51 protein-coding genes (1 of these 51 running past the window's edge) are annotated in these 57671 nt (G+C 41.8%); 23 read left to right on the top strand and 28 right to left on the bottom strand.

Features of this window, described 5'->3' with window-relative positions; all coding sequences use genetic code 11:
- The 11 genes from QRN39_RS16885 to QRN39_RS16835 form a co-directional block, all read left to right on the top strand.
- Positions 1-635, top strand: the 3' portion of a protein-coding gene (locus tag QRN39_RS16885) for a 2,3-dihydro-2,3-dihydroxybenzoate dehydrogenase (protein WP_284907714.1). 151 nt of this gene lie to the left of the window's left edge; only the last 635 of its 786 coding nucleotides appear in the window; its start codon lies beyond the left edge, outside the window; the stop codon is at positions 633-635.
- Between the two features lie 26 nt (positions 636-661).
- Positions 662-1843, top strand: a complete 1182-nt coding sequence (dhbC, locus tag QRN39_RS16880) for an isochorismate synthase DhbC (protein WP_284907713.1) — start codon at positions 662-664, stop codon at positions 1841-1843.
- Between the two features lie 24 nt (positions 1844-1867).
- The gene (locus QRN39_RS16875; protein WP_212046515.1) at positions 1868-3487 is read left to right on the top strand and encodes a (2,3-dihydroxybenzoyl)adenylate synthase; all 1620 of its coding nucleotides are present in this window, start codon (positions 1868-1870) and stop codon (positions 3485-3487) included.
- Between the two features lie 19 nt (positions 3488-3506).
- Positions 3507-4415: an isochorismatase family protein gene (locus tag QRN39_RS16870; protein WP_253621954.1), complete on the top strand. Its 909-nt coding sequence runs from the start codon at positions 3507-3509 to the stop codon at positions 4413-4415.
- Between the two features lie 15 nt (positions 4416-4430).
- Positions 4431-11579, top strand: a complete 7149-nt coding sequence (locus QRN39_RS16865; RefSeq protein WP_284907712.1) for an amino acid adenylation domain-containing protein — start codon at positions 4431-4433, stop codon at positions 11577-11579.
- 20 nt (positions 11580-11599) lie between these two features.
- Positions 11600-11827 carry an MbtH family protein gene (locus tag QRN39_RS16860; protein WP_003215360.1) on the top strand — a complete coding sequence of 76 codons (228 nt, stop codon included), beginning with the start codon at positions 11600-11602 and terminating at the stop codon, positions 11825-11827.
- Positions 11828-11951: 124 nt separating this feature from the next.
- Positions 11952-13574 (top strand): AraC family transcriptional regulator, encoded by a 1623-nt coding sequence (locus QRN39_RS16855; RefSeq protein ID WP_284907711.1) that lies wholly within the window; start codon positions 11952-11954, stop codon positions 13572-13574.
- 98 nt (positions 13575-13672) lie between these two features.
- Complete coding sequence (locus QRN39_RS16850) at positions 13673-14638, top strand: ABC transporter substrate-binding protein (protein ID WP_003215121.1); 966 nt, start codon at positions 13673-13675, stop codon at positions 14636-14638.
- Between the two features lie 78 nt (positions 14639-14716).
- Complete coding sequence (locus QRN39_RS16845; RefSeq protein ID WP_284907710.1) at positions 14717-15451, top strand: alpha/beta hydrolase; 735 nt, start codon at positions 14717-14719, stop codon at positions 15449-15451.
- A gap of 72 nt (positions 15452-15523) precedes the next feature.
- Positions 15524-15670: a YycC family protein gene (locus QRN39_RS16840; protein WP_003214589.1), complete on the top strand. Its 147-nt coding sequence runs from the start codon at positions 15524-15526 to the stop codon at positions 15668-15670.
- A gap of 22 nt (positions 15671-15692) precedes the next feature.
- Positions 15693-16907 carry a CynX/NimT family MFS transporter gene (locus QRN39_RS16835; RefSeq protein ID WP_003214688.1) on the top strand — a complete coding sequence of 405 codons (1215 nt, stop codon included), beginning with the start codon at positions 15693-15695 and terminating at the stop codon, positions 16905-16907.
- 40 nt (positions 16908-16947) lie between these two features.
- Here QRN39_RS16835 and rplI read toward each other — a convergent pair whose 3' ends face one another.
- The 3 genes from rplI to QRN39_RS16820 are packed head-to-tail and all read right to left on the bottom strand — an operon-like array spanning position 16948 to position 20342.
- Positions 16948-17397, bottom strand: coding sequence for a 50S ribosomal protein L9 (rplI, locus tag QRN39_RS16830; protein WP_044139055.1), 450 nt, complete (start codon positions 17395-17397; stop codon positions 16948-16950).
- A complete protein-coding gene (locus tag QRN39_RS16825; RefSeq protein WP_003214961.1) occupies positions 17394-19373 on the bottom strand; it encodes a DHH family phosphoesterase in 1980 nt (659 codons plus the stop codon). The genes rplI and QRN39_RS16825 overlap by 4 nt, the downstream gene beginning before the upstream one ends.
- Before the next feature lie 30 nt (positions 19374-19403).
- Positions 19404-20342, bottom strand: coding sequence for a YybS family protein (locus QRN39_RS16820; RefSeq protein WP_284907709.1), 939 nt, complete (start codon positions 20340-20342; stop codon positions 19404-19406).
- Between the two features lie 302 nt (positions 20343-20644).
- On the opposite strand from QRN39_RS16820, the gene QRN39_RS16815 reads away from it, so the two are divergent.
- Positions 20645-21574, top strand: coding sequence for a manganese-dependent inorganic pyrophosphatase (locus QRN39_RS16815; RefSeq protein ID WP_284907708.1), 930 nt, complete (start codon positions 20645-20647; stop codon positions 21572-21574).
- Between the two features lie 44 nt (positions 21575-21618).
- Here the strand turns inward: QRN39_RS16815 and rsiV are convergent, their stop codons facing one another.
- The 3 genes from rsiV to QRN39_RS16800 all read right to left on the bottom strand — a co-directional run bounded on the left by rsiV (position 21619) and on the right by QRN39_RS16800 (position 23777).
- The gene (rsiV, locus tag QRN39_RS16810; protein WP_284907707.1) at positions 21619-22476 is read right to left on the bottom strand and encodes an anti-sigma-V factor RsiV; all 858 of its coding nucleotides are present in this window, start codon (positions 22474-22476) and stop codon (positions 21619-21621) included.
- Positions 22477-22971, bottom strand: coding sequence for an RNA polymerase sigma factor (locus QRN39_RS16805; protein WP_050944666.1), 495 nt, complete (start codon positions 22969-22971; stop codon positions 22477-22479).
- Between the two features lie 149 nt (positions 22972-23120).
- On the bottom strand, positions 23121-23777 hold the full coding sequence (locus QRN39_RS16800; RefSeq protein ID WP_284907706.1) for a hypothetical protein: 657 nt from the start codon (positions 23775-23777) through the stop codon (positions 23121-23123).
- 194 nt (positions 23778-23971) lie between these two features.
- Between QRN39_RS16800 and katX the strand changes: the two genes are divergently transcribed.
- A complete protein-coding gene (gene katX / locus QRN39_RS16795) occupies positions 23972-25471 on the top strand; it encodes a catalase KatX (RefSeq protein ID WP_417894891.1) in 1500 nt (499 codons plus the stop codon).
- Between the two features lie 48 nt (positions 25472-25519).
- On the opposite strand, the gene wrbA is transcribed toward katX, so the two are convergent.
- From wrbA to QRN39_RS16745, 10 genes are all read right to left on the bottom strand, one after another.
- Positions 25520-26188 carry an NAD(P)H:quinone oxidoreductase gene (gene wrbA, locus QRN39_RS16790; RefSeq protein WP_284907704.1) on the bottom strand — a complete coding sequence of 223 codons (669 nt, stop codon included), beginning with the start codon at positions 26186-26188 and terminating at the stop codon, positions 25520-25522.
- A gap of 18 nt (positions 26189-26206) precedes the next feature.
- Positions 26207-26815, bottom strand: coding sequence for an alpha/beta hydrolase (locus tag QRN39_RS16785; protein WP_034620304.1), 609 nt, complete (start codon positions 26813-26815; stop codon positions 26207-26209).
- The gene (locus QRN39_RS16780; RefSeq protein WP_284907703.1) at positions 26812-27783 is read right to left on the bottom strand and encodes a ring-cleaving dioxygenase; all 972 of its coding nucleotides are present in this window, start codon (positions 27781-27783) and stop codon (positions 26812-26814) included. The genes QRN39_RS16785 and QRN39_RS16780 overlap by 4 nt, the downstream gene beginning before the upstream one ends.
- 191 nt (positions 27784-27974) lie before the next feature.
- Positions 27975-29492: an osmoprotectant update ABC transporter permease/substrate-binding subunit OpuFB gene (gene opuFB, locus QRN39_RS16775; RefSeq protein WP_212046505.1), complete on the bottom strand. Its 1518-nt coding sequence runs from the start codon at positions 29490-29492 to the stop codon at positions 27975-27977.
- Entirely contained in the window at positions 29485-30450 is a 966-nt protein-coding gene (locus QRN39_RS16770; RefSeq protein ID WP_284907702.1) for an ABC transporter ATP-binding protein, read from the bottom strand. The genes opuFB and QRN39_RS16770 overlap by 8 nt, the downstream gene beginning before the upstream one ends.
- A gap of 211 nt (positions 30451-30661) precedes the next feature.
- The gene (gene rpsR / locus QRN39_RS16765; RefSeq protein WP_008347556.1) at positions 30662-30901 is read right to left on the bottom strand and encodes a 30S ribosomal protein S18; all 240 of its coding nucleotides are present in this window, start codon (positions 30899-30901) and stop codon (positions 30662-30664) included.
- 40 nt (positions 30902-30941) lie between these two features.
- Positions 30942-31487, bottom strand: a complete 546-nt coding sequence (gene ssbA, locus QRN39_RS16760; protein ID WP_003215157.1) for a single-stranded DNA-binding protein SsbA — start codon at positions 31485-31487, stop codon at positions 30942-30944.
- Positions 31488-31523: 36 nt separating this feature from the next.
- Positions 31524-31811 carry a 30S ribosomal protein S6 gene (rpsF, locus tag QRN39_RS16755; RefSeq protein ID WP_003215073.1) on the bottom strand — a complete coding sequence of 96 codons (288 nt, stop codon included), beginning with the start codon at positions 31809-31811 and terminating at the stop codon, positions 31524-31526.
- Positions 31812-31919: 108 nt separating this feature from the next.
- Complete coding sequence (gene ychF / locus QRN39_RS16750) at positions 31920-33020, bottom strand: redox-regulated ATPase YchF (RefSeq protein WP_268459986.1); 1101 nt, start codon at positions 33018-33020, stop codon at positions 31920-31922.
- A 216-nt stretch (positions 33021-33236) separates the two neighbouring features.
- The gene (locus tag QRN39_RS16745; RefSeq protein ID WP_012011910.1) at positions 33237-33443 is read right to left on the bottom strand and encodes a DUF951 domain-containing protein; all 207 of its coding nucleotides are present in this window, start codon (positions 33441-33443) and stop codon (positions 33237-33239) included.
- Between the two features lie 294 nt (positions 33444-33737).
- Here QRN39_RS16745 and QRN39_RS16740 point away from each other — a divergent pair, with 294 nt between their 5' ends.
- Together QRN39_RS16740 and QRN39_RS16735 are read left to right on the top strand one after the other, a co-directional pair.
- Positions 33738-35057 (top strand): hydrolase, encoded by a 1320-nt coding sequence (locus QRN39_RS16740; protein WP_284907700.1) that lies wholly within the window; start codon positions 33738-33740, stop codon positions 35055-35057.
- 15 nt (positions 35058-35072) lie between these two features.
- Positions 35073-35483 (top strand): hypothetical protein, encoded by a 411-nt coding sequence (locus QRN39_RS16735; RefSeq protein WP_003215287.1) that lies wholly within the window; start codon positions 35073-35075, stop codon positions 35481-35483.
- A 25-nt stretch (positions 35484-35508) separates the two neighbouring features.
- Here the strand turns inward: QRN39_RS16735 and QRN39_RS16730 are convergent, their stop codons facing one another.
- Entirely contained in the window at positions 35509-36564 is a 1056-nt protein-coding gene (locus tag QRN39_RS16730) for a YkvI family membrane protein (RefSeq protein ID WP_003214632.1), read from the bottom strand.
- A 72-nt stretch (positions 36565-36636) separates the two neighbouring features.
- Between QRN39_RS16730 and yyaC the strand changes: the two genes are divergently transcribed.
- Complete coding sequence (yyaC, locus tag QRN39_RS16725) at positions 36637-37263, top strand: spore protease YyaC (RefSeq protein ID WP_003215235.1); 627 nt, start codon at positions 36637-36639, stop codon at positions 37261-37263.
- Positions 37264-37288: 25 nt separating this feature from the next.
- On the opposite strand, the gene QRN39_RS16720 is transcribed toward yyaC, so the two are convergent.
- The 11 genes from QRN39_RS16720 to rpmH form a co-directional block, all read right to left on the bottom strand.
- Positions 37289-38143: a ParB/RepB/Spo0J family partition protein gene (locus QRN39_RS16720; protein ID WP_041816105.1), complete on the bottom strand. Its 855-nt coding sequence runs from the start codon at positions 38141-38143 to the stop codon at positions 37289-37291.
- Entirely contained in the window at positions 38136-38897 is a 762-nt protein-coding gene (soj, locus tag QRN39_RS16715; protein ID WP_034620351.1) for a sporulation initiation inhibitor protein Soj, read from the bottom strand. Before soj ends, QRN39_RS16720 begins: the two co-directional genes overlap by 8 nt.
- Before the next feature lie 236 nt (positions 38898-39133).
- The gene (locus QRN39_RS16710) at positions 39134-39958 is read right to left on the bottom strand and encodes a C40 family peptidase (protein ID WP_251190535.1); all 825 of its coding nucleotides are present in this window, start codon (positions 39956-39958) and stop codon (positions 39134-39136) included.
- Between the two features lie 118 nt (positions 39959-40076).
- The gene (gene noc, locus QRN39_RS16705) at positions 40077-40952 is read right to left on the bottom strand and encodes a nucleoid occlusion protein (protein WP_003214896.1); all 876 of its coding nucleotides are present in this window, start codon (positions 40950-40952) and stop codon (positions 40077-40079) included.
- 105 nt (positions 40953-41057) lie between these two features.
- Complete coding sequence (rsmG, locus tag QRN39_RS16700; protein ID WP_003215161.1) at positions 41058-41777, bottom strand: 16S rRNA (guanine(527)-N(7))-methyltransferase RsmG; 720 nt, start codon at positions 41775-41777, stop codon at positions 41058-41060.
- Between the two features lie 13 nt (positions 41778-41790).
- Positions 41791-43677, bottom strand: a complete 1887-nt coding sequence (gene mnmG, locus QRN39_RS16695) for a tRNA uridine-5-carboxymethylaminomethyl(34) synthesis enzyme MnmG (protein ID WP_065097567.1) — start codon at positions 43675-43677, stop codon at positions 41791-41793.
- Positions 43678-43694: 17 nt separating this feature from the next.
- Positions 43695-45074 (bottom strand): tRNA uridine-5-carboxymethylaminomethyl(34) synthesis GTPase MnmE, encoded by a 1380-nt coding sequence (mnmE, locus tag QRN39_RS16690; RefSeq protein ID WP_003214852.1) that lies wholly within the window; start codon positions 45072-45074, stop codon positions 43695-43697.
- A gap of 403 nt (positions 45075-45477) precedes the next feature.
- Positions 45478-46101: an RNA-binding cell elongation regulator Jag/EloR gene (gene jag / locus QRN39_RS16685; protein WP_212046500.1), complete on the bottom strand. Its 624-nt coding sequence runs from the start codon at positions 46099-46101 to the stop codon at positions 45478-45480.
- A complete protein-coding gene (gene spoIIIJ / locus QRN39_RS16680) occupies positions 46098-46880 on the bottom strand; it encodes a YidC family membrane integrase SpoIIIJ (RefSeq protein ID WP_095117972.1) in 783 nt (260 codons plus the stop codon). Before spoIIIJ ends, jag begins: the two co-directional genes overlap by 4 nt.
- A gap of 158 nt (positions 46881-47038) precedes the next feature.
- Positions 47039-47398, bottom strand: a complete 360-nt coding sequence (gene rnpA / locus QRN39_RS16675; RefSeq protein ID WP_003214983.1) for a ribonuclease P protein component — start codon at positions 47396-47398, stop codon at positions 47039-47041.
- Between the two features lie 78 nt (positions 47399-47476).
- On the bottom strand, positions 47477-47611 hold the full coding sequence (rpmH, locus tag QRN39_RS16670; protein WP_008360908.1) for a 50S ribosomal protein L34: 135 nt from the start codon (positions 47609-47611) through the stop codon (positions 47477-47479).
- A 620-nt stretch (positions 47612-48231) separates the two neighbouring features.
- Between rpmH and dnaA the strand changes: the two genes are divergently transcribed.
- The 7 genes from dnaA to gyrA all read left to right on the top strand — a co-directional run bounded on the left by dnaA (position 48232) and on the right by gyrA (position 57371).
- On the top strand, positions 48232-49572 hold the full coding sequence (gene dnaA, locus QRN39_RS16665) for a chromosomal replication initiator protein DnaA (RefSeq protein WP_003214781.1): 1341 nt from the start codon (positions 48232-48234) through the stop codon (positions 49570-49572).
- Between the two features lie 196 nt (positions 49573-49768).
- Positions 49769-50905, top strand: a complete 1137-nt coding sequence (gene dnaN, locus QRN39_RS16660) for a DNA polymerase III subunit beta (protein ID WP_050944677.1) — start codon at positions 49769-49771, stop codon at positions 50903-50905.
- A gap of 150 nt (positions 50906-51055) precedes the next feature.
- Entirely contained in the window at positions 51056-51271 is a 216-nt protein-coding gene (gene yaaA / locus QRN39_RS16655) for a S4 domain-containing protein YaaA (protein WP_003215257.1), read from the top strand.
- Between the two features lie 16 nt (positions 51272-51287).
- The gene (gene recF / locus QRN39_RS16650; protein ID WP_003215341.1) at positions 51288-52400 is read left to right on the top strand and encodes a DNA replication/repair protein RecF; all 1113 of its coding nucleotides are present in this window, start codon (positions 51288-51290) and stop codon (positions 52398-52400) included.
- Between the two features lie 17 nt (positions 52401-52417).
- Positions 52418-52663, top strand: a complete 246-nt coding sequence (gene remB, locus QRN39_RS16645; RefSeq protein WP_212046499.1) for an extracellular matrix regulator RemB — start codon at positions 52418-52420, stop codon at positions 52661-52663.
- 57 nt (positions 52664-52720) lie between these two features.
- On the top strand, positions 52721-54637 hold the full coding sequence (gene gyrB, locus QRN39_RS16640) for a DNA topoisomerase (ATP-hydrolyzing) subunit B (protein WP_284907719.1): 1917 nt from the start codon (positions 52721-52723) through the stop codon (positions 54635-54637).
- Positions 54638-54869: 232 nt separating this feature from the next.
- Entirely contained in the window at positions 54870-57371 is a 2502-nt protein-coding gene (gyrA, locus tag QRN39_RS16635) for a DNA gyrase subunit A (RefSeq protein WP_003214767.1), read from the top strand.
- Positions 57372-57671: the final 300 nt, after the last annotated feature.

Genomic DNA, 57671 nt, shown 5'->3' with positions numbered 1-57671 from the left:
AAATGAATGATGAAGGCTTACGTGCCTTTGCCTATCCAGGTGACATTACCGATCAAGCATCTGTTCAGCACATGATCAATCAAATTGAAAAACAGCTTGGACCCATTTATTTACTAGTCAATGTAGCAGGCATTCTTCGAATCAGTTCTATTGACCAGCTTAGTGCAGATGACTGGCAACAAACCTTCGCAGTCAACACACATGGTGTCTTTTATGTATCACAAGCTGTCTCCAAATACATGATGAAAAGATCAGCAGGGGTCATTGTGACCGTCAGCTCTAACGCAGGTGCCATTCCTAGAATGAATATGGCTGCCTATGCCGCTTCAAAGGCAGCAGCTACTTCCTTTACAAAAACGCTTGGATTAGAGCTGGCAGACTATGGAATCAGATGCAATGTTGTCTCTCCTGGCTCTACCGCAACACCTATGCAATGGGCTTTATGGTCTGATGAACAAGGCGCAGACCATGTGATCAAAGGGTCATTAGAGACGTATAAAACCGGTATTCCTTTACAAAAAATCGCTGATCCTCAAAACATCGCTGATGCAGTCATCTTCTTTGCATCTGAACAATCCAGTCATATTACGATGCAGAATCTCACGATTGATGGTGGCGCAACACTCGGAATCTAGCATTTCATCAAAAAGGAGGCCTTTTCATGAAACATTCATTATTCCCGTCAGAAGAAAAAGTACAGTTGATTCAAGACTATCAGCCAGGCGCTTTTTTCCTTGCTTCCCCTAAACGTACAATACTTGCAGAAGGGATTTTCCAGCATATTGAAACCAATCAGCTCAATGAACTCTCCACAAGGGTAGCGCACGTATTTGACACTGCCAAACAAGCTGGTATTCAATCACCAATTATTGCTGGTGCTGTTCCGTTTGATCCGGCGCAACCCGTTCGTTTAAATGTGCCAATCCATGTACAGTTTAGTGATCCACTCGAATTTCATCAAGGTGATGAGGAATCGGAAGTGACATCGCCATCCTATGAGGTGACACCTGTCCCTTCTCCTGAAGTCTACATGAATGGTGTGAACGAAGGGTTAGCTAAAATTGAAAAAGGAGAGCTTAGCAAAATCGTCATTTCTCGATCTCTCCATCTCAAATCAAATCAAGACATTCATACGAAAGCAATACTCGAACGGCTGGCTCGTCACAATACGACTGGCTATACGTTTGCTGCAAATGTAGCTGATCCGAAATCTCCCCAAAAGCGCACACTTCTTGGGGCAAGTCCTGAGCTGCTTCTTTCAAAAACGGGTTCATCTGTGATTTCCAATCCGCTCGCTGGTTCTCGGCCGCGTAGTTCAGATCCAGTAGAAGACCAGCGCCGTCACGATGAACTCCTTACTTCAGCGAAGGATTTACACGAGCATGCAGTGGTTGTCGACGCTGTCACTAAAGCGCTTGCTCCTTACTGTCGTAAGTTAGATGTGCCTGTATCACCATCCGTCATACAAACAGAAACGATGTGGCATTTATCTACTGTCGTAAAAGGTGAATTAGCAGATTCCAGTGTATCCTCAATTGATTTAGCGCTGAGCCTTCATCCAACACCCGCAGTATGCGGAACACCTACAGCAGATGCACGTGAAGCAATCCAAGCAATTGAACCCTTCGATCGAGGATTTTTCACAGGAATGATCGGCTGGGCAGATGCAAATGGTGATGGTGATTGGATTGTCACCATTCGTTGTGCAGAAGCTGAGGGTCAATCCCTTCGCCTCTTTGCTGGTGCAGGAGTGGTCAAAGGATCTAAGGCAGAAGAAGAGCTAGCCGAAACATCTGCAAAATTTAACACGATGCTTCGTGCGATGGGCATTCACCAGCTATAAAAATACATAGGAGATGACAAAAACATGTTTGTTCAACCACCTACATGGCCAGAAGAATTTGCAAAACGCTACCGTGAAAACGGCTGTTGGCGTGGAGAAACCTTTGGCGGTATGCTTCGTGAACGCGCCGTATCGTTAAGGAATAAAACTGCGATTACATACGCTGATACGCACATGAGCTACCAAGAACTTGATGAGCGCGTCAGCAGTCTTGCCGCCGGTTTCCATCAGCTTGGAATTCAAAAGGGCAGTCGAGTTGTCGTGCAGCTTCCTAACATTCCTGCTTTTTTTGAAGTCATTTTCGCTTTATTTCGAATCGGTGCTTTACCCGTCTTCTCACTGCCATCTCATAGAAGCAGCGAAATCACTTATTTTATTGAGTTTGCCGAAGCAGACGCATATGTCATACCAGATATCCATGATGGCTTTGATTATCGATCACTCGCACGTCAAGTGAAAGAAAAGCTTCCCTCATTACCTCATGTCATTGTTGCAGGGAAGGCTGAGGAATTCCTTGACTTGGATGATCTGCGCAAGGACCCAGCACTTGATCCTCAAATTCATGTAGAGGCAAGCGATATTGCATTTCTTCAGTTATCAGGAGGCAGCACAGGCCTTTCGAAGCTCATACCTCGTACACATGATGACTATATGTATAGTCTTTGGAAAAGCAATGAGGTGTGCGAGCTCACAAAAGATAGTGTGTATTTAGCTACACTTCCAGTTGCGCACAACTATCCATTAAGCTCGCCTGGAGTCCTTGGGACGTTATACGCAGGTGGAAGAGTCGTTCTTGCACCGGGATCAAGTCCTGATGTCGTCTTTCCACTCATTGAAAAAGAACGGGCAACAATTACCGCAGTCGTTCCGCCTATTGCATTGATCTGGCTAGAAGCCGCTCCACATCGATCAGATGACTTATCGAGTCTTGAGGTTTTACAAGTCGGTGGTGCTAAATTAAGCGCCGAGGCAGCAAAACGAGTGATGCCTGCCCTTGGGTGTAAGTTACAGCAAGTTTTTGGCATGGCCGAAGGTCTGGTCAACTATACCAGATTGAATGATCCTGAACATGTCATTATCCACACACAAGGACGCCCGATGTCTGAATATGATGAGGTACTAGTGGTAGATGATGAGGACAAGCCCGTCCCGAATGAAGTGGCTGGACACCTTTTAACAAGAGGACCTTATACGATTCGCGGCTACTATAAAGCCGATGAACAAAACAAGAAAGCATTTACAGCCGATGGCTTTTACAGAACAGGTGACATCGTGCGATTAACAAAAGAAGGAAATGTGGTAGTAGAAGGCAGAGACAAGGATCAAATCAATCGTGGCGGCGAAAAGGTTGCCGCTGAAGAAGTTGAAAATCATTTACTTGCGCATCCTGACATTCATGATGCCGCCATGGTGTCCATGCCAGATCCGTTTCTTGGCGAACGCTCATGTGCCTTTGTTATTGCGAAAGGAAACAACAAGCCAGCACCACACGCCTTAAAGTCATTTCTAAGAGAACGCGGGCTCGCTGCCTATAAAATTCCCGACCGCATTGAATGGATCGAGGCGTTCCCACAAACAGGTGTAGGCAAAGTCAGTAAAAAAGCATTAAGAGAATTAGCTTCAATCCATACTGCCAACGTATAAAAAAAGAGGAGTGAAAACCATGGCAATCCCTACTATTCCTGCGTATCCAATGCCAAGCATACAAGATTTACCCGAAAATAAAGTGAACTGGATCCCTGATCCGAAACGTGCTGTCCTGCTAATACATGACATGCAGCAATATTTTTTAAATGCATTTCAACAAGATACTTCACCGATCACAGAGTTAGTGCAGCATATTGAACAATTACGTGATACATGCAAAGAACTTGGCATTCCTGTCGTCTATACAGCTCAACCTGGTGACCAAGACCCGAAGGATCGTGCCTTATTAACAGATTTTTGGGGGCCTGGACTTGGTGATGATGAAGCATTGACAAAAATCATTGATCAGCTTGCTCCATCTGAAGCAGATACAATGCTGACAAAATGGCGTTATAGCGCATTCAAAAAATCCAATTTTTTAGATATTCTTCACGAAGGCGGGCGTGATCAACTGATCATTACTGGCGTATATGCACATATTGGCTGTATGCTGACAGCCGCAGAAGCATTCATGCTTGATATTGAAACCTTTTTTGTCGCCGATGCCGTCGCTGACTTTTCACTTAAGCATCACAAAATGGCAATGACCTATGCAGCTGAACGCTGTGCGGTAACCACAACGACAAGCCAAATCATTCGTCGTTTAACAGGACAGGAAGCAGACGGTGATGATCTATCCTTTGATGCTATCGTTCACCAAGTAGCTGAGTATATCCAAATCGAGCCGAATGAAATACCGTTTGACGAGAATCTCGTCTATCTTGGACTTGATTCTATTAGAATGATGAGTCTAGCGGAAAAATGGAGACAGCAAGGAGCGACAGTCAATTTCGTTGAGCTTGCAGCTAATCCAACGCTCACGTCTTGGCGAGCTCTTCTTTTCCCAGAAAAACAGCCATCTATCCCAAATATCGATTACTTGTAAAGGAGGTATAGACCCTTGTCGATCCAGTCAGTCGATTCATTCCCACTAACCGGTGCCCAATCAGGCATTTGGTATGCGCAGCAGCTTGATCCATCTAATCCTATTTTCAATACAGCTGAGTATATAGATATTAAAGGTCCTATTGATCCCGTACACTTTGAAGCAGCCATTAGAAAGACTGTCTTAGAAGCAGATTCCTTGTATATGCGCTTCGTTGAGGATACTGACGGTCCAAAGCAATGGTTGATATCTAAGAAAGAGATTCCATTTCAATCTATCAATTTACAAAATGAAAAACAGCCGCTTGATGCGGCTATAGCATGGATGAAGACAGACCTTGCAACACCAGTCTCTTTAGAGAAAGATGTATTATTCCGTGAAGTACTTTTTCAACTTGCTGACGACCGTTTTATCTGGTATCAGCGCATTCATCACATTGCCATTGATGGATTCGCCTTTTCGCTCATTGCACGCCGTGTTGCTGAAGTCTATTCAGCCCTATCGAAAGGGACACCTGTGCCTCCTCAAACATTTGGAGCCTTACTTGACGTAGTCCAAGAGGAGATCACCTATCAACAGTCCAATCGGTATGAAGATGATCGAGTTTTTTGGAAAAATCGCTTTGCTGATCAACCTGAAATTGTCAGCCTTGCTGAGCTTGCCCCAAGAACGTCGGATCATTTTATCCGTAAAACGGCTAGCTACGATGCCGAAAAGGTAAGCAAAATGAAAAAAAATGCTCAATTTTTTGGTGGTACGTGGCATGAAATGATTCTTGCGGCATCCGCTCTATATATGCATCGTATGATTGGTGCACATGATATTGTTTTAGGATTACCTGTTATGATGCGCCTTGGATCGTGCGCCTTGCAAACACCCGGAATGGTCATGAACCTGGTACCGCTTCGTTTAACATGCAAACCAGAAATGACGCTCTCAGCACTTGTTCGCCAAGTATCTGATGAACTGAAAGCCATTCGTCCTCATCAAAGATATCGTCATGAAGACATGCGGAGAGACTTTAAACTCATCGGAAGAAATCAACGATTATTCGGCCCGCAGATCAATATCATGCCATTTGATTATGATCTCATGTTCGATCAGAGCATTGGTCAAGCACATAATCTTTCAGCAGGACCCGTAGATGATATATCGATCAACATATACGACCGCGCAGATGGGAACGGATTTCAAATCGACTTTGATGCAAACCCTGCCGTTTACAAAGAGCAAACAATTGACGCTCATCAGCAGCGTTTTCTTCAATTGCTGGAGGAAATAACCGGACTAGAGCAAGATCAGACGATCAGTCAATTCAACCTTCTTTTGTCTGAAGAAAAAGAGAACATTCTCAAGCACTGGAATGATACAAAACGAGAATTACCAAAAGAATCTTTACGGGAACTATTTGAAAAACAAGTCAGCAAAACACCACAAGCAAAAGCATTACAGTTTGAAGAAATCACTTTGACCTACGAAGAGTTGAATCAGCGGGCAAATCAATTGGCTCATTATTTGAAAAAGCGCGGCATTGGACCAGAACAATTTGTCGCAATTGCTCTGCCTCGTTCCATCGATATGGTCGTAAGTCTATTAGCCGTTATCAAGACAGGAGCCGCATATCTGCCACTAGACCCTGATTACCCTAACGATCGTGTCGCCTATATGCTAGAAGATGCCAAACCGGCGTGCTTGCTCACAGTCAAAGAGACAGCAGACGGTTTGGAGCATCCGCACATCGTTCAACTGGATGATTCAATTGTTCATCAGGAGATAGCAGGCAGCCCGCATCTCAATCCGACTTGGAGCGAAGGCTCCCCGCATCACCCGGCTTACATCCTCTACACGTCAGGATCGACAGGCAAACCAAAGGGTGTTGTTGTAACAAAACGAAATGTGATCAACTTTATATTGTCTATGCAAGATTCATTTTTATTAGATCAAGGGGACCAGCTTTTAGCGGTAACGACCATTGCCTTTGATATTTCCGGGCTAGAAATGTTCCTCCCGCTTTTACATGGTGCCGCTATATTATTAGCAAAAAAAGAAACGATACAAGAACCAGCAAAGCTTTCAGACATGATTCGTTCTCATCATGTCACAATCATGCAGGCAACACCAACGTTGTGGCATGCGTTAGCAGATGATTACCCTGACGTGATAACAGGTATGCGTGTTCTTGTTGGAGGAGAAGCACTCCCTGCCTCCCTTTTGCACACATTACAATCTCTTCAATGCGACATTACCAATTTGTACGGACCTACAGAAACGACGATTTGGTCTACCATGGAAAATGTCACAGCACATCGAGAGAATAGTAGACCGGCGATTGGCAAACCCATTTGGAATACGAGCATTTACATTTTAGATGAAGGACTAAACCCAGTCCCAGCAGGATCAATCGGTGAACTTTATATTGCAGGTGAAGGAGTATCCAGAGGATATCTTGGACGATATGACTTAACGGCTGAACGATTTGTCGCTGATCCATTCGGCACAAAAGGCACGAGAATGTATCGCACTGGTGATTTAGCCAGATGGCGTGAGAATGGCTCGATTGATTATATTAGCCGTGCTGATCATCAAATTAAAATTCGCGGCTTCCGTATTGAACTAGGTGAAATTGAAACAGTTATTATGCAGCACCCAGCCATAAAGCATACATCCGTTATCGTTCGGGAGGATCAACCTGGACAACAGCTGCTTTGTGCGTATGTTGTGCTGACAGACGACTCTTCTCTTCACCCTTCAGAGCTTAGGCAGTTTGTGGCTGCGTTACTTCCAGACTACATGGTGCCTTCTGCTGTTGTCTTTTTGCCGGAACTTCCACTTACACCAAACGGCAAAATCGATCGCAAAGCATTGCCAGTGCCAAATATGTCTTTAGCTAGTTCTGAGCGTACACCTAGAACACCCCAAGAAGACATGTTATGTAGTTTATTTGCAGAAACCCTTGGCGTATCTCAAATTGGCATAGATGATAGTTTCTTTGATTTAGGCGGACATTCTTTACTTGCCGCTCGTCTGCTTAGACGTATACGCGATACATTCGGTGCAGACCTAAGCATGAGCACCATTTTTGAATCACCTCGAGTCGCTGAACTTGCACAGCACTTAGACAAAGCAAAGGACATTCGGCCGCCGCTTCAGGTAGAAAAAAAGCCCGATGAAATTCCATTATCCTTTGCCCAAAAACGGCTCTGGTTCCTTCATTGCCTTGAAGGTCCAAGTCCAACTTATAATATTCCACTTGTCATTCAGCTGACAGGTACATTAGATCAAAAAGCTCTCAGTGGTGCTTTAGCAGATATCACTGAAAAACATGAAACCCTTAGAACCATCTTTCCAAATAAGAACGGCATGCCAAGACAGGTTATTTTACACCCGAAAAGTGTTCAGCCTGAACTCCACGTCACAGCTTCAAGTGATCAACAAATTGAGAATCAGTTAAATGAAGCCATTCGCTATAGCTTTAATATTGAAGAAGAGCCTGCACTTCGAGCTGAATTATTCATACTTGATGCAAATCGATCCGTGCTGCTTCTATTGCTGCATCATATCGCTGGTGACGGCTGGTCACTTGCACCATTGACACGTGACTTAGCTGCTGCTTACGAAGCCCGTATACAAGGAAAATCAATCTCCTTGCCAGCCGAACCTGTTCAATATGCTGACTATGCTATTTGGCAGCAGAAGCTGTTGGGCAGTGAAGAAGAGACGGATAGTCTATTTGCCAAGCAGCTTACCTATTGGACAGGTGCCTTACATGACCTGCCTGAAGAACTGGAGCTTCCCTATGACTACCCGCGTCCACAGGAAGGAAGCTTCAACGGTGCTACGATCGACTTTACGATTGAGCCCGCTTTACACCAGTTGCTCCTTGAACTTGCAAAGCAGCATCAGGTGAGCTTGTTCATGGTGCTTCAAGCATCACTTGCAGCATTACTGACACGTCTTGGAGCGGGAACAGATATCCCTATTGGCAGTCCAATTGCTGGGCGGAATGACGATGCACTTGACGACATTGTGGGATTGTTTGTGAATACACTAGTATTACGTACAAATACAGCTGGTAATCCAACCTTTAGTGAGCTATTGAAGCGAGTGCGAGACGTTGACTTAGCAGCCTATGAGCATCAGGATCTGCCATTTGAACGGCTAGTGGAAATTCTAAATCCAAACCGCTCCAGATCACGCAATCCATTGTTCCAGGTCATGCTTGCCTTCCAAAATACACCGAAGGCGGAAATGAAGCTGACACAACTTGATTCAGATCTTTACGTGAAACCAGTAGGATCAGCTAAATTTGATCTGACCATCGAATTAACAGAACAAAGAACTGAAACTGGGTCAGCAGCAGGATTAACAGGATTGTTTGAATTCAGCACAGATGTATTTAAACAAAGTACCATTCAAGCAATCGCTGCCAGAATGAAGCGCTTTTTAACAGAGATAGCTGAGCGCCCACATCTGCCGATTGGTCAAGTGAACATTTTATCAGATAAAGAGCGGCAAACATTTCTACCTGACAAAAAGACATTCGCTCAGTTAGACCAAGCACTTCGTCTCCCGACCTTATTTGAAAAAACGGTGCAGCAATATCCTGATCGAGTGGCAGTAACGGATGGCAAGTGGCAGCTTACCTATGAAGAGTTAAACAACAAAGCCAATCGTCTTGCTCATTTATTAATAGAAAGAGGCGTTGGACCAGAACAGTTCGTTGCACTTGCCCTGCCTAGATCAATCGATATGCTCGTCAGCCTATTAGCCGTTCATAAAGCAGGCGCAGCCTATGTTCCGCTTGATCCTGATTATCCAGCAGACAGGCTGGCATACATGATACAAGATGCCAAACCAGTTTGCAGCATCACAACAAAAGCAGCTGCATTGCATCTCCCTGCTGATTGCGATTTGATTTTGTTAGACGAAAAAGAAACAAATGATCAATTACAGATTACGCCAAATCACAATCCGGCTGATATAGACAGAATTGAGCCGCTATCTCCTCTGCATCCGGCCTATATTATTTATACATCCGGATCTACAGGGAAACCAAAAGGAGTGGTCATCCCACACCAAAATGTCATCCGTCTTCTGACATCTACTGAACATTGGTTCCATTTTGACGAAGAGGATGTTTGGACAATGTTCCATTCGTATGCCTTTGACTTTTCAGTTTGGGAAATATGGGGGCCCCTTTTATATGGCGGTCGGCTTGTCATTGTTCCTCATACCATCTCTCGTTCTCCAGAAGAGATGCTGCATCTTCTAGTCGATGAAGGTGTGACTGTGCTTAATCAAACACCTTCTGCCTTCTATCAGCTCATGCAGATAGACAAGGAACAACAAACACTTGGTCAAGCATTATCACTCCGCTATGTCATCTTTGGCGGTGAAGCATTAGAGCTTAGCAGATTAGAAGATTGGTACAGCCGTCACTCAGACTGCAAGCCAAAGCTAATTAACATGTACGGCATTACAGAAACCACCGTACACGTTACGTACAATGTACTCAATCGAGACATGATCGCAAAGAAATCCAGCAGCTTAATAGGCGAACCGATTCCTGATTTACACGTGTACGTACTTGATGAATACCTACAACCTGTTCCACCTGGCACGACAGGTGAAATGTATGTAGCTGGAGCTGGTTTGGCAAGAGGTTATCTAGGCAGGCCTGACCTGACATCAGATCGATTCTCTGCCGATCCTTATGGAGCACCTGGCACAAGGATGTATCGAACTGGCGACCTCGCTCGCTGGACAGAAGAAGGGGCACTTGATTACATTGGCAGAGCTGATCATCAAATTAAAATACGCGGGTTTAGAATTGAACTTGGAGAAATCGAAGCCGTTCTATCACGCCACGATGCAGTTGCACAAGTTGCAGTCATTATGCGAGAGGATCAGCCTGGCGACAAACGCTTAGTCGCATACATCGTCACAACTGAAGAAGAGCGTTTCGATACAGAGACTCTTCGCCATTTTGCGTCAGCCAGTCTTCCTGATTACATGGTGCCTGCGGCTTATGTACAGATTGATACGATGCCACTTACAGCAAACGGGAAGCTTGATCAAAAATCACTACCGGCACCTCAATTGCATATACAGCAAACGGATGGCCGCGGCCCAAGAAACCCGAAAGAGGAAGTTCTATGCCACCTCTTTGAAGAGGTGCTTGATTTGCCAAAAATCAGCATTGACGATCGCTTTTTTGACATTGGCGGGCATTCCTTACTTGCGGTTCGTTTAATCAGCCGCATTCGTGATGCACTTGGTGTCAAACTAAGCATCGGAACGTTGTTTGAAGCACCAAATGTTGCAAGTTTGGCAGAGAAACTAGAAACAGGAAGCGATGAAAACGCACTAGAAATCCTGCTGCCGCTACGAACAAATGGAGAAAGATATCCTCTCTTCTGTGTTCACCCAGCTGGTGGTCTTAGCTGGTGCTATGCAGGTCTCTTGAATACATTAGAGAAAGACATCCCTATTTATGGATTACAGGCAAGAGGAATCGCAAGAAAAGATGACTACCCGCACACACTAGATGATATGGCTGCGGATTACATCAAGCACATCCAAACGATTCAGCCAAAAGGTCCTTATCATCTTCTTGGCTGGTCACTAGGCGGAAACGTTGTACAGGCAATGGCTACACAACTCCAGCAGCAAGGTGAAGAAATTGCTCTCGTTGCGATGCTAGATGCCTATCCAAACCATTTCTTACCGCTTAAAGAAGCACCCGATGAAGAAGAAGCACTAATCGCTCTTCTTGCACTCGGGGGTTATGATCCAGATACCTTAACAGGTGAACCGCTCACGATGAAAAGTGCTGTCGACATCTTGAAGAAAGACGGCAGTGCACTAGCAAGCTTAAATGAAGATGCCATTAGAAATCTAAAGGAAACCTATGTCAATTCAGTTCGATTGCTCGGAGAATATCAGCCAAAAACTTATCATGGGGACATATTATTCTTTAGATCTACCATTATCCCAGATTGGTTTACACCAATTGATCCCGAAGCATGGGCACCTTATATCAACGGAACCATTGAACAGCACGACATTCATTGCCGGCACAAAGACATGTGCCAGCCTAAACCCCTAGCAGAAATTGGTGTCATCTTAGACAACGCTCTGCATCGGGTCAAACAAAAGCACTAAGAATAAAGGAGAGATGACAAATGACAAATCCCTTTGATCGTGAAGACGGTGTATTTCTTGTGCTTGTCAATGAACAAGGACAGCATTCACTTTGGCCATCATTTGCACCAGTGCCAGATGGGTGGGAAAAGGTCTTTGGTGAAGACACTAGAAATGCCTGCATCGATTATATCCAGACACACTGGCAGGACTTACGACCATTAAGCTTAACAAAAGAACCTGCGCTAGCACATGGAAAAACAGACTAAATCATCGCGCCCTGATCTGAATCAGGGTGCTTTTTTGACAGAATAAACATCACCATCTTTCCAGCTCTTTCTGCTACAATTTAATTGAGAATGTTTATCAACAAATAAGAGATCAGGTGGTTTTATGGGAAACAATCAATTACGTACAATGGCAAAGGCCGAACAATTCATCTATCGATTGACATTTGCTGAAAAAATAAAGAATGCAGAGCTTCCGCATAAGGAGCAGCAATTATCAGATACATTTTGCCTCCTCGTTAGCATAAGCAGCAGCGGCTTACTCACGCTGAACGATCAAAAATGGCGATTGAAAAATCTAACGCTCTATACAATTCTGTCTGATGAGACATTTATGTTAAAAACAAAGCCTTATCAAAAACACGAGCTCTATCTGCTTCGCTTTCAAATGTACACGCCGCAAGGTCAACACATAGAAGAAGTATCAACTGAACATGCCCGGTCTTTACTGAATGTATGGCAATTTATCGATATTAGCTCAATTGAACAAATTCATTCTTTACTGTCCGAAATGACAGAGGAATGGAAAAGACATGAATCCGTTAGCTTTTTTAGAAGCCAAACCCTTTTTCAACAGCTCATCCTGCAGCTTTTCACACTGCATAATGAAGATATTTGTGACACGACACATGCCCTTTTCAAAACAAAACAATATATTGATCAACATTCCGAAGAACCCCTCAGCCTTACAAGTCTATCTCAAATGGCTGGCATCAGCGCCAATCATTACAGTGAGCTATTTAAAAAGCATTTTAATGTGAGTGTCACTGATTATATCACCAAGAAAAGGATGGCTAGAGCCAAACAGCTAATGGCAAAAGGCAACGCAAAGCTCAAAGACATTGCACTGGAAATCGGCTATCAAGATCCCTATTACTTTAGCCGCATCTTTAAGAAAAAAACGGGCATGACCCCTTCTACTTATATGAAAAGCCGTCAGCGGAAAATTGCAGCCTATGGCCATTCCATACTCGGTCAGCTCACACCCATTCATATCATCCCGTATGCTGCCCCTCTTCACCCTAAATGGACAGCACATGATTTTGAGCATCATGCAGAAGAAATCCCGATTCACCTGAGTGCACATCGGATCAATGAGCACGCTGAAGCCAATTTACAGCAATTAAAGGAAACAAAACCTGAGCTGATCATTGCCAATGATCATGTGACAGAGGAAGAAAAACAAGTGTTGAAAACCATCTGTCCTGTTCACTTTGTTCCATTCACCCATTTGGATTGGCGCACTCAATTCAGACAAACAGCTATGTTCCTAAACGAAGCGAAGGAAGCAGAAGAATGGTTGATTCATTATGAGGAGCTCGTCATTCAGGCGAAAAAGAAATGCCTTTTTGATCATTCACCAAAAACCGTCCTGCCTCTTCGTATCTTTCAAGATCAACTCTACTTGTCTGTAAATCGCACCATGTCAGAAGTGATTTTTCATGATATTGGTCTTCTGCCAGCTTTTCAGAATGATGGACAGCTAATAGAAAAGAAAATCACCATTCGCTCCATACAACAGCTAGATCCAGACGCCATCTTCCTCTACTTGCATAAGGAGCCAAAAACCCTTGCTTTTTATCAAAAGTTAAAGCAACAGGAAGATTGGCAAAATCTCAAAGCTGTGACGCAACAAGCAGTCTATCCACTAGCATCTGACCCTTGGCGTGAATACACAGCAGCCAGTCATAAACGAGTCATTCAGGACCTTTTATCTTTTTTTCCGTAAAAAGTCCATCATTTGACAGAGAATTGTCTATGGATAAAAGGACAAAAGCCTAATACAATCTTTAATTGAGAACAATTATCAGTTAAAGGAGAAAACAAATGAAAAAATGGTTAGCATTGCTTATCCTTTGTATCATGACGATCACCACAGCTGCCTGTGGTGCTGCAGAAAATAAACCTGCTTCAAACACAACCAAAAGCAAGTCAGCTGAAATAGCAGAAACAAACATCAATTACTTAGATCAAACGTACAAACTCAAAACGCCAGTGAAACGAATTGTCATTGCTGGAAGCCTAGAATCAATGGAAGATGCCAAATTACTTAATATCGAGCCTATTGGTGCTTCTACAGTAGGCGGCACATTCCCTGAATTATTTAAAGACATCACAGCGAAAACAGAAGGCATCGGTGAAAAAACGGAACCGAATCTAGAAAAAATCTTAAAACTAAAACCAGACGTGATACTCGGATCAACAAAGTTTCCACCTGCAACAATTAAAAAATTGGATAAAGTCCAAACAACGATCCCAGTATCCCATGTCTCTTCTGACTGGGAAAGCAATCTTTTATTGCTCGGTACACTTACTGGAAAAAGTGAAGAAGCGAAAAACATCATTTCTGATTATCAGAAAGACCTCAAACAAGCGAAAGAAACCCTGAAAGACAAAAGCAGCAACAAAACAGCTGTCATTTTACGCATTAGACAAGGCGACCTGTACGTGTACCCTGAAGACGTATACTTCAACTCTACCTTATATGGGGACTTAGGATTTACAGCACCAAGTGATATCAAAAAAGCCAAAGCACAAGCATTGATTTCATTGGAGCGCCTGGGCGAACTCAATCCTGACTATATTTTCGTTCAGTTCTCTAAAGAGGAAAACTCATCGAAACCTAACGCATTAAAGGACTTAGAGGAAAATAAAATTTGGACAAGCCTAAAAGCTGTGAAAAATGGGCACATCAATGAAAATGTCGTTGATCCTATGCTTCAAGGAGGAACTGCACTAAGCAAAACAACCTTCCTTGATAAGGCCGTCAAATGGTTAGAGAAAAACAACTAAAAAAAGAAGACAAAGGGTTAATGTTTAGCCCTTTGTCTTCTTTTCAGCTTATTTGAGAATCTTGAGGAGTGAATACATATGAACGGAACGTTTCTATATGACGAGTTTAACGGGCGTCAGCTTGATATTTACGTTCCACAGGACACCTCTATTAATGTTCCAGCTGTCTTTGTACAAGATGGCTCTTCTTTGTTTAGAACACACCTGCTAGAGATCGAAAGACTGATCGAAGCCAAAACCATCTCTCCAATCATCATTGTCGGCATACACCCCTTCAATCGACTTGACGAGTATACACCATGGAAGGCGTCATCACTGCACTCTGGGTTTCCTGACTTTAAAGGCGAGGCACAGACGTATATGTCATTTTTAGCGAATGACTTGCTCCCATATATCAAAAGAAAATATCCAGTCAAACAGACCTGTCATGAACATAGTCACATAGGTGCTTCATTAGGTGGGCTATTTGCAATTTATACTTTATTGATGTACCCTGCTCTTTTTAAAAACATCGCATCTATCTCTGGGTCATTTTGGTATCAAGATTTTCTGCCGTTTGCTAAACAACAAAGCATTCAGTATGTGGATCACCTTATTTATTTGTCTGTGGGCAGTGAAGAAGGTAAAGGCAAAACATCTGCTCAACAGCATATGCCTTTATTCAATAAACAACTACATGATCTTTTATTACAGAAAGGGATGCAGGAATGGCAGCTGCACTATCACATCGAACAAGGGGAGGGCCATCATCTGAAACAATTTCAAAAAAATTTCTTATCAGCCCTAAAGTGGTTTTATCAAAGAGAACTCTAATTTTTTATCTGCATGGCACAAAGCCGATATGATATATTGGAACCTATAGATTGAAAGAGGAGGGATTTGCGTATGAGACCATTACAAATCTCAGCCGATACGGCACAAAAACTTGCGGCATCACTCAATGTACCCATTGAACAAATCATGCATATGCCGCAGCATATCTTAATCGCTAAACTAGCAGAACTTGAACAGAAGAAAGATCGTTCTTCTTAAAGAAATAAAGGAGTTTACATTCATGGAACAACAACTAGAACAATCAACATTACATCCCCGCAGCAAGGGACAAACCATCCTGCTGATTGCTGGGATTTTACTCATTGCATTTAACCTGCGGCCTGCCATTACGTCCGTCGGCCCTCTCATCGGCGCCATTCGTTCCGATTTGCAGCTTTCAAATGGACTTGCGGGTTTTCTCACCACTTTACCACTGCTCTCATTCGCATTGCTTTCTCCAATTGCACCTAAAATCGGAAAGCGTCTTGGCAATGAACGAACCCTTTGGCTTGGGCTTGCTGTCCTTCTATTTGGGATTGTGATTCGCTCGTTTGGCTCGATCACCTTCTTAATGGTGGGAACCGCGCTTGTCGGTGTCGGGATTGCGATATGTAATGTGCTTTTACCAGGGCTTGTGAAGCATAAATTTCCTGCACATGCTGGTTTGATGACGAGCGTGTATACGACTTCGATGTCCGTCTTTGCGGCACTTGCATCAGGTGTCAGTGTTCCGCTCAGCCATGCAATGCCTGGCGGCTGGAATACTTCATTCCTCGTATGGGCTGGCCTTGCACTTCTCGCGATGATGGTCTGGGCGCCGCAGCTTCTTCATCAGAACACAGCGGCCGTCAAAAGCATTTCGCTCACAGAGCAGCCGATATGGCGTTCGCGTGTCGCATGGCAGGTGACCTTTTTTATGGGCTTGCAGTCATTCCTTTTTTATAGCAGCATCGCCTGGTTTCCTGATATTTTAACATCACATGGAATGAACCTGTCGACAGCCGGCTGGATGCTGTCCATTATGCAGTTTGCTGGGCTGCCATCCACCTTTTTAACGCCTGTTTTCGCGGAAAAATTAAAAACACAAAGACCGCTTGTCTTGGGCCTTGTCCTTGTGTATTTACTTGGCATGATTGGGCTTCTTCTCGGAGGATCGACGCCTATTCTTGTGATCTCTGTTTTATTGATCGGCATTGGACAAGGTGCCAGCATCAGTCTGGCGCTCACTTTTATCGGATTACGGACGACCAATATGGAGCAAGCCGCTGCCCTTTCCGGAATGGCGCAGTCTCTCGGTTATTTATTAGCCGCCGTTGGTCCTTTCATGATCGGTATCCTTTTTGATCTCACACATACATGGACGCCATCCATTATCATCTTTATCATCATCCTATTTTTCATGTTTATATCCGGTATGCGAGCCGGACGAAGCGTCTATATTTCAGATCCATCATAAAAAAAGAACCCGCCTCCTCATGAGACGGGTTCTTTTCGGTTTATGCTTGTTCTGTCACGTGTACCTTTAATGTTGCTTGTACCTCTGGATGAAGCTTCACCGGTACATTTGTGTAACCTAATGCACGGATGGCGTCATTCAGCTCGATTTTGCGCTTATCGACTTTGATTTGATGATCTTTTTGCAATTTATCAGCAATTTGTTTGCTTGTAATAGATCCAAACAGACGGCCGCCTTCACCTGATTTTGCTGTTAGTTCCACTGTTAGCGCCTCAAGTGTTTCTTTTAATTGTTTCGCTTGTTCAAGCTCTTGGATGGCATTCTTTTTCTCTTTGTTCTTCTGCCCTTCCAATGCGCTTAGGTTCGTTGGGTTTGCTTCAACTGCTAACCCTTGTTTGATGAGAAAGTTGTGAGCGTATCCGTCAGCTACATTCTTGACTTCGCCTTTTTTCCCTTTGCCTTTTACGTCTTTTAGAAAGATGACTTTCATCTTTGAACCCCTCCTTCGAAATATTCATCAATGGCAGCTTTTAACTGCTCTACCGCTTCTTCAATGGTTATACCATACATTTGGGTGGCAGCGTTAGTTAAATGACCGCCGCCATCTAACGCTTCCATGATAATTTGGACGTTGATATCTCCTAATGATCTCGCACTAATGCACACCGTGTTGTCATCTCGTCTAGCGACAGCAAAGGACGCTTCTACCTCACTCATTGACAACAGGGAATCTGCCGTCTGGGCAATCGTGATTTGATCATAATACTCCGAGCTGTCTGACGGTAATGAAGCAATCGCCACCTGATTTTGATACAGATCTGTATGCTGAATGAGCTTTGCCCGTTTGATGTAATGATCGACGGTCTCTTTTAGGAATTTTTGCACAAGGACAGGATCTGCCCCCTTTGCACGAAGATAGGATGCTGCATCAAACGTTCTTGATCCCGTTCTCAGCGAGAAACTCTTCGTATCAACGATGATCCCTGCGAGAAGCGCAGTAGCTTCAATCATGTTAATGCGCAATTTCTTCGGCTGATACTCTAAAAGCTCTGTCACAAGCTCTGCTGTGGATGAAGCATACGGCTCCATATAGACAAGTAATGGGTCACGGATAAACTCCTCGCCGCGTCTATGATGGTCAATGACCACGATATTTTCAATTTTATTGAGTAGTCGTTCTTCCATGACGAGAGACGGTTTATGTGTATCCACGACCACAAGCAGCGTGTCATCCTTCGCAAGCTCCATGGCTTCCTCTGGGGTGATAAAACGTGACCAAAGATCTTCATAATTCTTAATTTCACTAATCAAACGTTGAACACTGTCCCCAATCTGGTTGGCATCAATGACAATATAGCCTTCTTTCCCATTAGCCTGGGCGACCTTTAAAATCCCAATGGATGCACCGATTGAGTCCATGTCTGGGAACTTATGCCCCATGATCATGACATTTCCGCTTTCAGAAACAATTTCTTTTAAAGCATGAGAAATGACTCGTGCGCGTACACGTGTCCGTTTCTCCATTGGATTCGTTTTTCCGCCGTAGAATTTTACTTTTCCATTCGGCTGCTTAATGGCTACCTGATCCCCGCCTCGTCCGAGGGCAAGATCAAGACTCGACTGCGCAAGTGCCCCAAGCTCTTTTAAAGAAGGTACGGATGCACCGATCCCGATACTCAAGGTAAGCGTCGCACTATGCGCTCCTGTTTTCTCACGGACCTCGTCTAGAATAGAGAATTTCGACGCTTCCAGCTCTGCTAAAATGCTCTCATTTAGAACCGCCATAAATCGTTCGGACGAAATTCGCTTCAGGAAAATGCCATATTCCTGTGCCCAATTGTTTAACAGAGACGTCACTTCACTATTAATGGTGCTGCGCACCTGATCGTCAAGACCCTGCGTGACATCATCGTAATTGTCTAAAAAGATATAAGATAACACCGTTCGTTCATTTTCGTACTGTCTTTCAATTTGTACCTGTTCTGTGACATCAAAGAAATATAAAAGGCGCTCTGACCGTTTAATAATGACTTTGAATTTTCGGTCATTCAGCGTCACATTTTCTGTCTCGACCTCTTGTTTAATAAGAGGCACAATGGACTCGAATGTATCATACAAGGATCTGCCGACAAGCGTGCTTTCATGAAAACACGAAGCGAGAAATGGATTTGTCCATTCGATATAATACTGGTCATTAAACAGCATAATACCAATTGGCATTTCCATTAATGCTTCTTCTCCAACCTTTTTGACTCGATAGGATAATGTTGAAATATATGAATCAATCTCTTTTTGCACTTGCGTATCTGCCCACTTTAAGAAGTAGAGCACACCTGCAAGGACTAAAAGACCAACCGCTCCTATGATCCAATTATAATAAAGGTTGAGGAGGACTGTGACCACCGCAAGGAAAATCAAAGCGATGATCGGATACTTGATGACAGGTTTTCTATAGAAGCTTGGCACTGATATCAACTCCTCAACATTCAGAGTGAATTATTTGTTTTTTACTTTTTCTCTTAAATCAAAGCCTATGTCAGCAATCCCTATAATACGCACAATCACAGCGACTGGCGGATAGAGAACCCCTAACACGATAGCGAAAATGGGCACCGCTTTTGAGACGCTTTTTTCGTGGCAATAATAGAAGATAAAAGAAAATCCCTGAATAAGCACCAGTATAAATAAAATTTGAAACGCACTCGTTTGAACGAGCGATAAAAAGCTGCCTTTTTCCGTCTGAATCAGCATCAAAAGCAGTGTGAGTAAATAATACCATACCATGCTTTTTGGCAGCCGCATATCCTTAAATTTCTTCAAGGCTGGCATGTCTTTGACAAACCGTTTGATCAGAGGCTTCACAAACCAGTGGTTCACGAACGCCGTCAGCGTAACTAACATCAACAGCGCGACAGGTAAAGCACTCAATGCAGTATCCTGCATCTCTCTGAACTGCTTCAGCTGCTTCGCAATGTCCTGCTCAGAAGCGCCGGATTGCTTTAAGACACTCTCTAACATCGGAATCATTTGCTCAATCGACTCTTTCGCGATACCCATGATATCGACTTGAAAAAGCTGAACACTGACAACAAAGGAGATAAGGAAACTGAATAAATAGATCAGCGCACCTGCAATGATGGCATTCCCAGGCTGCCGTCTGCTGTAGAAAACACCCATGCCTAATCCGACAGCAATCAGAATTGGCGCCGTCATGAGTCCATTAATAGATCCAATTAAAAAGCTGATCACTATCCCAATAGCGCCAGCAGCAATTCCTTTTTTCAAGCCGTGCCTGATTGTATAGAGGATGATCGGAATCGGAGCAGCTAGAAAGAAAATAATGGATAATAGCGGCACATACAAATAAAACAGCGTCATGACAGAGAAAATACTGATCATGATAGCGCCCTCTACTAACGCTTTTGTTTGTTTCACACCTTCACCTCTATCTAATCCTTTTACTATATCTTGCTCAATGTGTCCTTCTATGTATACGTACGATGTAAGCTACACCATGTCTTACCCCAACCTTTATTTTACCATAGCGGTAAATCGCAAGTAAAATGCAGGCTATCTTAGGAGCGTTTCACGTGGAACACTGATATCGATTCGTACATGCAACTTTTCAAACAGCATGTTACAATTTTTTAGATTATTCTTAGCTATAAACCCTGAATTCAAGGTCAAAAGCTGTTAGAATAGAAGCATCATCAATAAATGTAAGAAGGAGAATTCACATGGGAAAAACACTCGTATTCGGACACAAAAACCCTGACACAGACACGATTTGCTCTGCTATCGCTTACGCTGATCTAAAAAACAAAATCGGCGTCGAAGCAGAAGCCGTCAGACTTGGAGAAATCAATGGAGAAACACAATACGCATTAGATTTCTTTAAACAAGAAGCACCTCGTTTCATTGAAACGGCTGCAAACGAAACAAAGCAAGTCATTCTTGTCGATCATAACGAATTCCAACAAAGTGTAAGCGATATTGATCAAGTACAAGTGACTGAGGTCATTGACCATCACCGTATTGCCAACTTTGAAACAAGTGAACCTCTATACTATCGCGCTGAGCCTGTTGGCTGTACAGCAACAATCTTAAACAAAATGTACAAAGAGAACCAAGTGAAGATTGAAAAAGAAATCGCTGGTTTGCTTTTATCTGCAATCATTTCTGATTCCTTGCTATTCAAATCACCAACATGCACACAACAAGACATTGATGCTGCGCATGAGCTAGCTGAAATTGCAGGGGTAGATCCAGAAGTTTACGGCCTAGACATGCTAAAAGCTGGCGCTGACCTAAGCCAAAAAACGGTTCAAGAACTAATTACAATTGATGCAAAAGAATTCGCACTAGGCAATAGCAAAGTGGAAATTGCGCAAGTCAATACAGTAGATATCGCAGAAGTTACAGCAAGACAGACTGATATTGAAGCGAAAATCAATGAAGTCATCGCAGCGAAAGGTCTTGATCTATTCGTTCTAGTGATCACAGACATCCTAGAAAATGACTCTCTTGCACTTGCACTCGGTGCCGAAGCTGCAAAAGTAGAAAAAGCATTTAACGTCACACTTGAAAACAACACCGCTTTACTAAAAGGTGTTGTATCAAGAAAGAAACAAGTCGTACCTGCACTGACAGACGCACTTTCTTCATAAACACAACAAGACTGCTGACATGTTCAGCAGTCTTGTTTCTTCTTTTAATGAATGTACATATCACTTACAAGGACATCCTTTAGCACACTTGTTGGAATCGTAAATTCCACTACACCCATGTAACCAGGCGCCACATCAAATTCATTAAAGGAAATCACCAGTTTGCCTTTTGAATTGATATAGAAGCTTTGGTCTGGCTGAATCTTCTTAAACGGATCAATCGTATCTTGCTTGGTAATCCAATAAATCTTATTTGAATCCTCTTTCATCTGTTTCTTCATTTGGTCTTTAATATTTTCACTAATCACATCAATATAACGGTCATCTTTAAACAAGCTTGGTAATGTAATGAGTACATGATTTTTCTTATCCACCGTATCATACGTCATTTCCTCTGCCGCAGAAGCTTGAGTCGTCACCTTGTATCGACCTAGTGAAAGAATTTGTTCATTGTTTGTTCTCACTTCATATCCGCTCTCTACACTTAAATGACCATTTTTATAACCCTTTGTTTCCTTCTCAAAATCTTGATACAGCTTTTTATTTTCAGCTAAATATTTTTGATTCAGGCTGTCTTGTAATTTTCCGTCCCCAAGCCCTGAAACGTGTGGTGTTTTAAGGTCAATATTCGTTCCTTGATCGCTCTTTTTAAATTCTGTGAATGTCACGACTTTCACCAGCTCGCCAATGACAGGTATCTCCGAAATCGCTCTTGCCGCCTGTGGACTGACATTCACAGTCGTGACAAATAGAGCAGCCGCAGCAACAAGTCCGATCGTCCATTGCTGAAAATGAGGTTTTTTGTTTTTTCGTTTTAATGTCCGTTCAACCATAGCATCATATTCCGGCGGAATAGGGATTTCTAAATATTCCTCTTTTAACTGTTCCAAATACTTATCCATTTATATTTCCTCCTGCGATAATTCTACTTTTAAAAGCCGCAACGCCTTATATAATCTTGTTTTGATGGTGTTTTCGTTTTCTTCAAGAATGTGGGCGATGTCCTCTAGTTTTAAATCTTCAAAGAATCTCAAGATAATGATGACCCGGTACATGTCGGGCAAATCCTCTATGGCTCGTCTGACATCTTGATCTTCATATACATCTGATTCACCCTGTGATAAGAATTCAAGCGTATCATCATCTGTCACCTGCACCCGCTTCTTCTTTCGTAAAAAGTCTAGGGCTGCGTTCACCACGATTTTATAAAACCAGCTATGCATCTTGGTCGCATCCTCTAATCGGTGAACAGATTTGAGTGCTTTATGAATCGCCTCTTGAACGACATCCATCGCATCTTCTGGGTTTTTGACATAACTATAGGACAATCGATAAAAACTGTGTTTATGCTCCATTACGTAATCAGCAAATTGATCCTCAATTTTTCGTTTCTTCATTTTACAAAGAGCTCCTTTATCTTAAATGCGCATCGGTTATTTCTTACAATGGATAGACGCGCACCTTTTGGAAATAGTTTGTGCTCGGTTATTTTTTTAACATGTCATTCCATTTCCATTTCTATACAAAAAGAGTGAACCAGACAGGTTCACTCTTTCAAAGCAGATATTGTTTGATGGACAAACTGTTTAAGTGGAGAAAGCGGATGAATGATCGGAACGCCTGTCTCCTCTTCCATCTGCTGTGCCGCATGAACCATCGATAGCTGCATCACGCAAATGTCTCCACTTTTTTGCATACATCTTCTGAGTTGCTTTTTAATTTGCTTCTCATAAGCATGCATGTCACCGTTTAGGCAAAGGTGAAAGATATCCTCCATTACCATAACTTCTGCATCAATCTTTTTGCCGTGCTCATTTGCATATGATTCAAGCCGCTCCATTGTCCCATCCACTGTATTCGGGTTTGAAAACACAAGTTGAAGAGGCCCTTTTTTCTGACAAACCTGTTCAAATAACGGTTCATCAATCGGAACAATCGGTTGCTTAAAGAGATCCTGCTGATCACCCAAGGCGGCAATGTATTGTGTACACGTGAGCAGAATGATGTCGGCTTCATCTTCTTTCATCAATTTGTTGATGGCATAGGTTTGCTGCTTGTGAGGATTAAAATCGGGATCTTGTGTAGCACGTTCTATAAATGATGAATCGACCGTGTGATGCAACTCAATATCTGTATCACCAAACACCTCTTCTATATAGGACTGATTAGACGGATGGGCATGAAGGCAGTGTAATCGAATCATCAGGTTCGCTCCTCGTGAAAGTTTTCAATCATTATATCAATCCTTGTATGAAATAGGGAGAAAGATGACCATATTGTTAGGGAGATATTGAAGGAGGGATTTAATTGAAAGAAGATCAACACCCTAAACCATCTTCAGAGTCAGAAGACACTTTAACAAATCGTCAAGGTCATCCCGTAACAGACAATCAAAATATGAGAACCGTTGGGAATAGAGGGCCCACTACGCTTGAAAACTACGATTTCCTAGAGAAAATCAGTCATTTTGATCGCGAACGTATTCCTGAACGTGTCGTCCATGCGCGCGGGGCCGGAGCTCACGGTTATTTTGAAGCCTATGGCACATTCGGTGACGAGCCCATTTCCACTTATACAAGAGCGAAGTTATTTCAGGAAAAAGGAAAAAAGACTCCTGTTTTCGTTCGTTTTTCTTCTGTCATTCACGGCGGTCATTCGCCAGAAACGTTGCGCGATCCGAGAGGGTTTGCGATTAAATTTTATACAGAAGAAGGCAACTGGGACCTCGTTGGAAACAACCTGAAAATTTTCTTTATCCGAGATGCTTTGAAGTTTCCAGATTTGGTTCATGCCTTTAAGCCTGATCCTGTCACCAATCGGCAGGACGGCGAGCGTATTTTTGATTTCGTTTCGCAATCTCCTGAAGCGACGCATATGGTGACATTTCTCTTCTCACCTTGGGGCATCCCAGCAACCTATCGGCACATGCAAGGCTCAGGTGTCCATGCGTACAAATGGGTGAACCATGAAGGAAAAGCAGTGCTGGTCAAATATCACTTTGAACCGAAGCAAGGGATTCGCAACCTGACGCAAGAACAGGCTCAAGCGATACAAGGTGAAAACTTTAATCATGCCACACAGGATTTATATGAAGCCATTGAGCAAGGAGATCATCCTGAATGGGAGGTCTATGCGCAGATCATGGAAGATGATGCCCGCCCTCACCTCGATTTTGATCCGCTTGATCCGACAAAGCTTTGGTACAAGGATGACTATCCATGGAAACCGATCGGACGGATGGTATTAAATAAAAATCCAGAAAATTATTTCGCAGAAGTTGAGCAGGTTGCCTTTGGGACTGGCGTTCTCGTAGACGGTTTGGATTTCTCAGATGATAAGTTGCTTCAAGGGCGCACCTTCTCTTACTCTGATACGCAGCGATATCGTGTGGGACCGAACTATTTACAGCTGCCGATCAATGCACCGAAAAAACATGTCGCCACGAATCAAAGAGATGGGCAAATGGAATACCATGTCGATCAAGGCAAAGGACAAAATCCCCATGTGAATTATGAACCATCGATCCTCGGCGGATTAAAAGAAGCCAAGCAGGATGGAAAGGATCATACGCCTTTTGTAGAGGGTAACGTCAAACGGGAAGCCATTGACCGCCCAAACAACTTCGGACAAGCCGGAGAAACGTATCGCCGCTTCAATGATTGGGAACGTGAAGAATTGATTAAGAACTTAGTCAACACCCTTGCGACCTGTCAAAAAGACATTCAAGAGCAAATGATCGAAAACTTTACAAAGGCTGACCCTGATTACGGAAAGCGTGTCGCTGACGGCTTAAAAGCTTTTAAACAAGAGCAGCCAAGCGGACCTATAGGATCTACAGGCGCCGCACAAGCTGTAGACGAAGCGATTAACAACAGCACACCATCAGATCCTTATTAAATAAAAAAAAATGCAGCGCCTGGGCTGCATTCTTTTTGTATTCATTGATTAAGCGTTTTGACCTTTTTTGATCCATTCTGCTACATTGACTGTACGTTTTGCTTGATGTTTTGCAGCAGCTTCTGCGTCCTCTTGGATCTTTCCATTTTGGTCAACAGTGACACTCACGCCGTAAGGGTTGCCCCCTGCACCGTATAATGAGTCATCTGTGTATCCAGGAGCGGCAATAATCGCTCCCCAGTGGAACATCGTTGTGTAAAGACTGAGAATGGTCTGCTCCTGCCCGCCATTTGGGTTTTGTGCAGAGGTCATCGCACTCACTGCTTTGTTTGCCAATTTCCCTTGGAACCATAAGCCGCCAGTTGTGTCTAAGAATTGCTTCATTTGAGCCGGTAGGTTACCAAAACGTGTTGGCATGCTAAAGATGATGGCATCTGCCCACTCTAAATCACTTAATTGAACCTCTGGGACATCCTTTGTTTCGTCTAAATGTGCTTTCCATGCTGGATTTGATGCTACAACTGCTTCTGGTGCCAATTCAGCAACCTTTAATACTTTCACTTCAGCGCCAGCTTCTTTCGCTCCAGCCTCTGCCCATTTTGCCATCTGATAGTTTGTACCTGTTGAACTATAATAAATAATTGCTAATTTTACGTTTTCCATTTGTTCCATCTCCTTTTGTTTATTTTGCCCAAAAAGCTTCTGTAAAAATCCCATCTATATTCCCTACCTTCATTAAAATTGACGACGATACCATAATGCCGCAGCATCGACTTCTTCTCTCGTTAGCTGATGTCCGCGATTTTCCCAATGTAGTGTGACCGAAGCGCCTGCGCCTTGCAGCAATTGCTCAAGCTCCTGTGATTCCTCTGGACGGCACATTGGGTCATTTTCACCAGCTGCGATAAAGACTTGTTTCCCCGCCAATGAAGGCAATGAAACTCCGCGTCTTGGAACCATTGGATGATGCAGGATCGCTCCTTTTAACGCATCCTCGTAATGGAATAAAAGACTTCCTGCAATGTTCGCCCCATTGGAATATCCGAGAGCGACGACATTGTGACGATCGAACCCATATTCATCTGCTGCTTCTCCGATAAATGTATACAGTTCCTCTGTCCGCTCAATTAAATCCTGCTCATCGAAAACACCCTCTGCTAAACGTCTGAAAAAGCGCGGCATACCGTTTTCCAACACATTCCCTCTCACACTAAGAACGGATGCGTCAGCATCTACTAAATCGGCAAGCGGCAATAAATCTTCTTCCGTCCCGCCAGTACCATGCAGTAATAACAAAACAGGTCTTTGTTCATTCTTTCCTTTTCGAAAAAGATGTTTCATCATAAATCTCCTTTCCCTTTGATTTCTCTTACCTCAATAGGCAGCACAATTTGTTCAATCTGACTGCGCTGCGCTTCATATTGCGGTGGCAGTTTCAATGCTTCACCCATAGTTTCCACTGATTCATCGTGTGCAAACCCTGGAGGATCAGTCGCAATTTCAAATAATATACCGCCAAGCTCTCTAAAATAAATGGCATTGAAGTAATTTCGATCTTGCACAGGTGTCACTTGATACCCGCTTTGTGCAATATGTCTTTGCCAATCTAATTGATCCTGATCATCTGTCGCTCTCCATGCAATATGATGCACCACTCCAACACCCATACGTCCGCGTGCAACAGGTGTCTTGTTCACATCAATGACATTGCCTATCTCACCAAACGAACGGAATCTCACATAGTCCTCTTCTGCTCCAACTCGTTCAAAACCCATTGTTTGTTCTAGTAGCTGCATCGTTTGCTCAGGCTGTGATGTTAACAAAACAGCTCCGCCAAATCCTTTGATCGCAACATCTGGCGTAACGCCGTTAAATGTCCAATCATTTTGTTTTCCCTCCGCACGTTCTACTAGCTCAATCAACAAGCCGTGTGGATCTTCAAATGAGAGAAAGGCTTCATCAAAGCGTTCAACCATTTCATAAGAAATATCAAATTGCTCAAGACGTTCCTTCCAGAAAGAGAAAGCGCCTGGCGGTACAACATATGTCGTCACGCCCACTTGACCTGCGCCAATTTGTCCCTTTTGAGCACCTGGCCAAGGGAAAAACGTGATAATCGTTCCCGGAGATCCTCCTTCATTTCCAAAATATAAATGGTAAGTACCTGGATCATCAAAATTCACGGTCTTCTTCACGAGACGAAGTCCTAAAACACCTGCATAAAAATCAACGTTCTCCTGAGGATGCCCTACAATTGCAGTGATATGGTGAATTCCTTCTGTTTTCTTCACTTCTAATGACCTCCTAATCATGAAGTAACAAGCCTCTATTCATTATGTCTTTACTGACGTCTTTATATTATCTCGAATTCGAGATATTAAAACAAAAAAATATATTTATCTCGAATTAAGGATATGATGTTTTTAAATAAAAGTCAACGATTTTTGTTTTTCCTTTTAAAAAAGCAGGTCTGCTTTTACATAACAGACCTGCTCTTCCATGATTATCGCAGTAATTTTTTCTTTTTTAAATAGGCTTTCGCTACCTGAAATGCATCCTTACCTTTCACATTCACTTCATAATTCATTTCTCTCATTTCATCGTCTGTGATTTGACCACCAAGTTTATTGAGAGAAGCCTCAATCTCAGGGTACTCCGTTAATGTCTCCTGCCTTAACAGCGGTGCTCCTTGATATGGCGGGAAAACATGCTGATCATCATCAAGCACCTTTAATTTGTATTGCCTCAATTCACTGTCTGTCGAATACGCATCGACTAAATTGATATCTCCTTTTTGAATCGCTCGATACCGAAGCTTCGGTTCCATCGTCACCACATCATCAAAGGAAAATTGATAGGTTTTTTGAATACCTCGATACCCGTCCTGTCGATCAGAAAATTCTAAGGTGAATCCAGCCTTTATGCGATTCTTGATTTTAGCTAGATCAGAAATATTGGATACATCATATTGATCAGCTAGCGACTGAGGTACGGCTAAAGCATACGTATTGTTGTAAGCCATCGGCTCAAGAAGGCGGAGCTGAAAGGATGATTCCAAACCGCGCCGCGCTTGCTCATACACTTTTTCTTTATCTGTGCTTTTCGCTGTTTGTTTAAGGAACTCAGAAATTGCAGTACCCGTAAACTCAGGATAAATGTCAATATCACCAGAACGTAAAGCTTGAAAAACAAAAGACGTCTTGCCAAGACCAGGCTTAAGATTGACTTGAATATCCGTATCCTGTTCAATTAAAAGCTTATACATCGAGATCAGAATTTCAGGCTCTGATCCTAGCTTTCCACCGATGGTGATTTCTTTTTTTTCTTGTTGAAAAAGTGCTGGGCCCGCGACAATAGCTCCTGCAATCACAGCAAAAACCGTCACAGAAATCACAGTCTTTTTAAAAGAAATTTTCTCAAACGTACGCAGCACCACATCAAATAAGAGTGCGAGTAAGGCTGCTGGTATAGCGCCAATGACAATGAGTGACATATCATTTCGGTCAATTCCCAGCAAAATCAGACTTCCTAATCCCCCAGCTCCGATCAGTGCGGCAAGTGTGGCAGTTCCCACAATGAGAACCATCCCGGTTCGGATACCTGCCATGATGACTGGCATGGCCAGAGGCAGCTCTACTTTTAATAATCGTTTGCGGTGATTCATTCCCATGGCAAGCGCCGCTTCTCTCAGGGAAGGATCGACCTCCTGAATGCCTGTATATGTATTTCTTAAAATAGGGAGTAAGGCATAAACGACAAGCGCAATAATCGCAGGCACTTGCCCAATCCCAACGAGAGGAATCAGCAAGCCAAGCAGCGCAAGCGACGGGATTGTTTGCAAGACCGCCGTCACCCCAATCACCCATTCTGCAAGCTTTGGCACCCTCGTTAAATAGATACCTAAGGGAATGGCAATCAAAATGGCTAAAAATAAAGCAATAAACGAAATTTGAATATGCTCAAGCAAGGCGTGTCCCAATTGTTCTTTTCGATCCAATAACACACTGATCCAATCATTCATGTGACTCGCCCCTCTCTCTAGGAGAATCAGCTAAAAACTGAATCACCGCTTGACGATTCACTAGTCCAATTCGCTCCCCATCCTTTTCCACAGCCAATTCCTCATGCTTTGCCAATTGGGATAAGACCTCATCCAGCGTGGCATGTGCTGTGGTCGCTTCATAGCCTAAAAGAGACTCATGAGGCATTGGTCTAGCCATGGCCTCTAGCTCAAACGCTTGTTGTCCTACATGGCGAGCAGCACCTGAGACAAACTCCCGAACAAAAGTATTGACTGGGTGTTGAACCAATTCCTCTGGACGACCAATCTGCACCACTTTCCCTTCCTTCATGATACAAATTCGATCACCAAGCCTCATCGCCTCCTGCATATCATGCGTCACGAAAACAATGGTCTTTTGAATACGGCGCTGCAAATCAAGCAGATCATCCTGCAATTTCTCCCTTGTTAGTGGATCTAACGCACTAAATGGTTCATCCATCAGGATAATCTCAGGATCAGCTGCAAGTGCACGTGCCACACCGATACGCTGCTGCTGTCCACCAGATAGCTCTGACGGCTTCCGATGTCGATACATAGCAGGGTCAAGCCCAACCATCTGCATCAATTCATCCACTCGCTTTTTAATCTCGTTCCGACTCCATTGTTTGAGCTCTGGCACCACAGCGATATTTTCTTCAATGGTCATATGAGGAAAAAGAGCAATTTGCTGCAGAACATACCCAATATCCCAGCGCAGTTCATACATATCATAATCGTTTATTTTTTGACCCTTTATGTAAATCTCACCTTCTGTTGAAGAAATGAGACGATTGATCATTTTCAATGTTGTCGTTTTCCCGCTTCCACTAGGTCCAATGAAAACAAAAAACTCACCTTTCTGAATCTCTAAATCAACCGATTGAACGGCATAGCGCTCATCAGAAAATTGCATCGATACCTTCTTAAATTCAATCATCATCCCACGCCCTGACTGCAATTATTTTCTAGACTACCAATATGACAGATCGACCCCGTATTTGTATAGAACAAACTGTCACTTTTACTCTCTTTTACATACTTCCCCTAAGGTGCCCACCAAAAACAGCTCTAGCCAAATCGGATGAGATTCTTCGTGAGACAATAAAAAAAGCGAAGAGCTCGAGGCTCTCCGCTTTTAAGTCAACGACTTACTCACCAGTAACGTATGGAAGTAATGCCATTTGACGTGATTTTTTAATCGCTAATGTCAATTTACGTTGATACTTAGCGCTAGTTCCTGTTACACGACGAGGTAAAATTTTACCACGCTCAGAAACAAACTTTCTAAGAAGATCAACATCTTTGTAATCGATGTGCGTGATACCGTTAGAAGTAAAGAAACATACCTTACGACGTTTCGCACGACCGCCTCTGCGTCCACCTGCCATTTGTTTTCACACCTTTCCTTTAGTCAATTTTTCAGATCAATTAGAATGGCAAATCATCATCGGAGATGTCAATCGGTTTACCATCATTCGCAAATGGGTCATCATTGAAGCTATTTCCCTGATTACGATTTTGTTGGTTGCTTTGATTGCCATATGGATTTTGACTTGGTTCATTTCCAAATGGATTCTGATCGTTTTGGCTACCGCCATAATACTGGCCTCCGCTATTGCCACCGCCGCTGTATCCACCTGAACCAGCACCGCCGCTCTTAGGCTCAAGAAATTGAACACTTTCAGCTTGAACTTCTGTCACGAAGACACGCTGTCCTTGCTGATTTTCATAGTTTCTTGTCTGCAAACGACCGTCTACACCGGCAAGACTTCCTTTTTTCAAGAAATTAGCCACGTTCTCGGCTTGTCTTCTCCAAGTAACACAGTTAATGAAATCGGCTTCACGCTCTCCAGATTGATTCGTAAACGTACGATTCACAGCTAGAGTAAACGTGGCTACAGCCGCACCATTAGGCGTGTAGCGAAGCTCAGGGTCTTTTGTTAGTCTTCCGACCAATACAACACGGTTTAGCATATTGAAAGACCACCTTTAAATATATATTTCAATGATTTATACTTCTTCTTTAACAACAATGTGGCGAATGATATCGTCACTGATCTTAGCTAAGCGGTCAAATTCTTGAACTGCTGCAGCGTCAGATTGAACGTTTACGATTTGGTAGAAGCCTTCACGGAAATCGTTGATTTCGTATGCAAGACGACGTTTACCCCAATCCTTTGTTCCAGTGATCTCCGCACCGTTTGAAGTTAACACGTTATTGAAACGCTCGATAACTGCTTTTTTAGCCTCATCGTCAACTGTTGGGCGGATGATGTACATAACTTCGTACTTTCTCATCTGATTGCACCTCCTTTTGGTCTAAGCGGCCCTATACGGGCAAGGAGCAATAAATTATATTACTCACAATTGTATATTATAACAAATTACTTGGCCTATGACAAGAACCTATACATTAAAACGGAAATGAATGACGTCTCCATCTTTCACTACATATTCTTTACCTTCTAGACGGACTTTTCCAGCCTCTTTTGCAGCAGACATGCTTCCACCAGCAAGTAAATCTTCATATGCAACCGTTTCAGCACGAATAAACCCACGTTCAAAGTCCGTATGAATGATTCCAGCACATTCCGGTGCCTTCATTCCCTTTTTAAACGTCCAAGCGCGTACTTCCTGCTCACCTGCTGTGAAATAAGTAGCTAAACCAAGAAGTGAATAAGATGCTTGAATCAGCTGATCTAGACCTGACTCTTTGATGCCAAGCTCTTCAAGGAACATCTGCTTCTCTTCTCCTTCAAGCTCTGCAATTTCAGACTCGATCTTCGCACATACGACGATGACTTCAGCATTTTCACTAGAAGCAAACTCACGGATTTGCTGCACATATTCGTTGCCGTCATGATCTGCTACTTCATCCTCACTCACATTTGCTACATAAAGAACTGGTTTAGATGTGAGTAAATGAAGCTGTTTCACAAGCTTTTGCTGCTCATCTGTAAATTCTACAGATCTTGCCGATTTCCCAGCTTCAAATGCGTGCATTAGCTTCGACAAAATATCAAATTCAGCTACCGCTTCCTTATCCTTTTGTTTTGCAAGCTTACTGACACGAGCCAAACGTTTTTCAACTGTTTCTAAATCAGCCAAAATCAACTCTAAATTAATGGTTTCGATATCTGACACAGGGTCAACCTTACCTGATACGTGTGTGATGTTATCATCTGCAAAAGCTCTCACCACGTGACAGATCGCATCTACTTGACGAATGTGAGAAAGGAATTTATTCCCTAAACCTTCACCTTTTGAAGCCCCTTTGACAATACCAGCAATATCAGTGAATTCAAAAGCAGTCGGAACTGTCTTTTTCGGCTGCACCAATTCTGTTAGTTTTTGCAAACGTTCGTCTGGAACTTCTACAATTCCGACGTTTGGATCAATGGTACAAAACGGATAGTTAGCAGACTCCGCTCCAGCCTGTGTAATTGCATTAAATAGCGTTGACTTCCCGACGTTAGGTAAGCCAACAATACCAGCTGTTAAAGCCATTCTTTCATCTCCTCTATATCAAACGTGCTCGTTATACTGCGTAATATGAACCTAGAGCAATTATAAGTAGGTTTACATGAAAAGACAAGCTAACCGTTATGCATTATCAATAGAAGAAACATTGCCAAAAAGAATAAATCAATCCTTCAAAACAGGAATTTGCATCTAATTCTTCTATACAAAAGAAGAATTTCATTAAAAAAGCATGAGGCCTACTTAAGCAGTTGGCTCCTCATGCTTGACGAGAATTTTCTTCATTTTTCTTTCAAAGTCTCTTCTTGGGATCATGACGCTATGCCCGCAGCCTTCACATTTAATGCGAATATCCATGCCCAACCGAATCACTTTCCACCGATTGACACCACATGGATGGGGCTTTTTCATTTCAACGACGTCATGTAACCCAAACGCTTTGTCTGCCATCAGCTTTCACCTCTCTTGCTCACTTCATTGAATCTATTGTACAAAAAAACGGCGATGAAGAGCAATGCACAAAGCAAAGACCCTCTTTCAATCGTTCATCCTATTCTTTTTTATAGAAAAAACCCTTCTTTTAGATCATTTTATTTGTGACCAATAGTTACTTAAACTCCGCTTTTTTTCAATATTGTCACAAACACCGTAGGTCAAAAGGTTTTTATTGGTAGAACGCTGTGGTTTTTCCATATTTTTTGATTTATGATATCTGCATAAATGTTATGTGAGGGAGCAGGTACGATGGTCAATCGAAAGGATAGATTAACTGATAAAGAATATAAAATCATATCCGATCATGCTGGAAACATAGACAATTACCAGCAGCACCATACGATAGAAATAGGTCAGCAAACGCTCACTGTCCATGATTTTCTCAAGGTCGATCATCAATTATATGGTTTAACGATGCAGCCGGAACAATCAGACGAGTTCATCGTCGCTTTTCACTGTCCGATGCCAAATCAAATGCCAGTGACCTCGCCACAAGATGTACACACCGCGGTACAGTCATTGCTCAAAACGGATTATGCCTATCCCATTGAAAGGAAGTCCCTTGATAGCAATCAAGATCATGTCTTTTTTAAAGGGAAGGAATACATAGAGCAAGTCAGCCAGAAGCATCCCAATGCAGGTATCTATCTCACTGGACAAGCCCTTGCCGGTGCTGTTTGTGCTTATGTTGCGACAGAACAGCCCGCTGTCAAAAAAGCCGTCACCTTTGATAGCCCAAATATATGGAGCAGTCTGGCGCCTTCGATTCAGCAGAAAGCGCAGCAAGGTCAATATAAACGGATCTTGACTGAATATATTCAACCTAGTCATTATGTAGGTTTACTCAATCGCCATGATCATGGAGTTGGTCAAGTGAAGTACACCGTACCGCCAAGGCAGCAAGGCGACGCCCAAGAATCCGTTAAATATAAACAAAGAGAAATTGACACCTTTTTAAAATCAGCTTTTGCGTCTATGAATATAGAATGGAACGAATCCTTTGATACAAATGCCTTTTTAGCTCTTATTTCTGGGAGTTTAAAAGGAAATGGGTATTCATTCCACAAAGATGGATCTGCCCGGATTTTAGATGAACAGCTTGATCATAATACAAGTTTTACAGCCTTGCTGTTGCAAGAAATCCATTCTGGACGTGCATATGCACAAAGCGGTCTAGAAATTATCATAAAATCCCATTTACTGAAAAATTCATCCTACGATCTCCAAAGTGTGATTGAACATGAAGTACACACTATATTTGATAAAATCGATGGGATCGATGAAAGTGTAAAAGACGCCGTCCAGCATGTAAAACAAGAGCTCAAAGGACTCGTCGGCTTTGGCCACTATGATTTATTAAGTTCAAGTGATGTGGAAGCATTGGTAGAAGAAGTGAGGATGGAACAACATCATTCCTCCTTTTATTCACACGAAAAACAACTGAATGCCCTGTACACCTTGAGAGATTACGAACAAGAACTTTCTTCCCTTTCAAGACATATGTACACAATGGGTGATGATTACGCCAAGGCAGATAGGCGCCTTGCGATGCAAATGGGTATTCATTAAGAAAGGAGTCGCCGCATGATCAATCAAAATAAACCTCCTAGTGACGCCCAGCGTTTCTTGCAAAATGTGAGTACTCGCCGATCCATGTCTGTATTTGAAAATCAATCGGCACCACAAACGCAAACGCAGTCCCCAGAAGAAATAGCCGCAATTCAGGCCCTACGAAGAGAAGGACAGCGAAAAGATCTAAAACGGCTGCTTAAAATGCGACTGCATGACGAATTAGCAAACACTCGCGTGCACTTGGAGTATCAATTGTCTAAAACCGAAGACATGATCAACCAGACGACCATTGTCAAGCAACACATCTCCCAGCATTTAAAGGGACAAGCCATTTCAGAATTAGAGGAACGCCTTCAGCGTCTCAAGCAAATGCCAGTCTATGATGATATCAAAGACGCCATTGACTCTATTCGGATAAAATAAGCACAGCTCTGACAAAGAGAGGTGCTTATTTTATTTTATCAATATAATTTTTAGGGCGAGAAAATATCTTTTTACTTAAAATCGGATATAGCATTAAACAGACAAGCAAATAAAGATTCAGCAAGCTGTATATCGGATACAAGAAAGCAATTAAATCGGCAAACCCAAGAGATGTTAAAGGCGCCATCAACAGAAGCATCACGAGCACAACCAGCCAGCGAGGCAATGGTACAAAAGAGAGCATTCGGCTGGATAAACCAAATAAACCTGCCGCTGTCGTCGTATAAATAGCTAGACAAAGGACAACGGTCATAAACACAAACAATGATGTCGGCGCTCCTTCTAATACTGTAAACAAAGGAATGCCTTCTGCTGATAGGCTCCCAGAAATATCAACCAGTATTTCGTTATACACGTACGAGATGACCCCAAAAATCAGGCCACTTAATATACTCGCCACTTTTGCCTCGCCAAGCCCCTTCATTTCTTTTCCAACCGAAGACAGCACTGCGACTACAGATAATATATTCAAAGAAGCAAAGACAATGCTGGCAGGCCAATTGTACTGCTGCCCAAAATCAATCCGCCACATATGATCATGGTTCATATAATAAAAAACAAATGCATAGATGAGCCCCGCCACCAAAATTGGTATAATGAAAGCATTCACAGATAAAAGCCCTTTCACATCCCAGAAAAAAATCATAAATGAAAACAGACAAAATGCACCGATGCCAATCCAAAATGGCACATGATACATCTCGAGTGTCACCCCGCCACCGGCAATCATGACTGTCGTTGTCGTGAATAAATAAAGGACAATTAAAACATCATACACTTTAGCCAGCCATGGACCGACAAGCCGCTCTAGCACTGGCACAAAGTGATCGGCACGTACCTCATAACTGATTTTCAACACCACATAGGTAGACAGCATAAACATCAATGTAAACAGTAGAATGGCTAGTCCACTATCAATGCCAAAAAACTGCCAAATTTCTTGGCCGGAAGCATACCCCGCTCCTATTAAGCTTCCTAAAATTAAAAGCGTCCACCTTGAACCAGCCTTCCACACAATCATCACCTCATAGGTATAGAATTAAGCTTGTTTCCGTATACTGTTACTAACTACTATGACAAGGAAGTGAGACCTATGAATAGCAAGAACGGTCTTTTTTTTAGAAATAGGGTGAAAGAATACGTGTCCCATACGGATACAAACGCCATTCAACAGCTTAAAAGTATTTTATTCTCGCATCTTCAGAAAGCAGGAAAAAGACCCGTTGCCATCGTTTGTATTGGAACAGACCGCTCAACTGGCGACTCTCTAGGTCCACTTGTTGGTACAAAGCTTTCAGGTCTTGATTTGAAAAAGCTTCATGTATATGGCACGCTCTCTGACCCAGTTCATGCGGTCAATTTAAAAGAAAAGCTCGCCGAAATTGAACAAGCTCATAAACATCCGTTTATTGTAGCGATTGATGCCTGTTTAGGAAGAGTGAAAAGTGTAGGCTCCTTCCAAATTGGAGATGGACCGTTAAAGCCTGGAGCAGGTGTACAAAAGGAGCTGCCAGAGGTAGGAGATATTCATATTAATGGGATCGTCAATGTGAGCGGCTTTATGGAATACTTCGTTCTCCAAAACACACGCCTTCATCTTGTCATGTCTATGGCCAATACACTTTCTGAAAGTCTATCTCATATTGATCAAATGGATTGGACAAGAGAAAAAAGCCGTTCTCTCTTCGCTCCTATTCAAAATATCACTGGGAGAATATAAAAAAGACCATCTCGTATCAAGATGGTCACTCTGATGATTCTCTTGTAGAAAGCAATTCGAGGATTCTTTCTAAATCTTCGTTGGAGAGAAATTCAATCTCTATTTTTCCTTTTTTCTTCTGTTTCTTGATCGACACTGAAGTGCCAAAGTAGTTTTGTAAGAAAGACTCTCTTTCTTTCAACACTCGATCTTTTGGTGCTTCTTTTTTCTTTGTTTCACGTGGAACATTTTCGTTTAATTGCTGAACAAGTTTCTCAACCTGACGTACGTTTAACCCCTCGTCCACAATTTTCTTTACCAATGGCGCCAGCTTATTTTTGTTTTTCAAGCTAAGCAATGTTCTTCCATGCCCCATCGATAACGTTCCATCTGCAATCAGCTTTTGTACTTCATCCGGTAAAGTCAAAAGACGGAGATGGTTCGCAATATGCGGTCTGCTCTTCCCTAATCGCTTTGCTAATTCCTCTTGCGTCACACTTAGGTGATCTAGTAAGGAAGCATAGGCTTCCGCTTCTTCTAATGGAGATAAATCCTCGCGTTGCAGATTTTCTAAAAGGGCAATCTCTCTCATCAGCGTTTCTGAAAATTCTCTGACGATCGCAGGAATCGTTGTCAGACCAGCTTGTTGTGCTGCACGGAAACGACGTTCACCTGCTACAATGTCATATCCTTTAATCGATTTACGGACAATGATTGGCTGTAAAACACCGTGCTGCTGAATGGATTCTTTGAGATCAGACAATGCATCTTCATCAAACGTTTTCCTTGGCTGATACGGGTTTGGACGTAAATCCTTTATTTTGATTTCTTCAACCGTTTCTTCATTTGAGTCTACAGTGTTAAATAGTGCATTAATACCCTTTCCAAGACCTTTAGCCATTCGCATCCACTTCCTTTGCTAAGTCTAAATAGACATCTGCACCTCTTGAACGTGGATCATACAAGATAATCGGTTTCCCATGACTAGGCGCTTCACTCAGTCTTACATTTCGCGGAATCACGGTCTGATAGACTTTATCTCTAAAGTATTTCTTCACTTCTTCGATGACTTGAATCCCAAGATTTGTTCGTGCATCAAGCATTGTCAGCAGGACACCTTCAATGGCGAGATCCGTATTTAAATGTTTCTGCACGAGACGAACGGTGTTTAACAACTGGCTCAATCCTTCAAGCGCATAATATTCGCACTGTACCGGGATTAAAACGGAATCGGATGCTGTTAACGCATTAATCGTCAGTAATCCGAGTGATGGCGGGCAGTCAATAATCATATAATCATAATTTTGCTTAACAGATTCAAGTGCTCTCTTCAATCTCACTTCACGTGAAATCGTAGGCACAAGCTCTATTTCAGCCCCTGCAAGCTGTATTGTCGCAGGAATGACATCAAGATTTTCGACCTCTGTCGTCTTAATCACATCAAGAACATCTGCATCATCAACTAAAATATCGTACACGCACTTCTCTACGTCGGCCTTCTCAATCCCAATACCACTCGTGGCATTGCCCTGCGGATCAATATCAACTAACAACACTCGTTTACCTATGTATGCTAAACACGCACTCAAATTAACAGAAGTTGTCGTCTTCCCGACGCCGCCCTTCTGGTTGGTAATCGCTATGATTTTTCCCACGATGTCACCCACTTTCAACTTAACAAGTTTCTCATTCATTCATACTTCCTATTCTATCAAAAAAAGTATGAAACGTTTGCTTTTTTTGTTTCTCCATTATATATTCGTCAGCAAATGTCTATTTTCGTACATGAAAAGACGAACTTAAATGCAGTAAAAAATATATCAATATATCTTTTTGAAGAAAAAGATATGCATAAAAAACCCTCACTTCCATCATAAGTGAGGGGCACTTGTCAAAAATGTAATCCACCAATTGTACGGCCTTCGTTCACAATAATCTTAGGGGTCACCGTTTTATAGTTTCTCTTTTTTAAGAATCCATAGGGGGTCTTAATGGTAAATGTCGCATGTCCTACAGCATCGCCTGTTTTGGCATAGGCCTGCCACACAATCTTTGAACAATAAGTCGGGTCCAGTGATTGAATAGACATGGTGATGGAGTATCGAGCCTTTGGATGAGCTTTCACATAATCGCGCGCCCATTCCCCAGCTAGGTCTGCTGTTTTCTCTTGATTAATACGAATGACCTTTGTATTGGCATTATAGCGAAACCAGTTAAGAATGGAATCAAGCTGAGGATGCTGTCGAAACCCTGGAATAGAAGCAAAGCTCTTCTCATTAATGACGATACCTGCATGTCCAACGATGCCCTTCAAAGCATCAGTGTTTGTCACCAATATATCCCCTTTTTTAGGCAAAATATCGGTACCAGGATACGGCTTTCCTAAAAGGCGCTTGATGGTGTGCGGCTTTTCATCCGTCACAAACTCATCCTGCTTGTTTTGTTGTAAGCCATAAGCCTTCAAATGATCGCCAGCTGAAATCAGGTCAATTGTGTCGTCCTGAGACTCATGCTCATGATTTAATTGATCTAAAGTGATCTCCTTCGAAACAACACCTTGTTTCTTCAGGACGTTCAGTTCTTTTTTGGTCAGCGGACTTTCTTCTGCAGGAACCGTTGGCGAATTCACAGCAAATGTGGTTGTTTCATTTGTAAAAAGAGAAAAAGAAAATAGTAAATAACAAATAATAACAAAATTCGTCTTTTTCATTTTCATCGAGTCATGTCACCTCCTTTCCTCTATGAAAATCATATTTTACCAATTTGTGAATAATAAGTAAATATAAAGTAGAACCAATAAAAAAAGCTGACGAGTGGCTCTCATCAGCTTTTTTCTATTTAGGAATCCGAATTGTTAATTGGATATATTCCTCAAATTCTTCTTCCTCGGTATTTATTTTAAGCCCGCTGTCTTCTACCATATGGAGAGACTGACGAATGGTATTCATCGCAATTCGTGTATCACGACTAAACGCCTTACGTTTTGGCTTCGGTTTACGATCTGTTTTTTGTTCAAGCATTTTCACTACACGCTCTTCAGTCTGTTTTACATTCAGCTGCTTTTCGATGATTTCCTGCAATAGCGCGATTTGTAATTCTGGAAGCTTTAGGGGTACAAGTGAACGTGCATGCCTTTCAGAGATTTTTTTCTCTAGGATGGCCTGTTGTACCTCTTCAGGCAACTTTAAAAGTCTTAATTTGTTTGCAACAGTTGATTGTCCCTTACCTAGACGCTGAGCAAGCGCTTCCTGTGTTAAATCATGAAGCTCTAAAAGACGTGCATAGGCATGAGCCTCTTCAATAGCAGACAGCTCTTCTCTTTGCAAATTTTCAATCAATGCCACAGATGCCGTTTCCGTATCAGTAAAATCTTTTATAATAGCGGGGATTTTCTCCCAGTGAAGAGTCTGTACCGCTCTCCAACGTCTTTCGCCGGCGATCAGTTCATATTTTCCTTCTTCTTCTGTCGGTCTGACAACAATAGGTTGAATAATGCCATGGGTATGAATCGTCGTGGCCAGCTCATGTATCTTTTCTTCTGAAAAAATGGTGCGTGGCTGAAAACGGTTTGGCATAATTGTGTCGACCGGGAGCTCCTGTATCTCTTCCTTTAATGTATCATGCTCAGCAATCTCTGCCTCTATTTCGGTTTCACGCTCAGGATGTTCTTTGTCACCAAGCCCGAAGAAGCGTGAGAGTGAATGCTTCATGAACCTACACCACCTTTAAAAACTACCTTTTTATAATTCTATTTTCTCATGTTTTTTCCTTCTGTAAAATCTTAAATATTGAAGAAAAACCGACCTTTTACATGATCAACCTTCTATTGGTGATTTATTAGGTGTTCCTGGTTTTCTAGGATATTTTTTTGGTGTTTGCTTTTTCTTTTCAATGACAATGATGTTCCGTTCGCTTTCTTCTAAAGGAAGAACAAAGGAATGCTTTTCAACAACCTCTCCTCCGAGGACAGTAACGGCTTTCTTCCCTGCTTGCATTTCTTCATCAGCAGCAGATGCTTTTAATGCCACAAACAATCCTTCCTTTTTTACAAGGGGCAGACATAGTTCGCTCAAGACGGATAAACGCGCAACCGCTCTAGCAGTGACAAGATCATAGCTTTCACGCTTTTCCTTACGTTGTCCAAACGTCTCCGCACGATCATGATAAAAAGTAGTATCTTGTAAGTTTAACCCTTTTGCTAACTCATTGAGAAACGTAATTCGTTTCTGAAGAGAATCAACAATGGTCACATGTAGATGAGGGAAGCAAATTTTAAGAGGAATGCTTGGGAAACCAGCACCAGCTCCTATATCGCAAATCGTCGTTACTTTGTGAAAATCAATGAAAAATGATGCGGAAATTGAATCATAAAAATGCTTTAAATACACTTCTTCCTTTTCAGTAATGGACGTCAAATTCATTTTCTCGTTCCATTCTACAAGCATGCGGAAGTAAGTTTCAAATTGTTCAAGCTGCACAGGAGAAAGGGTCATCCCTTTCTCCTCTAGTGCTGCTGTAAATTGTTCAATGTTCATGCCGACATCCTTTCTATTCTGCTATCTTCGCAATACGTCCCTGCTCTAAATATACTAAAAGGATAGAAATATCAGCAGGGTTAACGCCTGAAATACGAGAAGCCTGTGCAACAGAAAGCGGTCGGACTTCTTTCAGCTTTTGTTTCGCTTCAGTTGCAATCCCTTTGATGGCATCATAATCAATACGATCAGGAATCTTTTTGTTCTCCATCTTTTTCAGCTTTTCAACTTGTTGGAGTGACTTTTCAATATAACCTTCGTATTTAATTTGAATCTCTACCTGCTCACACACATCAGAAGGAAGCGGTGTTTCAGCAGGAGCTAACGTCACAACAGATTCATAGTTCATTTCTGGACGCTTCATCAAATCACTTGCACGAATACCGTCCTTCAGCTCACTTCCACCAAGTGAACGAATAAATTCTTGTGTCTCTGCTGTGGGTTTAATGATGACAGAATATAAACGTTTTTTCTCTGCTTCAATGGCTTCTTTTTTCTGCTGGTATGCCTGGAATCTTTCTTGAGAAATTAATCCAATATGATAGCCAAGTTCAGTTAATCTTAAATCCGCATTGTCATGACGAAGAAGCAAACGATACTCTGCACGGGATGTCAAAAGACGGTAAGGTTCATTTGTTCCCTTTGTGACAAGGTCATCAATGAGAACACCGATATATGCATCAGATCGGCTTAAAATGACTTCTTCTTTACCCAATGCTTTTCTTCCTGCATTAATACCTGCCATAATCCCTTGACCTGCTGCTTCCTCATAGCCTGACGTACCATTAATTTGGCCGGCTGTATATAATCCAGAAATTTTCTTCGTCTCAAGTGTAGGCCACAACTGAGTAGGCACAATTGCATCATACTCAATGGCATAACCCGCTCTCATCATTTGTACATTTTCGAGCCCTGGGATGGTGGAAAGCATGCGCTGCTGTACATCCTCTGGAAGACTTGTAGATAATCCTTGAACATACACTTCCTGCGTATTACGACCTTCTGGCTCTAAGAAAATTTGATGTCTTGGTTTGTCATTGAAACGAACCACTTTATCTTCAATGGAAGGGCAGTATCTAGGACCAGTTCCTTTAATCATACCTGAATACATTGGAGAACGGTGAAGATTCTCATCAATAATTTGATGTGTTTCTAAACTCGTATAAGTTAACCAGCATGGCAGTTGATCAGTAATATATTCAACCGTTTCATAGGAAAACGCCCGCGGAACGTCATCACCTGGTTGAATTTCTGTTTTACTATAGTCAATCGAGTGACTATTCACTCGAGGAGGTGTTCCTGTTTTAAAGCGAACCAAATCGAATCCTAACTCTGCTAGGTGATCCGATAATTTGATGGATGGCTGCTGGTTATTAGGACCACTTGAATACGATAGATCCCCTAAAATAATGCGGCCTTTTAAGAAAGTCCCAGTCGTTAATACAACAGACTTCGCACGATAGTTTGCTCCTGTTTGGGTAACGACACCTTTACATTCATCATCTTCTACAATTAAATGATCCACCATCCCTTGAAGCATTGTCAGGTTCGGTTCATTTTCCATTGTTTTTTTCATTTCATGCTGATATTGGAACTTATCTGCTTGCGCTCTTAACGCACGGACAGCAGGTCCTTTCCCCGTATTCAGCATGCGCATTTGGATATGCGTCTTATCTATATTTCGTGCCATTTCTCCGCCCAGTGCATCAATTTCTCTAACGACAATCCCTTTTGCAGGACCGCCTACGGACGGATTACATGGCATAAAAGCAACCATATCGAGGTTGATAGTCAATACAAGTGTTTTGGCGCCCTGTCTTGCAGAAGCAAGAGCAGCCTCAACCCCAGCATGACCGGCACCCACGACGATGACGTCATAATTGCCAGCTTCATAACCCATTTCTTATGTTCCTCCCTTTACTTTCCTAAACAGAATTGAGAGAATAACTGATCAATCAAGCTTTCATGAACAGCATCTCCTATAATTTCACCGAGCTGTTCCCAGCAGCGTGTTAAATCTATTTGAACAATGTCGATCGGTACGTCCATTGCAATTCCTTCAAGAGCATCCTCAATTGACTGTTTTGCTGCCTGAAGTAAGGCAATATGCCTTGTATTACTTACATACGTTAAATCTCCACTTTCAATTGATCCAGTGAAGAACAGTGATTGAATCGCCATTTCTAGCTCATCAATGCCCTTTTCTTGTAATAATGATGTAGTGACCACCGGACGATCCTTCGCTAACTGCTTGACCTTTTCTACATCAAGCTTAGGCTCAAGGTCTGTCTTATTCACAATTACGATGATATCCATACCTGAGACAGCCTCAAAAAGCTTAATATCTTCTTCTGATAATTCTTCGCTATAATTGAGCACAAGTAAAATCAGGTCAGCTTCTTTTAAGACCTGTCTAGATCGTTCAACCCCTATACGCTCAACAATGTCCTCAGTCTCACGTATACCCGCAGTATCGACTAGACGGAGGGGTACACCTCTTACATTCACATATTCCTCAATGACATCTCTCGTAGTTCCAGGAATATCTGTGACAATCGCCTTTGTTTCCTGTACAAGACTATTCAGCAAGGAAGACTTACCAACATTCGGTCTTCCTATAATTACAGTGGATAAGCCCTCTCGAAGGATTTTCCCCTGCTGAGAGGTCGAGAGCAGCGACTCAATTTCTTTTTTGACCGATGTCGCTTTTTCCACTAAAACGCGATGTGTCATTTCTTCAACATCGTCATACTCTGGGTAGTCAATATTGACTTCAATATGCGCCAGTGTTTCTAGGATCTCGCCGCGCAGTCGCTGAACCAAACCGGAGAGTCGTCCCTCCATTTGAGTGATTGCTACATTCATCGCACGATCCGTCTTTGCCCGAATCAAATCCATGACAGCCTCTGCTTGCGATAGATCTATTCTTCCATTTAAGAAAGCACGCTTTGTGAACTCACCTGGCTCCGCTAATCTTGCTCCTTCTCTTAAAGCAAGCTGCAATACTTTATTGACCGTTACAATTCCGCCATGGCAGTTAATCTCAATAACGTCTTCTCTCGTAAATGTTTTTGGCGCTCGAAGTACTGACACCATGACCTCTTCTATTACTTGATCAGTCCTTGCATCCACGATATGACCATAATGAATGGTATGAGAATCCACTGATACAAGTTTTTTCTCCTTAGGCCCTTTATACATCCGATCAGCGATCTGTACCGCCTCAGGCCCACTTAAACGAATAATCGCAATTGCTCCTTCACCCATCGGTGTCGAAATGGCTGCAATTGTATCCATCGCTCAATCACCTCTTTCTCTACTTTAATAGACAGTCTTTTATCTATTAAATGGACGTTATCCATCTCTATATCAAAAACGCTTAATCCAAAATTTAAAGATACCATAAATGAAAGCGAAGTGAAAGTATCCTCCATCTAATTATCCACAGCTTGGCATCCTATCTATTTTAACACTTAACTTATCCACATGTGAATAACGACGTTCTCAACTCATCTTCACATCTTACACCGAAACCCAATAAATTTAAACGCCCCGATGCCTTTGTTTACTTGTGAAAATAGCATTTTCCACTCAAATTACACCCTAACTTTTTAGAAATAAAGGATGAATCTTCTATAGAAACACAATTTTTCAATAAAAAAAGACTAAAATCCAGCTTTGCTGAATTCTAGCCTTTCTGTTATTTTTTATACAGCACCACAACATGACGCTTACTGCCTGTATCTTCCGATGCCGTTGCTAGTTCTTTAGAAAAAGCAGCGATTGTATCATGAATTACTTTTCGTTCGTTCGAAGGCATTGGTTCTAAATGAACCTTTCTCTTCGTTTTTAAAACTTTGTTTGCTGTCTTGACGGCATATTGTTCAAGTGCTTCTTGTCGCTTCTTCCTATAATCTCCAATATCAATGGTAATATGATGATACTGATCAGAATAGCGATTAAACACTAACTGTACCAAGGTTTCTAAAGAGTACAAAGTTTGACCTCTTTTTCCAATCATTAATGACGTTTTATCTCCATCAATGTGGAAAGAAATCTTTTTCGGTTCCTGTTTGGAAACAATCTTCGCTTTAGGATCAATTGATTTAACAATATTATCTAAATACTGTGTAGCTAATTTAAGAGCATTTCTCTTTTCTATCAATTTGACTACAGCTTGTCTTTTGCCAAATAATCCTAAGAACCCTTTATTTCCTTCATCAACTATTGTGATATCTACTTCTTCTTTTAGAAGCTGCATTTGTTTAAGTCCGGAAACTACTGCTTCTTCGATTGTGCGACCGACAGCAGTTATTTCCTTCATTTTTTATTCCCGCCAGCTTTTTCTTTTGTATCTAATTTTACTTGAGGAGTTTTAATCACTAATGTTTGGATGATCATGAAAATGTTACCTACAACCCAGTACAATGAAAGTGCTGCTGGGAAACTAATAGCAAATACAATGATCATAATCGGCATAACCCACAGCATGATCGCCATTTGAGGGTTGTCCGAAGGATTTCCAGCCATCATCAGTTTTTGCTGAATGAATGTAGCTACCCCCGCAATGATCGGTAATAGGAACAATGGATCTGGACTGCCTAAGTCAAACCATAAGAATGTATGCTTTTTAATTTCTGCTGTTCTCATAATCGCATGATAAAAACCGATTAGGATTGGCATCTGAATTAAAATTGGGAAACAGCCAGCCAATGGATTGACGCCATTCTTTTGGAAAAGGGCCATTGTTTCCTGCTGAAGCTGCTGCTGAGTTTTTTGATCTTTAGAGCTATATTTTTCACGAAGTTTTTTCAATTCAGGCTGCAATGCTTGCATTGCTTTTGTACTTCTTAACTGCTTAATCATTAATGGTAAAATGAGCAAACGGATTAACAGTGTCACAATAATGATCGCAACCCCGTAGTTTTCACCAGTCAAATTTGCCATGTACGTGATTAATTGAGATAGCGGGTAAACAATATATGAGTTCCAGAATCCCTTACTATCTGATGTGATTGGTTCATTAATCTGTGTACATCCTGCCAATAGAACCAATGCGCCAATCAAGCTAAATATTAGTAATAATCGCCTTTTCAACAAGATTCCTCCCATTACTTCAAACTTTATTTAAGTTGGAATTGATTACGAAAGTGACTCACCTAATCAGTATGGTAACATTTTTTCATTACAAAGTGGTGGTTTCATTTTAATTCACTAGATGAAGGAAGCGCTTTTAAAAATTGATTCAACGAAAGTTTCTATTACGAAGACTTTTTCGGTTGTTGTTGATAAACAGCGGATTTTCTAAATAAATGTTGGAGAGACTTCTTTGTTTCTTCAAAGGTCAATTCACTTGCCGGTTTTCTTGCAATGACAATGTAGTCTTTTTCTTGCTTTAACTTATGACCTTCCTCTAAAAACACCTGGCGGATCAGTCGTTTAATACGATTTCTCATCACTGCATTACCAATCTTCTTACTGACAGACAATCCTAAACGCAGTTCATCTTGATTTGGTTGATCCAGCTGGTAAATAACGAATTGGCGGTTCGCCATTGATTGACCTTTTTTGAACACCTTTTGAAACTCTTCATTTTTTTTTAGCCTGTTTCGCTTCTTCATGTTTTCTTCCACTCCGATAAAAACTGACAGTTCAATTACGATTTTATGTAAAAAAGACCACTGACATTATTCAGTGGCCTAAGCTGATAATTTTTTTCTACCTTTGCTGCGGCGTCGCTTTAAAACTAGACGTCCGTTTTTAGAACTCATACGGCTGCGGAAGCCATGAACTTTACTACGCTTACGGTTATTTGGTTGAAACGTTCTTTTCATTTATGACACCTCCCTGAGGAATAGCTGTTTAAGACAGTCTAACTCATTATATTTGTGTAACCCATCGATTGTCAATATCAATGATAAAACTCTTATTATCAACCTTATAAGCATAACATAATTTATCAAACGAAGAAACCTTCTTTTTCAGTTTCCAACATTTTATTCTTTTTTTCCTCCTAAAAAGCCTCCAAAACAAGGGTGTGGATATTTTTCCGGCATATTTAGACTATCCACATCCATTATCGACATTTTTTTCACACAAATAACCGATGTGGATAATTATTTTTCAACAGGATGTAAAGTGTGTGGATAAGTTTGTGACACCCATTGCACCATCTCGTTTATTTTGATATTATATTTGTGTTTTAACTCTTAATTACTTATCTGACCTATTTGCGTTATCCACAATCTGTGGATAAGCTGTGGAAAGATATTACACAGGTTGTTGAATTGTTTATCCACAGGCTGTGTAATTTGTCGAAAAGACGTTTTTCTACTATATTATTTGTTTTCAACAATGTATGTGCACGAATGGTGATGACCATTTGCTCTTTTTCGTGTTCTATAACAGTTTGATACTGGTCATTTTAAAAAGAAAAGGAGGGGGGAGAAGCCTTATGGAAAATATTTTGGATCTGTGGAATAAAGCACTTCAAAAAATAGAGACAAAGTTGAGCAAACCCAGTTTTGAGACATGGATGAAATCGACAAAAGCCCATTCTCTTCAAGGTGATACGCTTACAATTACCGCACCAAATGAATTTGCTAGAGACTGGCTGGAATCAAGATATCTTCACTTAATTGCTGATACCATCTACGAACTGACAGGTGAAGAGCTCAGTATTAAATTTATTATTCCTCAAAATCAGGATGAAGTGGAAGCTATGCCAAAGTCTCCAATTAAAAAAATGTCTAAAGAAGATCCCGTCGATATTCCACAAAATATGCTGAATCCAAAATATACATTTGATACTTTTGTTATTGGTTCAGGCAACCGATTTGCGCATGCCGCTTCACTTGCAGTTGCGGAAGCACCAGCAAAAGCATATAATCCGCTCTTTATTTATGGGGGCGTTGGTTTAGGAAAGACTCACTTGATGCATGCGATTGGTCATTATGTCATCGACCATAATCCATCAGCCAAAGTGGTCTATCTATCATCTGAAAAATTTACAAATGAATTTATCAACTCAATCCGAGACAACAAAGCTGTCGATTTCCGTAATCGCTATCGGAATGTCGATGTGCTTTTGATAGATGATATTCAATTTTTAGCAGGAAAAGAACAAACACAAGAAGAATTTTTCCATACATTCAACACACTTCACGAAGAAAGTAAGCAAATCGTCATTTCTAGTGATCGGCCGCCGAAAGAAATTCCGACACTTGAAGACAGATTACGCTCTCGATTCGAATGGGGCTTAATCACAGACATTACCCCGCCAGATTTAGAAACGCGTATTGCGATTTTACGAAAAAAGGCAAAAGCAGAGGGATTAGACATTCCGAATGAAGTCATGCTTTATATTGCCAATCAAATCGACAGCAACATTCGTGAACTGGAGGGTGCTTTGATTCGTGTCGTTGCTTATTCTTCTTTAATTAATAAAGATATCAATGCGGATCTAGCAGCTGAAGCGCTAAAGGACATCATTCCTTCATCGAAGCCAAGGATCATTACAATTAAAGATATTCAAAGAATTGTAGGGCAGCAATTTAATATTCGCTTAGAGGATTTCAAAGCGAAGAAACGTACGAAGTCAGTTGCTTATCCAAGACAAATTGCCATGTATCTCTCTAGAGAAATGACCGATTCCTCTCTGCCTAAAATAGGAGAAGAATTTGGAGGTCGTGATCATACGACTGTCATTCATGCTCATGAGAAGATTTCGAAATTAATCGTTGAAGATGAACAGCTTCAGCAGCATGTGAAAGAAATCAAAGAACAATTAAAATAACCTAGCTGATATAATAAGTACGGGAAAATGTGAATAACTAGAGCATAGTCATACACAGTCTGTCCACATGTGGATAGGCTGTCTTTCCTTTCTTATTACCGACTTATCCACATATTCACAAGCCCTACTATTACTTCTACGATTTTTATTAATAAAATATATATACATGTCATTAAGAAAATTTAGGAGGACCACTATGAAATTCACGATTCAAAAAGATCGTCTTGTCGAAAGTGTCCAAGATGTATTAAAGGCCGTATCCTCTAGAACAACGATACCTATTTTGACAGGGATAAAAATTGTTGCATCTGATGAGGGGGTTTCTCTCACAGGAAGCGACTCTGATATCTCAATTGAATCCTTTATTTCTCAAAGAGATGGAGATTTAGAAGTGATCACGATTGATCGTCCAGGGAGTATTGTGCTTCAGGCCCGCTTCTTTAGTGAAATTGTGAAGAAACTGCCAATGGCTACTGTCGAAATTGAAGTAGAACAAAATCACCTCACCATCATCCGTTCTGGTTCAGCGGAATTTAACTTAAACGGCTTAGATGCTGAGGAATATCCGCATCTTCCGCAAATTGAAGAGCATCATGCATTTCAAATTCCGACAGACCTGCTTAAAAACTTAATTCGTCAAACTGTTTTTGCAGTGTCCACCTCAGAAACACGACCTATCTTGACAGGTGTAAACTGGAGAGTAGAAAAAGGTGAATTAATATGCACAGCGACGGATAGCCACCGTCTTGCTTTGAGAAAAGCGAAGTTGGATATTGACGAGGAAAGCTCATACAATGTCGTGATTCCAGGGAAAAGTTTAACAGAGCTAAGTAGAATCCTTGATGATGGACAAGATCTTGTGAGCATCGTAATTACAGAAACTCAAGTTCTCTTTAAAGCACAAAACGTGTTGTTCTTCTCAAGATTGCTGGATGGTAATTATCCAGATACAGCTCGCCTGATCCCGCAGGAAAGTAAAACGGATGTCGTGGTCAACACGAAGGAATTCCTTCAAGCCATTGATCGTGCATCACTTTTGGCAAGAGAAGGACGCAATAACGTCGTAAAGCTGTCAGCTGATCCTGAACAAAGCCTTGAGATTTCTTCTAATTCACCTGAGATCGGTAAAGTAGTCGAAACGGTTCAAGCAGATGACATTAAAGGGGAGGACCTTAAAATCTCCTTCAGTCCAAAATATATGCTGGATGCGTTAAAAGTATTAGAGGGAACTGAAATTCATGTAAGCTTCACTGGTGCCATGAGACCTTTCCTGTTGCGCACGCCAAATGATGATTCAATCTTGCAGTTGATTCTTCCAGTCAGAACATATTAATTCAATCTAAAATAGCTGCTGTGAGAGTGCACAGCAGCTTTTCTTCTCGTTTACCATGCTTTCTTTCATCCCAGTTCGCTTTCCCCCTTTCCTTCTTGTCTTGTTTTTTAGTACAATTAGATATTAGTGATATTGAAAGAGGTCGATACAATGCCTAATCTTATAACCATTGAGAAAGAAATGATTACATTAGGGCAGTTTTTGAAATTAGCCGAAGTCATCCAATCTGGCGGAATGGCGAAATGGTTTTTAAGTGAACATGAGGTGTTCATTAATCAAGAGCCAGATAATAGACGGGGACGCAAACTATACCCAGGAGATGTTGTCGAGATAGAAGGTTATGGCACATTTCAAGTTGTGAATTAGAAACGGGTGACAATACATGTACATTCAAAGTCTGGCGTTAACTTCATACCGAAACTATGAACACACCGAGCTTCAATTCGACAACAAGGTGAATGTCATGATCGGTGAGAATGCCCAAGGTAAAACGAACTTGATGGAAGCGATCTATGTATTGTCGATGGCAAAGTCGCATCGTACGTCAAATGATAAAGAACTTATCCGATGGGACCAAGACTATGCTAAAATAGAAGGTAGAGTCATCAAAAAAAATGGTCCACTCCCAATGCAGCTAGTGATCTCAAAAAAAGGGAAAAAGGGCAAGGTCAATCACATTGAACAACAGAAGCTCAGTCATTATGTTGGTGCGTTAAACACCATCATGTTTGCACCAGAGGACTTAAGTCTTGTGAAGGGCAGCCCGCAAATCCGCAGAAGATTTCTCGATATGGAGATTGGACAAGTTTCTGCTGTCTACTTGCATGATTTATCGCTCTATCAAAAAATTCTCTCTCAGCGGAATCATTACTTGAAACAATTGCAGACAAGAAAGCAAAAGGATCAAGCGATGCTGGAGGTTTTAACAGAGCAGTTGATTGATGCGGCAGCGAAAGTTGTCAAAAGACGACTGACTTTTACGAAACAGCTCGAGAAATGGGCGCAGCCGTTGCATTTTGGCATTTCTAGAGAGCTAGAAACACTCACGCTCCAATACCACACGGCGATAGAGGTATCAGAAGCGTCAGACTTGTCGAAAATAAAGAATAGCTATGAAGAATCGTTTCAGAAACTAAGAGACAGAGAAATAGACCGAGGAGTGACGCTGTGGGGACCTCACAGAGATGACCTTCTTTTCTTTGTGAATGGTCGGGATGTTCAGACATATGGCTCTCAAGGGCAGCAAAGAACAACAGCTCTTTCACTAAAGCTGGCAGAAATCGACTTGATACACGAAGAGATTGGAGAATATCCCATTCTTCTACTCGATGATGTTTTATCTGAACTTGATGATTACAGACAGTCTCATTTGCTCCATACCATTCAGGGACGTGTACAGACCTTCGTCACCACAACAAGTGTTGAAGGCATCGATCACGCCACCTTGAAAGAAGCGGAAATTTTCAGAGTAGCCAGTGGAAAAGTAATTGACTGATAAATGAGGTGTGGGTCTTGTATATTCATTTAGGTGATGATTGTGTTGTTTCTACACGAGAGATTGTCGCAATTGTTGATTACAAAATGAGGTCGTCTTCTGTTGTGGAAGAGTTTCTCCTAAAACACGAAAGACAAATCATTTCGTTATCACAAGGGACACCCAAATCCATCGTCGTCACAACTAAATCTGTTTATTACTCTCCTCTTTCCTCAAGCACGCTCAAAAAACGTGCTTCATTTGTGATTGAAATTGAAGTCTAAAAGCTCAATTCATATAAATATATCGTTTAAGAAAAGTGTAGGTGAATGTACGTGGCAATGGAACAGCAACATAATAGTTATGATGAAAATCAGATACAGGTGCTTGAAGGACTAGAAGCTGTTAGAAAACGTCCAGGAATGTACATTGGGTCAACCAGTGCAAAAGGACTTCACCATCTTGTATGGGAAATTGTCGACAACAGTATTGATGAGGCTTTAGCTGGATATTGCACAGATATTACGGTGCAAATTGAAAAGGATAATAGCATTACAGTGAAAGATAATGGCCGCGGAATTCCTGTTGGGATTCATGAGAAAATGGGACGTCCTGCTGTAGAGGTTATTATGACTGTTCTTCACGCTGGCGGTAAATTTGACGGCAGCGGTTATAAAGTATCTGGCGGTCTGCATGGCGTAGGGGCATCTGTTGTTAATGCGTTATCTACGACCTTAGACGTGACCGTATATCGTGATGGGAAGATTCATTATCAACAATTCAAACGTGGTGTTCCAGTTGGAGATTTAGAGATCATTGGTGAAACAGATGTTACAGGGACAACCACTCATTTTGTGCCAGATACAGAAATTTTTACTGAAACCATTGAATTTGATTACGACACACTTGCCAACCGGGTACGTGAGTTAGCTTTCTTAACAAAAGGTGTCAACATCGTTATTGAAGATTTACGCGAGGGGAAAGAACGACGAAATGAATACTGCTATGAAGGCGGTATTAAGAGCTATGTAGAACATTTAAATCGCTCAAAAGAAGTCGTTCATGAAGAACCCGTTTACATCGAAGGTGAAAAAGATGGAATCACGGTTGAAGTGGCATTACAATATAACGATTCCTATACAAGCAACATCTATTCCTTCGCCAACAATATCAACACGTATGAAGGCGGAACACACGAAGCAGGCTTTAAAACAGGTCTGACGCGTGTCATCAATGATTATGCTCGTAAAAATGGCGTATTCAAAGATGGAGACTCGAATTTGAGCGGTGAAGATGTGCGAGAGGGCTTAACAGCCATTATCTCCATCAAACATCCAGATCCTCAATTCGAAGGACAAACGAAGACAAAGCTCGGGAACTCAGAAGCAAGAACCATCACAGACTCCCTTTTCTCTGAAGCACTTGAGAAATTCCTCTTAGAGAACCCTGATGCTGCAAAGAAAATTGTGGAGAAAGGCGTGATGGCAGCTCGTGCAAGAATGGCTGCCAAAAAGGCACGTGAGCTGACAAGACGTAAAAGTGCACTGGAAGTCTCCAGCTTACCGGGGAAACTGGCGGATTGTTCTTCTAAAGACCCTTCCATCTCTGAACTTTATATCGTAGAGGGAGATTCTGCGGGTGGATCTGCTAAGCAAGGTCGTGATCGTCACTTCCAAGCAATCTTACCGTTAAGAGGGAAGATCCTAAACGTAGAAAAAGCGCGACTAGATAAAATTCTATCGAACAACGAGGTTCGGTCAATGATTACAGCGTTAGGGACTGGAATCGGAGAAGACTTTAATTTAGAGAAAGCTCGCTATCACAAAGTTGTGATCATGACAGATGCGGATGTCGATGGAGCGCACATTCGAACGCTGCTTTTAACATTCTTCTATCGCTACATGCGTGAAATCATTGAAAACGGTTATGTGTATATTGCGCAGCCACCTTTATTTAAAGTGCAGCAAGGTAAACGTGTTGAGTATGTGTATAACGATAAACAGCTAGATGATCTGCTAAAGACATTGCCTCAAACACCAAAACCTGGACTTCAGCGCTATAAAGGTCTTGGAGAAATGAACGCAACTCAGCTTTGGGAAACAACAATGGACCCTGATGCGAGAACACTTCTTCAAGTCACACTTGAGGATGCGATCGATGCTGATGAGACATTTGAAATGCTCATGGGAGATAAAGTAGAGCCGAGAAGAAACTTTATCGAAGAAAATGCGCAATACGTGAAAAACCTCGATATTTAGATAGATCCCTACTGAGAACAACCTTATTTCTTGTTTGGAATAAGGTTGTTTTTCAAGAAATAGGGGCGTGTAACCAATGTCCTGTTTTTCCGTGTTTTCGCTGATTTTCTAGTAAATAAATGTGTATAAAGACGAGATTATTGATATAATGGAGAATAGTCTTGTGAAGATAAATACATATTTTACTCCCACATAATTTATTTCATGTGATACGTAAAGGGAGGTTCTTATAGTGAGTGAACAACATACACCAAATGTACGCGAAGTGAATATTAGTCAGGAAATGCGTACGTCTTTTTTAGATTATGCAATGAGTGTGATTGTGTCGCGTGCATTACCAGATGTGCGTGACGGATTAAAGCCCGTGCATCGAAGAATTTTGTATGCGATGAATGACCTAGGTATGACAAGTGATAAACCATTTAAGAAATCTGCACGTATCGTCGGGGAAGTTATCGGTAAGTATCACCCTCATGGTGACAGTGCTGTATACGAAGCGATGGTTCGTATGGCGCAAGACTTCAACTATCGTTATATGTTAGTAGATGGTCATGGAAACTTTGGTTCAGTCGATGGAGACGGAGCAGCGGCGATGCGTTACACCGAGGCACGTCTATCGAAGATTTCTATGGAAATCCTCCGTGATATCACTAAGGATACCATTGATTATCAGGATAACTATGACGGCAGTGAAAGAGAGCCAATGGTGATGCCTGCAAGGTTCCCGAACTTATTGGTCAACGGAGCGACAGGAATTGCTGTAGGAATGGCGACCAATATTCCGCCACACCAATTAGGTGAAGTGATTGATGGGGTATTGGCTATCAGTCAAAACCCTGAAATGACTACACAGGAACTTATGGACATCATCCCAGGCCCAGATTTCCCAACAGCAGGTCAAATCATTGGCCGAAGTGGTATTCGGAAGGCGTATGAGACAGGGCGCGGCTCTATTACATTAAGAGCAAAATCGGATATTGAGGAAACATCTAGTGGTAAACAGCGCATTGTTATCAATGAGATCCCTTACCAAGTCAACAAAGCCCGTTTAATTGAAAAAATTGCTGATCTTGTGCGTGATAAAAAGATTGATGGCATTACAGACTTGCGTGATGAATCAGATCGTAATGGTATGCGTATTGTCATTGAACTGCGTAGAGATGCAAACGTTCATGTTCTATTAAACAATCTTTATAAACAAACGACACTTCAAACGTCTTTTGGTATCAACTTATTAGCACTTGTTGATGGACAGCCGAAAGTCTTGTCCCTCAAACAATGTCTAGAGTACTATCTAGAGCATCAAAAAGTGATCATTCGCAGAAGAACAGCGTATGAGCTACGTAAAGCAGAAGCAAGAGCACACATTTTAGAAGGTCTGAGAATTGCACTTGATCACTTAGATGAAGTCATTGCTTTAATTAGAGGCTCTCAAACTGCGGAAATTGCGAGAAATGGTTTGATGGAGAACTATAGCTTGTCTGAAAAACAGGCACAGGCCATTCTTGATATGCGACTTCAGCGTTTGACTGGTCTAGAACGAGAAAAGATAGAAGATGAATATAAAGGACTTGTTGATTTGATTGCTGAATTAAAAGCCATTTTAGCAGACAATGAGAAAGTACTTGAAATCATTAGAGAAGAATTAATAGAAATTAAAGAACGCTTCAATGATACGCGCCGTACTGAAATTGTGACAGCGGGTATTGAAACAATTGAAGACGAAGATTTGATTCCTGTTGAGAACATCGTGATTACGCTGACGCATAATGGTTATATCAAGCGTCTCCCTGCATCAACATACCGCAGTCAAAAAAGAGGCGGTAAAGGTGTCCAAGGAATGGGAACCAACGAAGATGATTTCGTTGAACAGTTGATTTCAACATCGACCCACGATACGATTCTTTTCTTCTCTAATAAAGGGAAGGTTTATCGTGCGAAAGGGTATGAGATTCCTGAATTCGGACGGACAGCGAAAGGGATTCCGATCATTAACCTTCTTGAAGTAGAAAAGGGAGAATGGATTAACGCCATTATTCCAGTAAGCGAATTTGATGAAAATTCGTATCTCTTCTTTACAACAAGACATGGTGTATCCAAACGGACGACATTGTCTCAGTTCGCTAACATTCGAAACAACGGTCTTATTGCACTTAGCCTTCGTGACGAAGATGAACTGATGGCCGTTCGTTTAACCAATGGAGAAAAACAAATCATCATTGGGACGAAAAAGGGGATGCTGATTCGTTTCGCCGAGACAGATGTTCGTGAAATGGGACGTACGGCAGCTGGGGTCAAAGGGATTACACTTTCTGAGGATGACATCGTCGTTGGAATGGAAATCCTTGAGCCAGATGCAAACGTATTGATCGTAACCGAAAGAGGTTATGGTAAATTAACGCCTGAAAAAGAATATCGTGTTCAAACTCGAGGCGGTAAAGGTCTTAAAACATGCAAGATCACTGACAACAATGGTCCGCTTGTCACAGTGAAGGCGACCAATGCTGAAGCTGAAGAAGACTTGATGATTATTACAGGGAGCGGTGTCATCATTCGTATGGCCGTTTCAGACATTTCGACAACAGGCCGTGTCACTCAAGGTGTCCGCCTAATCCGTCTTGGTGATGAGGAACATGTCGCAACAGTGGCATTAGTTGAACAATCACAAGAAGACGATGAAGATAATGAAGAGAACGTAGAGAATATAGAGTCAGATCAAGAGCAATCTGAGTAAAAATAAAGCCGGTTTTTCACCGGCTTTATTTTTTTTGAAAAAACATCACTTTTTTTGAAATTTATAATGCTTTTTTCATAGATATGTGTTAATCTTTCAAAGGAGCAAAAAGAGGCTCTATTTTTTATCTCATTCCCCAGTAAAAACTTCTTAGAAAAACAAAATGTTTTTTAAGAAAAATGTTGACTGTTGATAGAGATATATGATATATTTAAGTGGTCGCTTTAAGAGAGTGACACACAAGTTCTTTGAAAACTAAACAAGACAAAACGTACCTGTTAATTCGAGTTTTTATAAAAA

The sequence above is a fragment of the Bacillus sp. lyk4-R2A-2 genome (assembly GCF_030209735.1).
GTDB classification, from domain to species: domain Bacteria; phylum Bacillota; class Bacilli; order Bacillales; family Bacillaceae; genus Bacillus; species Bacillus pumilus.
The sequence above is the reverse complement of the archived record's forward strand: the minus strand, read 5'-3'. Positions and strand labels throughout refer to the sequence as shown.

Excerpts from the sequence above, each read along its gene's own strand:
- rpsF (WP_003215073.1), bottom strand. The coding sequence starts at position 31,811 with ATGAGAAAGTACGAAGTTATGTACATCATCCGCCCAACAGTTGACGAT.
- QRN39_RS16720 (WP_041816105.1), bottom strand. The coding sequence starts at position 38,143 with ATGGCTAAAGGTCTTGGAAAGGGTATTAATGCACTATTTAACACTGTA.
- recF (WP_003215341.1), top strand. The coding sequence starts at position 51,288 with ATGTACATTCAAAGTCTGGCGTTAACTTCATACCGAAACTATGAACAC.
- QRN39_RS16785 (WP_034620304.1), bottom strand. The coding sequence starts at position 26,815 with ATGATGAAACATCTTTTTCGAAAAGGAAAGAATGAACAAAGACCTGTT.
- QRN39_RS16860 (WP_003215360.1), top strand. The coding sequence starts at position 11,600 with ATGACAAATCCCTTTGATCGTGAAGACGGTGTATTTCTTGTGCTTGTC.
- mnmG (WP_065097567.1), bottom strand. The coding sequence starts at position 43,677 with ATGGGTTATGAAGCTGGCAATTATGACGTCATCGTCGTGGGTGCCGGT.
- QRN39_RS16835 (WP_003214688.1), top strand. The coding sequence starts at position 15,693 with ATGGAACAACAACTAGAACAATCAACATTACATCCCCGCAGCAAGGGA.
- QRN39_RS16840 (WP_003214589.1), top strand. The coding sequence starts at position 15,524 with ATGAGACCATTACAAATCTCAGCCGATACGGCACAAAAACTTGCGGCA.
- QRN39_RS16805 (WP_050944666.1), bottom strand. The coding sequence starts at position 22,971 with ATGAAGAAACGAAAAATTGAGGATCAATTTGCTGATTACGTAATGGAG.
- QRN39_RS16845 (WP_284907710.1), top strand. The coding sequence starts at position 14,717 with ATGAACGGAACGTTTCTATATGACGAGTTTAACGGGCGTCAGCTTGAT.
- katX (WP_417894891.1), top strand. The coding sequence starts at position 23,972 with ATGAGAACCGTTGGGAATAGAGGGCCCACTACGCTTGAAAACTACGAT.
- QRN39_RS16800 (WP_284907706.1), bottom strand. The coding sequence starts at position 23,777 with ATGATTCGATTACACTGCCTTCATGCCCATCCGTCTAATCAGTCCTAT.
- QRN39_RS16875 (WP_212046515.1), top strand. The coding sequence starts at position 1,868 with ATGTTTGTTCAACCACCTACATGGCCAGAAGAATTTGCAAAACGCTAC.
- QRN39_RS16745 (WP_012011910.1), bottom strand. The coding sequence starts at position 33,443 with ATGGCAGACAAAGCGTTTGGGTTACATGACGTCGTTGAAATGAAAAAG.
- QRN39_RS16870 (WP_253621954.1), top strand. The coding sequence starts at position 3,507 with ATGGCAATCCCTACTATTCCTGCGTATCCAATGCCAAGCATACAAGAT.
- wrbA (WP_284907704.1), bottom strand. The coding sequence starts at position 26,188 with ATGGGATTTTTACAGAAGCTTTTTGGGCAAAATAAACAAAAGGAGATG.
- QRN39_RS16855 (WP_284907711.1), top strand. The coding sequence starts at position 11,952 with ATGGGAAACAATCAATTACGTACAATGGCAAAGGCCGAACAATTCATC.
- QRN39_RS16770 (WP_284907702.1), bottom strand. The coding sequence starts at position 30,450 with ATGATTGAATTTAAGAAGGTATCGATGCAATTTTCTGATGAGCGCTAT.
- ssbA (WP_003215157.1), bottom strand. The coding sequence starts at position 31,487 with ATGCTAAACCGTGTTGTATTGGTCGGAAGACTAACAAAAGACCCTGAG.
- yaaA (WP_003215257.1), top strand. The coding sequence starts at position 51,056 with ATGCCTAATCTTATAACCATTGAGAAAGAAATGATTACATTAGGGCAG.
- dhbC (WP_284907713.1), top strand. The coding sequence starts at position 662 with ATGAAACATTCATTATTCCCGTCAGAAGAAAAAGTACAGTTGATTCAA.
- QRN39_RS16730 (WP_003214632.1), bottom strand. The coding sequence starts at position 36,564 with ATGATTGTGTGGAAGGCTGGTTCAAGGTGGACGCTTTTAATTTTAGGA.
- QRN39_RS16780 (WP_284907703.1), bottom strand. The coding sequence starts at position 27,783 with ATGATTAGGAGGTCATTAGAAGTGAAGAAAACAGAAGGAATTCACCAT.
- rplI (WP_044139055.1), bottom strand. The coding sequence starts at position 17,397 with ATGAAAGTCATCTTTCTAAAAGACGTAAAAGGCAAAGGGAAAAAAGGC.
- QRN39_RS16710 (WP_251190535.1), bottom strand. The coding sequence starts at position 39,958 with ATGAAAATGAAAAAGACGAATTTTGTTATTATTTGTTATTTACTATTT.
- rpmH (WP_008360908.1), bottom strand. The coding sequence starts at position 47,611 with ATGAAAAGAACGTTTCAACCAAATAACCGTAAGCGTAGTAAAGTTCAT.
- opuFB (WP_212046505.1), bottom strand. The coding sequence starts at position 29,492 with ATGAATGATTGGATCAGTGTGTTATTGGATCGAAAAGAACAATTGGGA.
- gyrB (WP_284907719.1), top strand. The coding sequence starts at position 52,721 with ATGGAACAGCAACATAATAGTTATGATGAAAATCAGATACAGGTGCTT.
- rpsR (WP_008347556.1), bottom strand. The coding sequence starts at position 30,901 with ATGGCAGGTGGACGCAGAGGCGGTCGTGCGAAACGTCGTAAGGTATGT.
- QRN39_RS16815 (WP_284907708.1), top strand. The coding sequence starts at position 20,645 with ATGGGAAAAACACTCGTATTCGGACACAAAAACCCTGACACAGACACG.
- yyaC (WP_003215235.1), top strand. The coding sequence starts at position 36,637 with ATGAATAGCAAGAACGGTCTTTTTTTTAGAAATAGGGTGAAAGAATAC.
- ychF (WP_268459986.1), bottom strand. The coding sequence starts at position 33,020 with ATGGCTTTAACAGCTGGTATTGTTGGCTTACCTAACGTCGGGAAGTCA.
- rnpA (WP_003214983.1), bottom strand. The coding sequence starts at position 47,398 with ATGAAGAAGCGAAACAGGCTAAAAAAAAATGAAGAGTTTCAAAAGGTG.
- QRN39_RS16735 (WP_003215287.1), top strand. The coding sequence starts at position 35,073 with ATGATCAATCAAAATAAACCTCCTAGTGACGCCCAGCGTTTCTTGCAA.
- dnaN (WP_050944677.1), top strand. The coding sequence starts at position 49,769 with ATGAAATTCACGATTCAAAAAGATCGTCTTGTCGAAAGTGTCCAAGAT.
- jag (WP_212046500.1), bottom strand. The coding sequence starts at position 46,101 with ATGAAGGAAATAACTGCTGTCGGTCGCACAATCGAAGAAGCAGTAGTT.
- mnmE (WP_003214852.1), bottom strand. The coding sequence starts at position 45,074 with ATGGATACAATTGCAGCCATTTCGACACCGATGGGTGAAGGAGCAATT.
- QRN39_RS16850 (WP_003215121.1), top strand. The coding sequence starts at position 13,673 with ATGAAAAAATGGTTAGCATTGCTTATCCTTTGTATCATGACGATCACC.
- rsmG (WP_003215161.1), bottom strand. The coding sequence starts at position 41,777 with ATGAACATTGAACAATTTACAGCAGCACTAGAGGAGAAAGGGATGACC.
- noc (WP_003214896.1), bottom strand. The coding sequence starts at position 40,952 with ATGAAGCATTCACTCTCACGCTTCTTCGGGCTTGGTGACAAAGAACAT.
- rsiV (WP_284907707.1), bottom strand. The coding sequence starts at position 22,476 with ATGGATAAGTATTTGGAACAGTTAAAAGAGGAATATTTAGAAATCCCT.
- QRN39_RS16740 (WP_284907700.1), top strand. The coding sequence starts at position 33,738 with ATGGTCAATCGAAAGGATAGATTAACTGATAAAGAATATAAAATCATA.
- dnaA (WP_003214781.1), top strand. The coding sequence starts at position 48,232 with ATGGAAAATATTTTGGATCTGTGGAATAAAGCACTTCAAAAAATAGAG.